Annotated in this window: 51 protein-coding genes and 1 other annotated feature (2 of these 52 running past the window's edge); of the genes, 48 read left to right on the forward strand and 3 right to left on the reverse strand. The window is 44.9% G+C overall.

The annotated features are described in order from the left end of the window. The 13 genes from FFM70_RS04375 to FFM70_RS04435 form a co-directional block, all read left to right on the forward strand. Nucleotides 1-2185: the 3' portion of a valine--tRNA ligase gene (locus tag FFM70_RS04375; protein WP_137615628.1), read on the forward strand. 485 nt of this gene lie to the left of the window's left edge; the window shows 2185 of its 2670 coding nt (coding positions 486-2670); its start codon lies off the left edge, out of view; it ends in the stop codon at nucleotides 2183-2185. A gap of 724 nt (nucleotides 2186-2909) precedes the next feature. Further along, nucleotides 2910-4229 carry a bifunctional folylpolyglutamate synthase/dihydrofolate synthase gene (locus FFM70_RS04380; protein ID WP_137615629.1) on the forward strand — a complete coding sequence of 440 codons (1320 nt, stop codon included), beginning with the start codon at nucleotides 2910-2912 and terminating at the stop codon, nucleotides 4227-4229. Between the two features lie 39 nt (nucleotides 4230-4268). Next, nucleotides 4269-4910: a JAB domain-containing protein gene (locus FFM70_RS04385; RefSeq protein WP_137615630.1), complete on the forward strand. Its 642-nt coding sequence runs from the start codon at nucleotides 4269-4271 to the stop codon at nucleotides 4908-4910. Nucleotides 4911-5127: 217 nt separating this feature from the next. Then, nucleotides 5128-6132 (forward strand): rod shape-determining protein, encoded by a 1005-nt coding sequence (locus FFM70_RS04390; protein WP_137615720.1) that lies wholly within the window; start codon nucleotides 5128-5130, stop codon nucleotides 6130-6132. 70 nt (nucleotides 6133-6202) lie between these two features. Continuing rightward, nucleotides 6203-7048 carry a rod shape-determining protein MreC gene (gene mreC, locus FFM70_RS04395; RefSeq protein WP_137615631.1) on the forward strand — a complete coding sequence of 282 codons (846 nt, stop codon included), beginning with the start codon at nucleotides 6203-6205 and terminating at the stop codon, nucleotides 7046-7048. A 12-nt stretch (nucleotides 7049-7060) separates the two neighbouring features. Beyond that, nucleotides 7061-7576: a rod shape-determining protein MreD gene (gene mreD, locus FFM70_RS04400; RefSeq protein ID WP_137615632.1), complete on the forward strand. Its 516-nt coding sequence runs from the start codon at nucleotides 7061-7063 to the stop codon at nucleotides 7574-7576. A gap of 21 nt (nucleotides 7577-7597) precedes the next feature. After that, the gene (locus tag FFM70_RS04405; protein WP_137615633.1) at nucleotides 7598-8266 is read left to right on the forward strand and encodes a septum site-determining protein MinC; all 669 of its coding nucleotides are present in this window, start codon (nucleotides 7598-7600) and stop codon (nucleotides 8264-8266) included. Beyond that, nucleotides 8266-9072: a septum site-determining protein MinD gene (gene minD, locus FFM70_RS04410; RefSeq protein WP_137615634.1), complete on the forward strand. Its 807-nt coding sequence runs from the start codon at nucleotides 8266-8268 to the stop codon at nucleotides 9070-9072. Before FFM70_RS04405 ends, minD begins: the two co-directional genes overlap by 1 nt. 47 nt (nucleotides 9073-9119) lie before the next feature. After that, nucleotides 9120-9351: a binding site (T-box leader), on the forward strand. Nucleotides 9352-9519: 168 nt separating this feature from the next. Continuing rightward, nucleotides 9520-10161, forward strand: a complete 642-nt coding sequence (locus FFM70_RS04415) for an amino acid ABC transporter permease (protein WP_137615635.1) — start codon at nucleotides 9520-9522, stop codon at nucleotides 10159-10161. A 12-nt stretch (nucleotides 10162-10173) separates the two neighbouring features. Then, the gene (locus FFM70_RS04420; RefSeq protein WP_137615636.1) at nucleotides 10174-10815 is read left to right on the forward strand and encodes an amino acid ABC transporter ATP-binding protein; all 642 of its coding nucleotides are present in this window, start codon (nucleotides 10174-10176) and stop codon (nucleotides 10813-10815) included. Nucleotides 10816-10826: 11 nt separating this feature from the next. After that, complete coding sequence (locus tag FFM70_RS04425; protein WP_137615637.1) at nucleotides 10827-11663, forward strand: amino acid ABC transporter substrate-binding protein; 837 nt, start codon at nucleotides 10827-10829, stop codon at nucleotides 11661-11663. 139 nt (nucleotides 11664-11802) lie between these two features. Beyond that, the gene (locus FFM70_RS04430; protein WP_137615638.1) at nucleotides 11803-12171 is read left to right on the forward strand and encodes a type II toxin-antitoxin system RelE/ParE family toxin; all 369 of its coding nucleotides are present in this window, start codon (nucleotides 11803-11805) and stop codon (nucleotides 12169-12171) included. Then, nucleotides 12172-12432: a helix-turn-helix domain-containing protein gene (locus FFM70_RS04435; protein WP_137615639.1), complete on the forward strand. Its 261-nt coding sequence runs from the start codon at nucleotides 12172-12174 to the stop codon at nucleotides 12430-12432. It abuts the gene before it with no gap. A 58-nt stretch (nucleotides 12433-12490) separates the two neighbouring features. Here FFM70_RS04435 and FFM70_RS04440 read toward each other — a convergent pair whose 3' ends face one another. Next, nucleotides 12491-13843, reverse strand: a complete 1353-nt coding sequence (locus FFM70_RS04440) for an aspartate kinase (protein WP_137615640.1) — start codon at nucleotides 13841-13843, stop codon at nucleotides 12491-12493. 203 nt (nucleotides 13844-14046) lie between these two features. Here FFM70_RS04440 and yfmF point away from each other — a divergent pair, with 203 nt between their 5' ends. From yfmF to FFM70_RS04500, 12 genes are all read left to right on the forward strand, one after another. Beyond that, on the forward strand, nucleotides 14047-15318 hold the full coding sequence (yfmF, locus tag FFM70_RS04445) for an EF-P 5-aminopentanol modification-associated protein YfmF (protein ID WP_223877433.1): 1272 nt from the start codon (nucleotides 14047-14049) through the stop codon (nucleotides 15316-15318). Beyond that, nucleotides 15305-16606, forward strand: a complete 1302-nt coding sequence (gene yfmH, locus FFM70_RS04450; RefSeq protein WP_137615642.1) for an EF-P 5-aminopentanol modification-associated protein YfmH — start codon at nucleotides 15305-15307, stop codon at nucleotides 16604-16606. The genes yfmF and yfmH overlap by 14 nt, the downstream gene beginning before the upstream one ends. Nucleotides 16607-16710: 104 nt before the next feature. Next, a complete protein-coding gene (locus FFM70_RS04455; RefSeq protein WP_137615643.1) occupies nucleotides 16711-17607 on the forward strand; it encodes a helix-turn-helix domain-containing protein in 897 nt (298 codons plus the stop codon). Nucleotides 17608-17626: 19 nt separating this feature from the next. Further along, nucleotides 17627-18211 carry a CDP-diacylglycerol--glycerol-3-phosphate 3-phosphatidyltransferase gene (gene pgsA, locus FFM70_RS04460; protein WP_137615644.1) on the forward strand — a complete coding sequence of 195 codons (585 nt, stop codon included), beginning with the start codon at nucleotides 17627-17629 and terminating at the stop codon, nucleotides 18209-18211. Nucleotides 18212-18342: 131 nt separating this feature from the next. Next, nucleotides 18343-19605, forward strand: a complete 1263-nt coding sequence (locus FFM70_RS04465; protein ID WP_137615645.1) for a competence/damage-inducible protein A — start codon at nucleotides 18343-18345, stop codon at nucleotides 19603-19605. 91 nt (nucleotides 19606-19696) lie between these two features. Continuing rightward, complete coding sequence (gene recA, locus FFM70_RS04470) at nucleotides 19697-20812, forward strand: recombinase RecA (RefSeq protein WP_137615646.1); 1116 nt, start codon at nucleotides 19697-19699, stop codon at nucleotides 20810-20812. 227 nt (nucleotides 20813-21039) lie between these two features. Then, complete coding sequence (gene rny, locus FFM70_RS04475) at nucleotides 21040-22599, forward strand: ribonuclease Y (protein WP_137615647.1); 1560 nt, start codon at nucleotides 21040-21042, stop codon at nucleotides 22597-22599. Nucleotides 22600-22745: 146 nt separating this feature from the next. Continuing rightward, on the forward strand, nucleotides 22746-23387 hold the full coding sequence (locus FFM70_RS04480; RefSeq protein WP_137615721.1) for a helix-turn-helix domain-containing protein: 642 nt from the start codon (nucleotides 22746-22748) through the stop codon (nucleotides 23385-23387). Between the two features lie 123 nt (nucleotides 23388-23510). Beyond that, on the forward strand, nucleotides 23511-24317 hold the full coding sequence (locus tag FFM70_RS04485; RefSeq protein WP_137615648.1) for a TIGR00282 family metallophosphoesterase: 807 nt from the start codon (nucleotides 23511-23513) through the stop codon (nucleotides 24315-24317). Between the two features lie 25 nt (nucleotides 24318-24342). Beyond that, nucleotides 24343-27018, forward strand: a complete 2676-nt coding sequence (gene mutS / locus FFM70_RS04490; RefSeq protein WP_137615649.1) for a DNA mismatch repair protein MutS — start codon at nucleotides 24343-24345, stop codon at nucleotides 27016-27018. 23 nt (nucleotides 27019-27041) lie between these two features. Continuing rightward, nucleotides 27042-29036: a DNA mismatch repair endonuclease MutL gene (mutL, locus tag FFM70_RS04495; protein ID WP_137615650.1), complete on the forward strand. Its 1995-nt coding sequence runs from the start codon at nucleotides 27042-27044 to the stop codon at nucleotides 29034-29036. 302 nt (nucleotides 29037-29338) lie between these two features. Further along, nucleotides 29339-32404 carry a YfhO family protein gene (locus FFM70_RS04500; RefSeq protein WP_137615651.1) on the forward strand — a complete coding sequence of 1022 codons (3066 nt, stop codon included), beginning with the start codon at nucleotides 29339-29341 and terminating at the stop codon, nucleotides 32402-32404. A 123-nt stretch (nucleotides 32405-32527) separates the two neighbouring features. On the opposite strand, the gene FFM70_RS04505 is transcribed toward FFM70_RS04500, so the two are convergent. Then, nucleotides 32528-33043, reverse strand: coding sequence for a DUF1015 family protein (locus tag FFM70_RS04505; protein ID WP_137615652.1), 516 nt, complete (start codon nucleotides 33041-33043; stop codon nucleotides 32528-32530). A gap of 160 nt (nucleotides 33044-33203) precedes the next feature. Here FFM70_RS04505 and ruvA point away from each other — a divergent pair, with 160 nt between their 5' ends. From ruvA to FFM70_RS04545, 8 genes are all read left to right on the forward strand, one after another. Beyond that, entirely contained in the window at nucleotides 33204-33812 is a 609-nt protein-coding gene (ruvA, locus tag FFM70_RS04510; RefSeq protein WP_137615653.1) for a Holliday junction branch migration protein RuvA, read from the forward strand. An 11-nt stretch (nucleotides 33813-33823) separates the two neighbouring features. Further along, nucleotides 33824-34834 carry a Holliday junction branch migration DNA helicase RuvB gene (gene ruvB, locus FFM70_RS04515; protein ID WP_137615654.1) on the forward strand — a complete coding sequence of 337 codons (1011 nt, stop codon included), beginning with the start codon at nucleotides 33824-33826 and terminating at the stop codon, nucleotides 34832-34834. Between the two features lie 16 nt (nucleotides 34835-34850). Beyond that, nucleotides 34851-35885 carry a tRNA preQ1(34) S-adenosylmethionine ribosyltransferase-isomerase QueA gene (queA, locus tag FFM70_RS04520; protein WP_137615655.1) on the forward strand — a complete coding sequence of 345 codons (1035 nt, stop codon included), beginning with the start codon at nucleotides 34851-34853 and terminating at the stop codon, nucleotides 35883-35885. 863 nt (nucleotides 35886-36748) lie between these two features. Beyond that, nucleotides 36749-37891, forward strand: coding sequence for a tRNA guanosine(34) transglycosylase Tgt (gene tgt, locus FFM70_RS04525; RefSeq protein ID WP_137615656.1), 1143 nt, complete (start codon nucleotides 36749-36751; stop codon nucleotides 37889-37891). A gap of 72 nt (nucleotides 37892-37963) precedes the next feature. After that, nucleotides 37964-38389 carry a preprotein translocase subunit YajC gene (gene yajC, locus FFM70_RS04530; protein ID WP_137615657.1) on the forward strand — a complete coding sequence of 142 codons (426 nt, stop codon included), beginning with the start codon at nucleotides 37964-37966 and terminating at the stop codon, nucleotides 38387-38389. 222 nt (nucleotides 38390-38611) lie between these two features. Then, nucleotides 38612-38878, forward strand: a complete 267-nt coding sequence (locus FFM70_RS04535) for a hypothetical protein (protein ID WP_137615658.1) — start codon at nucleotides 38612-38614, stop codon at nucleotides 38876-38878. Further along, nucleotides 38865-39230 (forward strand): type II toxin-antitoxin system PemK/MazF family toxin, encoded by a 366-nt coding sequence (locus FFM70_RS04540; protein WP_171002296.1) that lies wholly within the window; start codon nucleotides 38865-38867, stop codon nucleotides 39228-39230. Before FFM70_RS04535 ends, FFM70_RS04540 begins: the two co-directional genes overlap by 14 nt. Nucleotides 39231-39421: 191 nt before the next feature. Further along, nucleotides 39422-40381, forward strand: coding sequence for a helix-turn-helix transcriptional regulator (locus tag FFM70_RS04545; RefSeq protein WP_137615660.1), 960 nt, complete (start codon nucleotides 39422-39424; stop codon nucleotides 40379-40381). A gap of 64 nt (nucleotides 40382-40445) precedes the next feature. On the opposite strand, the gene FFM70_RS04550 is transcribed toward FFM70_RS04545, so the two are convergent. Continuing rightward, nucleotides 40446-41624 (reverse strand): MFS transporter, encoded by a 1179-nt coding sequence (locus tag FFM70_RS04550; protein ID WP_137615661.1) that lies wholly within the window; start codon nucleotides 41622-41624, stop codon nucleotides 40446-40448. 477 nt (nucleotides 41625-42101) lie between these two features. On the opposite strand from FFM70_RS04550, the gene dinB reads away from it, so the two are divergent. The 15 genes from dinB to FFM70_RS04625 form a co-directional block, all read left to right on the forward strand. Continuing rightward, the gene (gene dinB, locus FFM70_RS04555) at nucleotides 42102-43238 is read left to right on the forward strand and encodes a DNA polymerase IV (RefSeq protein WP_137615662.1); all 1137 of its coding nucleotides are present in this window, start codon (nucleotides 42102-42104) and stop codon (nucleotides 43236-43238) included. 89 nt (nucleotides 43239-43327) lie between these two features. Then, entirely contained in the window at nucleotides 43328-44284 is a 957-nt protein-coding gene (locus FFM70_RS04560; RefSeq protein WP_137615663.1) for a DHH family phosphoesterase, read from the forward strand. Between the two features lie 2 nt (nucleotides 44285-44286). Next, nucleotides 44287-45630: a DEAD/DEAH box helicase gene (locus FFM70_RS04565; RefSeq protein ID WP_137615664.1), complete on the forward strand. Its 1344-nt coding sequence runs from the start codon at nucleotides 44287-44289 to the stop codon at nucleotides 45628-45630. A gap of 695 nt (nucleotides 45631-46325) precedes the next feature. Then, the gene (gene alaS, locus FFM70_RS04570) at nucleotides 46326-48968 is read left to right on the forward strand and encodes an alanine--tRNA ligase (protein WP_137615665.1); all 2643 of its coding nucleotides are present in this window, start codon (nucleotides 46326-46328) and stop codon (nucleotides 48966-48968) included. 103 nt (nucleotides 48969-49071) lie between these two features. Continuing rightward, nucleotides 49072-49341 carry an IreB family regulatory phosphoprotein gene (locus tag FFM70_RS04575; protein ID WP_137615666.1) on the forward strand — a complete coding sequence of 90 codons (270 nt, stop codon included), beginning with the start codon at nucleotides 49072-49074 and terminating at the stop codon, nucleotides 49339-49341. Then, nucleotides 49338-49772: a Holliday junction resolvase RuvX gene (gene ruvX / locus FFM70_RS04580; protein WP_137615667.1), complete on the forward strand. Its 435-nt coding sequence runs from the start codon at nucleotides 49338-49340 to the stop codon at nucleotides 49770-49772. The genes FFM70_RS04575 and ruvX overlap by 4 nt, the downstream gene beginning before the upstream one ends. Nucleotides 49773-49784: 12 nt before the next feature. Continuing rightward, nucleotides 49785-50078: a DUF1292 domain-containing protein gene (locus FFM70_RS04585; protein ID WP_171002297.1), complete on the forward strand. Its 294-nt coding sequence runs from the start codon at nucleotides 49785-49787 to the stop codon at nucleotides 50076-50078. A gap of 571 nt (nucleotides 50079-50649) precedes the next feature. Further along, nucleotides 50650-51432 (forward strand): YveK family protein, encoded by a 783-nt coding sequence (locus tag FFM70_RS04590; protein ID WP_137615669.1) that lies wholly within the window; start codon nucleotides 50650-50652, stop codon nucleotides 51430-51432. A gap of 10 nt (nucleotides 51433-51442) precedes the next feature. Next, the gene (locus FFM70_RS04595; protein WP_137615670.1) at nucleotides 51443-52150 is read left to right on the forward strand and encodes a CpsD/CapB family tyrosine-protein kinase; all 708 of its coding nucleotides are present in this window, start codon (nucleotides 51443-51445) and stop codon (nucleotides 52148-52150) included. Next, complete coding sequence (locus FFM70_RS04600; protein ID WP_307722485.1) at nucleotides 52137-52922, forward strand: tyrosine-protein phosphatase; 786 nt, start codon at nucleotides 52137-52139, stop codon at nucleotides 52920-52922. The genes FFM70_RS04595 and FFM70_RS04600 overlap by 14 nt, the downstream gene beginning before the upstream one ends. A gap of 4 nt (nucleotides 52923-52926) precedes the next feature. Next, complete coding sequence (locus FFM70_RS04605; RefSeq protein WP_137615671.1) at nucleotides 52927-53865, forward strand: NAD-dependent epimerase/dehydratase family protein; 939 nt, start codon at nucleotides 52927-52929, stop codon at nucleotides 53863-53865. A 1-nt stretch (nucleotide 53866) separates the two neighbouring features. After that, nucleotides 53867-54538: a sugar transferase gene (locus FFM70_RS04610; RefSeq protein ID WP_379856090.1), complete on the forward strand. Its 672-nt coding sequence runs from the start codon at nucleotides 53867-53869 to the stop codon at nucleotides 54536-54538. Nucleotides 54539-54556: 18 nt separating this feature from the next. Beyond that, nucleotides 54557-55651: a glycosyltransferase gene (locus tag FFM70_RS04615; RefSeq protein WP_137615672.1), complete on the forward strand. Its 1095-nt coding sequence runs from the start codon at nucleotides 54557-54559 to the stop codon at nucleotides 55649-55651. Continuing rightward, nucleotides 55652-56473 (forward strand): glycosyltransferase, encoded by an 822-nt coding sequence (locus FFM70_RS04620; RefSeq protein ID WP_137615673.1) that lies wholly within the window; start codon nucleotides 55652-55654, stop codon nucleotides 56471-56473. Nucleotides 56474-56486: 13 nt separating this feature from the next. Next, on the forward strand, nucleotides 56487-57671 hold the 5' portion of the coding sequence (locus tag FFM70_RS04625) for an EpsG family protein (RefSeq protein ID WP_137615674.1). It continues 18 nt past the right edge of the window; 1185 of the gene's 1203 nt are visible here — the first part of the coding sequence; its start codon is at nucleotides 56487-56489; its stop codon lies off the right edge, out of view.

The following is a 57671-nucleotide window of genomic DNA, read 5'->3' on the forward strand; positions in this document are numbered from 1 at the left end:
AGTTTTCGTGACCCTTTATAAGAAGGGCTTAATTTATCGCGGCGAATACATCATTAACTGGGATCCACAAGCTCGGACTGCTTTGTCAGATATCGAAGTTATTCATAAAGACGATAAGGGTGCCTTTTACCACGTCAAGTATCCATTCGCTGATAAAGACTACACGTTTAATGGCAAGCATTACATTGAAATTGCCACAACGCGTCCCGAAACGATGATGGGTGATACTGCGGTGGCCGTTAATCCTAGTGATGATCGCTATAAAGAGCTCGTTGGTAAAGAAGTCATCTTGCCATTGGCCGAACGTAAAATTCCAATTATTGCGGATGCATACGTTGATCCTGAATTTGGGACTGGAATGGTTAAAATTACGCCAGCTCATGACCCCAATGACTTCAAAGTCGGTAATCGCCATGATTTGAAACGGATCAACACGATGAATGAAGACGCCTCAATGAATGCTAATGCCGGTAAGTACGAAGGCTTAGATCGTTTTGCGGCTCGTAAAGCCATGGTCAAAGATTTACAAGACCAAGACTTGATGATTAAGATTGATCCAATCGTGCATAGTGTTGGTCATTCTGAACGGACTGGGGTTCAAGTTGAAGCACGCTTATCAACGCAATGGTTCGTTAAGATGAAGCCATTAGCTGAACAAGCCCTTAAAAATCAAAAGGGTGATGACAAAGTTAACTTCGTGCCGGATCGTTTTGAAGAGACTTTTAATCAATGGATGGAAAACGTGCATGATTGGGTTATTTCACGACAACTCTGGTGGGGACATCAAATTCCAGCTTGGTACAACAAGCAGACAGGTGAGACTTACGTTGACGTCGAACCACCAAAGGATATTGAAAATTGGGAACAAGACCCAGATGTTTTGGATACTTGGTTTTCAAGTGCCTTATGGCCATTTTCAACGATGGGTTGGCCAGATGAAAATGCCGAAGACTTTAAGCGCTATTTCCCAACCAATACGTTAGTCACCGGTTACGATATTATCTTCTTCTGGGTTTCACGGATGATGTTCCAAAGCCTTGAGTTTACTGGTCGGCGGCCATTTAAGAACGTCTTGCTACACGGTCTGATCCGTGACGAACAAGGTCGCAAGATGAGTAAATCCTTAGGTAATGGGATTGATCCAATGGATGTCATCAAGAAGTACGGTGCCGATGCCTTACGTTGGTTCTTATCAAATGGCTCCACGGCTGGTCAAGATGTTCGTTTCAGTTATACGAAGATGGACTCAGCCTGGAACTTTATCAACAAGATTTGGAATGCCAGTCGTTATGTCATCATGAACTTGGGTGACATGGACAAGCCAACCTTACCAGCCAAGTCAGAATGGACTTTAGCTGATAAATGGATCTTGAGCCGTTTGAATGCGACTGTTAAACAAGTGACAGATTGCTTCGAAAAGTTTGATTTTGGTGAAGCCGGTCGGGCCTTATATAACTTTATTTGGAACGATTTCTGTGACTGGTATATTGAAATGAGTAAAGCCGTTTTAACGGGTGATGATGCGCAAGCCAAAGCCAACACGCAAAATGTTTTGGCCTATGTTTTGGATCAAATGTTGCGGTTACTCCACCCAATCATGCCATTCGTGACTGAAAAGATTTGGTTATCGATGCCACACGTTGGTAAATCCTTGGTTGTTGCGGATTACCCAGTTGAACATGCTGAATTCGATGATGCCGCCGCTGAAAGCGATATGGCCTCATTGATTGAGTTGATCACGGCGGTTCGGAGTATTCGGGCCGAAGCCAACGCCAAGATGTCTTCAGCAGTGGACTTATTGATCAAGACGGATAGTGAACGGCTTCAAAACGTCTTCAAGACCAATGAAGATTATATTGACCGCTTCGCTCATCCAAAGACATTGTCGATTGGTGCCGATGTCGAAGCACCTAAATTAGCGATGACACAAGTGATCAGTGATGCAGAACTTTACATCCCATTGGCTGAATTAGTTGATTTGAATGAAGAAGTTAAGAAGCTTGAAAAAGAACAAGCTAAGTTTGAAAGTGAAGTTACGCGGGCCACTAAGAAGCTCGGTAATGAACGTTTCGTTGCGAACGCACCGGAAGATGTTGTAAACAGTGAAAAAGAAAAACTGGCTGATAATGAAAGCAAACTCGCTGCCACTAAGCAACGATTAGCTGATATTCAAGCTCAAGCTTAGACAAATCGAAAGTCTATCGAACCTACAAAGGGTTTGGTAGACTTTTTTGTCGTTCCATAGAAAAAATGGTAAAATATGTCATTGAAGTTTGGCTTGAGTCCACAATTGAATTGTATCTAAAGGTTGAAAGTTGATCATTGCCGCTTCCGGTTGTTGTTGATAACATGCGGCCGAGGGACCGGGTCAAGCCTGAGGAACGTTTTGCCCCTCGCCCGAAAGCTTTGCCAAGCCCGCAAATCTCCCGGCCGGTCCGTGGTGTAAGACCGGAAGATCACCGGTCAAACGCCACCTACACGTCCGATGCTATCAACAACAACCTACAGCTAGTTAACTGCTTTGAATGATTAGGCAATTGTGTAAATTTAGCTGAGCTGGTCAGAATTGGTGTACCGAGTGGGCAAAATCTGATTATGCCTGACGGAGTGGCGAGCCGTGTGAGATCGTTTTAGGTATAACTAACGTGAGTATTACTGGATTCACGGCAACTTTGATGATTTCAACTTTTAATTGTCATTGCAGATTGTGTTAAAAGGTAACTGTTATTCTTCCATGTTACTTAGTCTTTGTAGATACTGAATGATTCTGCAATTGAATTTGCATTGAAAAAGTTATCTAGCCGACCGGCAGGCGGAAAATAGCACTATGATTGCGGTTCAAGCTGTGACTAACGTGTTTTAAAGATCAATACCGAAATGACATAATCTTTGAAAGAGGAGCGATTTGATTGATTGAAAATTATGATCAGGCCTTGGCATTTATTCATGGCCGGACGAAATTTAAAAAGTTACCGACATTGGACCGGATGCGTCGATTCTTACAAGAACTCGGTGATCCGCAATTAAAAATTAATGGCATCCACGTTGCTGGGACGAATGGTAAAGGCTCTACGGTGGCTAACTTGCGTGAGTTATTTATGGCGGATGGCCTAACCGTGGGAACGTTTACGTCGCCATTTATTACCCGCTTTAATGAACGCATCAGTGTGGACGGGGAACCAATCAGTGATGATGACTTGGTCGCGTTGGTCCAAAAAGTTCAGCCAGTCGTGGCGAAGTTAGATGCGGAGTTGCCGACGGGTGGTCCAACTGAATTTGAAATTATTACGGCGATGATGTTTCTGTATTTTGCCACGCAACCCATTGATATTGCGATTGTGGAAGTCGGTTTAGGTGGCTTGTATGATTCAACAAACGTCTTCACACCCAAGGTTAGTGCCATTACGACGATCGGCTATGATCACATGCAAATTTTAGGTCATACGTTGACCGCGATTGCGGAACAGAAGGCCGGTATTATCAAGCCAAATGTTCCGGTAGTCGTTGGTAAATTACCCGCAGAAGCGCAAACGGTGATGGTCGCGACGGCGGCGAAACAACAGGCATCCCTACAAACGTTAGGCATCGACTTTCAGACGACATTGTTGCCGCCTCAAGGTTGGGAAGAACGGTTTAATTTTGATGATGAGCAGGATCATTTCAAAGGCTTGACCACGCCACTACTTGGTGACTATCAAGTGGACAATGCCGCGGTCGCACTGGCAGCCTACTTGACGTATCATCGTCAGGCCCAGTTGCCGGTCAATGTCCGTGACGTGCGCCAAGCATTAGCCAATACCAGTTGGCCGGGTCGTTTGGAACGGTTGAATGCGGAACCACTGATCTTGATTGATGGTGCTCACAATGAGCCTGCCGTGACGGAATTAGCGGCGACGCTTAAGGAACGCTTTGGTCAGCAGACGGTCTATGTGATTTTTGCGGTACTCGCTGACAAACAACATGATCAGATGATTCAGACGCTCGCGGCCTTGCCGAATGTGCGCCTATTGTTGACGAAATTTGCTGGGCCCAATCCTAAGCGCCAAGCGACGGATCCGGCAGCATTAGCAGCAGAGTTACCCGCACACTACGATGCCCCAGTTTTTGACGATTGGCAATCAGCGCTGGTGGCCGCGACTAATGAGATGTCGAGCGAAGATGTCCTGTTACTGACGGGCTCACTGTACTTTATTTCTGACGTACGGGCATATTTTAAAACGCAAGCTTAAGACGATTACGGAACTACCTATTAGATAGGGGGCTTTCGTATGAGTTTATTGACTGGTCGCACGGATGACCATGGGACACAGATCCATCAGCTGATTCAGACTTATTTCCAAGATTTCTTAGAACCAACCGCGGCGGCAACGGCGACACTGGCGTTTGAGGGTAGTTATCCAGCTGCCCAAGTGACAGAATGGTCACAACAACCGGCGAGTGATCCACTTTGGAACAGTTTACTGACCGCGTTACGTTGTGGTCGGTTGTTGCAACAACAGCCGCGCGTCGTTTTAGGGCAGATTTATGGGAGTCAGCAAATCGGTGAAGACTTGATGCATGACTTTGCTGGTTTAGCTCAAGAACAATTACTCTTGATTTGTTTGGATACGAAGAATCGGATTTTAAAGCGGCAGATCATTTTTCAGGGGACTTTGAATGCTTGTCCGGTTCATCCACGCGAGATTTTTCAGGCGGCCTTACTAACATCGACTGCCCGGGTCGTCGTTGCCCATAATCATCCAAGTGGGGATTGTGAGCCCTCGGCAAAAGATACAGAATTTACCGAACGGATGGCCGCTGGTGGGGCCTTACTCGGGTTACCGCTGCTAGATAGTTTTGTCGTTGGTGAGAACGATTACTTCAGTTTTGCCGAGCAAGGATTGTTAAATTGTAATACGGATTCAGAATAGATTGTGTTAAAATAACGGGGTTAGGGCGAGTGTTTTACTCGCGCTGATCGCGTTTTTTTGTTAAATTTTATCTAAGTTAAATAATGGGACTGTATTTTTTAATAGATTACGGTATGCTAGGATTCAGGCAGTATTTTTAATGCTGAGCTATTATGCTATAATACTTACTATTATGACTAATAAAAATTAAATTGTAATTGATGAAGGGATGAATGTAGTGTTCGGATTTGGGACAAAGAATATCGGGATCGATCTCGGTACTGCCAATACGATTGTGTACGTTGACGGCAAGGGAATCGTACTGCGTGAACCATCCGTAGTTGCGAAGAACACGAAGACTGGTGAAATCGTATCCGTTGGCTCAGACGCCCGTGAAATGATTGGACGGACCCCCGCAAGTATTGTGGCGATTCGACCAATGAAAGACGGCGTCATTGCGGATTACGATACGACCGTGGCAATGATGAAATACTTTATTCAAAAGACATTAGGTCGCTCAAACGGGAAGCCTTACGTCATGGTTTGTGTACCATCAGGCGTAACTGAAGTTGAAAAACGAGCAGTGATCGATGCGACTCGCGTGGCTGGTGCCCGTGATGCGTATGTTATCGAAGAACCATTTGCCGCAGCGATTGGGGCTGGCTTGCCAGTCATGGATCCAACCGGTAGCATGGTTGTTGATATTGGTGGCGGGACGACCGACGTGGCCACGATTTCTTTAGGTGGGATCGTTTCTAGTCGGTCAATTCGGATGGCTGGTGACAAGATCGATGATTCAATCATCTATCATGTCCGTCAAAAGTTTAACTTGTTGATCGGTGAACGAACCGCTGAACAGTTGAAGATGGACGTTGGCTCAGCCTCGATGGCGGCCGCTGAAGATCTTGACGGTTCAACGATTCGTGGCCGTGATCTCTTAACGGGTCTCCCAAAGACCGTTGAAATTTCAGCGACGGATGTCTCTGAAGCCATTCAAGAAATCGTTTCTGAAATTGTTTCTGCAATTAAAGAAACCTTGGAAGAAACCTCGCCAGAAATTGCTTCTGACGTGATTGACCACGGCATCGTCTTGACTGGTGGTGGCGCATTATTGAAGAATCTTTCCGAAGTAATTGCTGACGAAACCAAAGTGCCAGTCTTCATCGCAAACGAACCACTCGATTGTGTAGCGGTCGGAACCGGTGAATCACTTAAGAGCATTGATGTTATGAAAAAGCGATAACAGGTGAGCGGGAAGATGACTTCCCGCTTATTTATTGTTAAATCATTGAATTTTCGACCGGGGGTTCATTATGCAAAAGTTTTTTTCAAACCGTAAATTGGTTATTGCGATTATTATCCTAATTATCAGTTTCGGCCTGATGAGCGTTTCTGTCGCAATTCGAAACCGTAAATCTACACCGCCATTAGTTCAACAATTTGGGAACGACGTTGCGGGTGCGATTGATCGGGTCGTCGCCTTACCTGTAAACGGGTTGCAAAGTGCGACAACTTCAGTTTCAGATTTGCTAAACACTTATCAAGAAAACCAGAAGTTAAAGAAACAAGTTGACCAATTGGCACAGGCTAAGGTCAATGCACAGACCGCAACTGCGGAAAATAAGCAATTGCGGAAAGAACTAAAGTTAAACCAATCATTGTCCGATTACACCGCCGTGACGGCGAATGTGTTAACGCGGACACCATCGTCATGGATGAACCAGTTAGTGATCTCCAAAGGGGCCACTGCAGGTGTCAAGAAGAACATGCCAGTGATGTCACAGTCTGGGTTGATCGGTCGGGTGGTCGAAGTAAACCAGACCAATTCGAAGGTTGAATTGATTTCAAATACGAGCTCGTCTGCGGATAAGTTTGCGATTCAAGTCACCAATTCAGCTGGTAAGACGGTCAATGGGATCGTGACTGGTTTTGACAAGAGCGACAACTATATCCAGATGGGTTCAGTGACGTCGTCAGTTAAGATTAAAAAAGGCGATAAAGTCGTGACGAGTGGCTTGGGTGGTTTAACACCTAAAGGCTTGTATGTTGGAACTGTCGCTAAAATCAAACAAGATGATTATGGGCTGGCTTCTGAAGTTGAAATCAAACCGGCAGCCGACCTAACTGACTTAACTGTCGTGACGGTCGCTGAACAATAGGGAGGGTCAACTTTGAAATCACGTTTAAGAATTATCTTCCCAATTGGCTTATTTCTAGCCTTGTTTTTGGATGGGTCATTATCGAATGTGTTTGCGGGGAGTCTGTTTAAATACCCCTATTCGAGTGTGTTACACCTCGTATTGATGTGGATCATCTTTGCGGTCTTTTTGGACGATCGTGATGAGTTACCGATTCTAGCTTGGTCAGCCTTTGCGGGACTAGTTTTTGACTGGTTTTACACAGGGGTCTTCGGGGTCTACGTGGTGGCATTGCCATTAATCGTCTATTTATGCCGTCAAATCAAGCCTTGGTTGGACTTGAATTTCTTGACGCTACTAATGGTCTATATCATTAACTTAACCATCGTCGAGGCCTTCGTCTATACTTGGTATTTGATGAGTAAGGTGATCACGAGCAATTTAGCCGACTTTGCGGTTTATACGCTTGGACCAACGATTGCGGTTAATTTAGCAATCTTCGTTATTTTATATTATCCAATGCGGCAGTTGTATCTAAGAGTTGAGTAGTCGGTAGAAAGGAATTCGAACATGCAGCAAAGTGTGATTTTAAAAGCCAGTAGTGATGGCTATGAATTAATCTTTCGGCAAGCCGCCAGTTTTGACGCAATTATGGTCGATTTGAAGACCTTGCTCGACCGGCTACAAGTTGACAATACGACTGATAAACAGATCTCTTTTGATATGGACACCGAGAGCCGGTTGTTGACGGCTGAACAGAATCAAAAAGTAACGCAATTAGTGAACCGTTACCCCTTATTTAGTATCCACAAGTTGGCAGCAAACGTGATTTTAACCGCGGACGCGTTAGCCATGGTGGAACGGAATACGGTGCATTTGGTCAATCAGATCATTCGTAATGGACAAGTCTTAGAAGTCACCGGAGATGTGTTATTCTTCGGTAAAATTCATGAAGGCGGCGTCTTACGTGCCACTGGCAGTATTTTTGTGATGGGGGAAGTCGCTGGCGCTTTAGAGGCTGGCTTCCCAGATCATAATGATGCGGCGATTGTGAGTGATTTATCGACCGTGCCCCGCGTACGAGTTGGGGAACTGATGGAATTAGTCGACAAAGAAAAAATCGTGGCCGGGACGAATGTCGTTTATATTAACGATATTCAAGCCCTCGACTATGTTCCGTTAACGCAATTAAAACGGGTCCGGCCAAAATTATTTACGCGGAATGGAGGACGTCTTTAATGGGAAAAGCAATTGTGGTCACCTCTGGTAAGGGTGGCGTTGGTAAAACGACCACGACCGCCAATCTTGGCACGGCTTTGGCCTTAATGGGCAAAAAGGTTTGTCTGGTCGATTTAGATATTGGCTTACGAAACTTGGATGTGATCTTAGGCTTAGATAACCGAATCTTGTATGATATCGTGGATGTCGTCGAGAATCGCGCCCAGATTCGCCAAGCTTTAGTTAAGGATAAGCGATTTGATGATCTTTTATTCTTGTTACCAGCCGCGCAAAATGCGGATAAGGATTCCTTGAATCCGGACCAAGTTAAGGCAGTGGTTGATGAATTAAAACCAGATTTTGATTATATCTTGTTAGATTGTCCAGCTGGGATCGAACGGGGCTTTATGAATGCGATTGCTGGGGCCGATGCCGCGATTATCGTGTCAACGCCAGAAATCTCAGCCATTCGGGATGCCGATCGGGTCGTCGGGTTATTGGAACAATATCCATTAGCCGAAGCACCTAAATTGGTGATCAACCGGATTCGCCGGCGGATGATGCAAGATGGTGAAACGATGGACATCGATGAGATTACCCATCATTTGTCAATTGATCTGTTAGGAATCGTTTTTGATGATGATGCGGTCATTCGGACTTCCAATAATGGAGAACCAATCGTGTTAGATCCTAAGAATCCAGCTGCGCAAGGTTATCGTAATATTGCGCGTCGAATCGAGGGTGAGACCGTGCCATTGATGAATCTTGAACAACAAAAACCGGGCGTCTGGTCACGAATTGCTGGTATTTTTCATCGAAATAACTAAAAAACGCTTGACGAGTGACCAGGTTTTGGTTATTATGAGAGCAACATTAAAAAACAGAGAACAGAAGAGTAGTTGGTTAAGCGTTGAACAGAGAGTCGACGAAGCTGAAAAGTCGATCAGGTTTAAACAACGAAACACATCTGTGAGTTGAATGGCTGAATTAAGTAAGCTGTTTCGGTTGGCCTCGTTAGCGGCGGAGTTTAGTGATAAACTCGCTGAGTTCAGTTGCGTGAGCAATTGATAAACATGAGGTGGCACCGCGATGAAATCGTCCTCTTAGGCTTTAGGCCTAGGGACGATTTTTTTGTGCTTTTATCACTAAACTCCCTGAGGCAGTAACTGTGAAGTTGCTGCGAAGTGAGGTGGCACCGCGCATAGACGTCCTCTTGAGAACTTTTCTCAAGGGGACTTTTTTGTTACTGTGATAAAAATTAGGAGGGATTGCAGATGCACTATATTTTAGAAATTTTGCCATCATTATTATCAGGCGCCGGCATGACGCTTCAGATTTTCCTTTGGACGTTGATTGGGTCATTACCATTAGGATTGATTTTAAGCTTAGGATTAATTTCCAAGATCAAACCGTTACAATGGCTGATTAATTTCTACGTCTGGTTAATGCGGGGCACGCCATTGCTGTTACAATTGATCTTCGTCTTCTATGGCTTGCCACTGATTGGGGTTGTCTTCCCACGCTACGAAGCCGCGCTGTTTGCCTTTATTTTAAATTATGCGGCATACTTCGCCGAAATCTTCCGGGGCGGCTTACAATCGATTGATAATGGGCAATATGAAAGTGCTCGGGTCCTTCGCTTGAGTTACAGTCAAACGATTCGTAAAATTGTGATTCCGCAAGTGGTCAAAATCGTGATCCCATCAGTTGGGAATGAAGTCATCAACTTGATCAAGGATTCATCGTTGGTTTACGTCATCGGGATTGGTGATCTGTTACGGGCCGGAAATGTGGCAACGGCACGCGATGTCACTTTAGTTCCGCTGGTCTTAGTTGCCGTGCTCTACTTGCTATTGACGGCCGTGACGACCTTCATTTTACGTAAAGTTGAAAAACGCTATAGTTATTGGAAATAAGGAGGGCACAACATGTTAGAACTTAAAAATATCACAAAAAGTTTTGGTGATCGGACCATCATCAACAAATTGAGTTTGACCGTTAAAGATGGCGAAATCTTAAGTATTGTGGGCCCTTCTGGGGCTGGTAAAACCACTTTGTTACGTTGTATCACTGGTCTAGAACAAGTTGACAGTGGCGACTTCTTAGTCGATGGTAAAGCCTTTGATCCTTATACAAACCGGACTAACGATAGTGTGATCGGGGTCGTTTTCCAAAACTTTGAGTTGTTTCCACATTTAACGGTGCGTCAAAATATCACTTTGGCCCCAACGATGGTTTTAAAACAGAGCGAGTCAGAAGCTAAGGCTGCGGCCAATAAATTGTTAGATCGCCTGAATTTAGGCGACCACGGTGAACAATATCCGTATCAATTATCCGGTGGTCAACAACAACGGGTTGCGATTGCACGGGCGCTAGCGATGAAGCCGAACGTGTTATGTTACGACGAACCAACTTCAGCGTTGGATCCTAACCTTCGTCAAGAAGTCGAAAAGTTGATTTTAGGCCTGAAAGCAGACGGCATGACGCAAATCGTAGTCAGTCATGATTTGACCTTTGCAGAAAATATCGCGGATGAGATGTTACACGTTGAACCTAACCAAACGAAATAGGAGGGGATTGCATGAAAAAAAGATTACTTTCGATTAGCTTTCTCTTCATCGTTTTGTTTGGCTTGGCTAGTACGCTAAGTGGTTGCGAAAATGTGACGACTAGAGCTGATACCCAAGACACGTGGTCGAAAATTAAGAAGCAGGGAACGGTTGTCATTGGCTTGGACGATAGTTTCGTGCCAATGGGGTTCCGGGAAAAATCTGGGAAACTTGTGGGTTATGACATTGATCTAGCACGCGCTGTCTTCAAACTCTATGGGGTGAAGGTCAGCTTCCAGACGATTGATTGGTCCATGAATGCGACCGAGTTACGGAATGGGACGATTGATTTGATTTGGAACGGGTACACGAAGAATCCGCAACGGGAAAAAGTCGTGGCTTTTAGCAATACTTATTTGAAGAACAAACAAATCCTAGTTTCTTTGAAGAAGAATCATATCAAGTCCTTTAACGATATGAGCGGTAAAACGCTCGGTGTGCAGTCAGGATCCTCTGGTTATGAATCATTGGAAAATAATCCAAAGTTATTGAAGGATAAAATTGCCAAGAAGACGCCGGTACAATATGATACCTTTACCAATGCGTTTTTGGATTTGAATGCTGGCCGGATTCAAGGACTACTGATTGATAGCGTTTATGCGAACTATTACATCAAACATGAAGCTAATTCAGCCGACTACCAAGAAACCCAAGGGACGTTCGATTCAGAAGATTTTGCGGTGGGGATGCGTAAAGGCGATAAGACCATGCAAGCTAAAATCAATGCTGGTTTGAAGACGTTGAAGGCCAATGGGACTTTAGCTAAAATCAATCACAAGTGGTTTGGCGATCAGCAGGTTGAAAATTAAGGCGAATGCTTGAATCGGTCAATTTGAAGGACGACATTAAAAGGTCGTCTTTTTTGTTAGGGAAAAAGTGACTTGTAGGTTATACTTAATCACAATCAAGGAAATCTAAGCATAAGGGCGGTATTGCCGGTTATGGCAAATGTATGAGATTGACCTGTATGAAAACGCAGCTGGAAACAGCGAAATTAGAGATTACCTTGAAAAAATTAATGGGAGTCGACAAAGGGATGACCAAAAAGTTTTAAAAAAGCTTATTTATCAGATGCAGTTGCTTTCGAGGCTAGGTCCCAATTTAACTGAACCGAATGCAAAGCGTCTGAAGGGTTATCGCTATTCTATTATGGAACTACGGCCGTTGCCAGAACGAGTGTTTTATGCTGCTTGGGGCAAAGAAAGCTATGTGTTATTACATCACTATACCAAGCGACAGAATAGAACCGATATTCGTGAAGTTGAACGTGCTTTAAAAAACTTAGATGATTGGCTTGCAAGAAAGGCTCGTGATTAAATGACCAATTGGCAGGACTTTAAAAAACAATTAGATGATGTTTCTGAAGGTGAGCGGATGTTGCTCGAGACTTTTGCAAATCTTGTTGCAACTCGAATCCAACGCAAAATTTCAGCCGATGAAATGGCTCGGCGCTTGGCAATCTCATCAACTGCGCTAACCAAATTAGAAGGGCTTGATCAGCCATTAACGGTTGCGACTTTAAGTCAGTATGCGGCCGCTTTAGGGGTGACGATTGACTTATCAGTCGTTTCAGCGTAAAGCCGATATCAAAAAGACACGATTCAGGAGAATTCCCGAATCGTGTCTTTTTGAATCGTTATTTGAAAAATTCGTTGTATAACGCAATGACTGCTTGATCGGCATCGCGGTCATGTACCCCAAACATGATTGAAATTTCGGAGGCACCTTGGTTGACCATAATTAATTTGATATTGTGGTCAGCCAAAGCGGTGGCCGCGCGTGACATAATCCCAACACGGTTACGCATGCTTTCACCGACAATCATTAAAATTGAATAATCGTGGGTGAAGTAAATTTCATCTGGTTGCACAGCTTCGGCAATTTCGGCTTTCAGCGTTGACTCTAACTCGGGTGTCAATTGATGCTCGTCGAAGATAATGGTTAAATCATCAATCCCGGAAGGCATATGTTCATAGCTAACATGGTGGTCTTCTAAAATAGTTAAGATTTTACGGCCAAAACCAACTTCCTTATTCAACAAGTATTTACGGATGTAGAGGGAACAGAAGCTTGAGGAACTGGCAATCCCAGTGACCGGATAATCGGTACTGTTATCTTTCGTCGATTTGATCAAGGTCCCCGGTGCTTCTGGATGGTTCGTATTCTTAACGTTCACCGTGATATTGCCTTGAATCGCAGGAATCAAAGCTTCATCATGGAAGACGGAGAAGCCGGCGTAGGAAAGTTCCCGCATCTCTCTAAAAGTCATCTCTTGAATCGCAGCTGGTTGTGCGACTAAGGACGGATTAACGGCATAGATAGCGTCAACGTCGGTGAAGTTTTCGTAGCGTTCGGCATTGACGCCGCGCGCAATGATCGCACCAGTAATATCGGAGCCACCCCGTGAGAAGGTACAAATTTGACCGTTACGATTGTAGGCAAAGAAGCCAGGAATGACCAAAATCTGATCACTGTTGGCCCATTTAGCGATATTGTCGTAACTGCTATCAATGATTTGGGCGTCATCAGGCACATCGGTAACGACCATGCCAGCTTCTTTTGGATCTAAGTAGCGGGCGTTCAGACCGGACTTGGCGAAGACGGCAGCAACGAGTTGCGCGTTAAGCCGTTCACCATGGGCCTTAAAAGTAGCCATTAAATAGGTGTTATCCGCATAAGTTTGTTTAGGTAAGTTTTTAATCGTGTCAAAGATTGGCGTCAACTGAGCTTCGGGAACCTCAAAGCCGTGGCCAATTTCAGCGTAGCGGTCGATGATGGTGCTCATCACGGCCGTTGTATCTTGATGGTGAATCGTTTGGCGAGCATACTGAATGAGTAAGTCGGTGACTTTGGTATCGCCGTCAAACCGTTTCCCAGGCGCAGAAACAATCACATATTTCCGTTGGTCGTCGGCTTCGACGATCGACAGTACTTTTTGTAGCTGGGTACTGCTGGCAAGGGAACTGCCACCAAATTTAATTACTTTCACATTAAATCGCTCCTCAATTTTATCAATACTTCAAAGAATAGCAGACAAACCGCTAGTTTGCAATGTTAATGTAACCTCATGTGGCTCTCATTTTCAGTCATAATTTGTTAACTTCGCCGAACCATTTTCAGTAAGCGAGATTGAAAGTTGCGTCAAGCCAACCTTTCGCTTATTATTTAGTACATATGCAGGGAGGACTATATTTGCAAACTCAGTTAGCGAAAGGGGTTCAATTGACGACGGTGCCTAGTCATCAATTTAAAACCAATCAAATCATACTTAATTTTCGGGCACCAATTAAACGGGCCGATATTACGAAACGGGCATTACTGGCCAATTTATTAGAAACTAGTTCTGCCGATTATCCAGATCAACGGGCCTTAGCCCACGCCTTAGCTGGTATGTATGGTGCGGCTTTTGGCGCCGGTGTGAGTCGCAAGGGACCCACGCACAATTTACAGTTAGCCATCACCGTGCCGAATGAACGCTATTTAGCAACGGATGAACCGTTGACTTTGCAGGCGATTGACTTTTTAGCGGCGATTATTTTTAAACCGTTAGTAAAGGATGGCCATTTTGATGAGCCAACTTTTAAGCGTCAAGTGACCAACTTAAAGGCATCGATTCAATCCGTTGATGATGACAAGCAATACTATGCGGCGCAAAAACTTAATGCGGCGTTATTTGCGGCCGATGAAGCCCAACAAATTCCTAGTTACGGCTTAGCCGCCGATTTAGATCAGCTCACGTCGAGTGACTTATATGCCTACTATCAAACTTTGTTGGCTGATGATCAGATCAATATCATTGTCATGGGTGATTTTGATGATGCGGCGGTTGTTGCTCGCTGGCAAGCGCTCGGATTTAAAGACCGGCTAGCGGCACGGCCAGCTGCGTTTTACCATCATGAAAATGCGGGACAATATACTGAAACAAGTGAAATTCAGGCGTTGAGTCAAGCCAAACTCAATTTGGGCTATGACTTCCCGGTCTTTTACCGGGGACAGCACTACTATGCCGCGTTAGTTTTCAATGAACTTTTTGGCGGCTCACCACTATCCAAATTATTCATGAACGTGCGTGAGAAGGCTAGCTTGGCTTATTATGCCAGCAGTTCGTTAGACACGTTTAGAGGTGTTTTAAAAGTCTCTGCGGGTATCGATGGTCAAAATCATGATCAAGTGCTACAAATCATTGCCGATCAATTAACGGCGATTCAACAAGGTGATTTCACGGATGACCTTGTTGATCAATTGAAGTTAGGCTTGATCAATGATTTTGAGTCCAGTTTGGATAGCCAACGAACCTTTGCGATTCAAGCCTTAATTGATGACTTGACGCAACAGACAGTTAGCGATGAAGACTGGCTCGAACAAGTCCAAGCAGTGACACGTGAGCAGATTATTGAAGTCTCAGAACTGGTCACGTTAAATAATGGATTCTTCTTAAGTGGGGGTCAGCATGCAAGTAACTAATTATGATCAATTTAATGAAACTAGTTATCAAACCAAGCTCGATAATGGCTTAACGGTCACGATGTTACCTAAAGCTGGTTACCATAAGACTTATGCCGTCTTTACGACTAATTATGGTTCGATTAACAATACATTTGTACCAGCAGGGCAGACGGAAATGCAACGGTTCCCCGATGGTATTGCGCACTTTTTGGAACATAAGATGTTTGAAAAGGCGGATCACGATGCCTTTCAAACTTTTGGTAAATATGGGGCCAGTGCGAATGCATTCACGAGTTTTACGCGCACGAGTTATTTATTCTCGGCCACCCGTAACCTCAAAGAAAATTTAGAAACGTTGCTTGATTTTGTTCAAGATCCCTATTTTACCCCGGCAACGGTCGATAAAGAGAAGGGCATCATTGGCCAAGAGATCGAAATGTACGATGATGATCCAAGTTGGCGTTTATATTTTGGAATGATTGGTAACTTATACCCTAATCATCCATTACAGTATGATATTGCCGGGACGACGGATTCCATTGCGAAGATTACTGCCGATGATCTCTATGCCGCTTACCGGACCTTTTACCATCCAGAGAATATGACATTGTTTGTCGTCGGTAAGCTTGATCCTGACGAAGTGCTCAGTTGGATTACGGCCAATCAGAGTGCAAAAAACTTTGATGCGTTTCAACCGATTGAAACCAAAATTCCGGCGACAGCTACCGATGGCCATGACATTATCCCGTATCGGTCAATTGAAATGCCTGTTGCGCGTGCTAAGTCGGTCGTGGGGGTCAAGGGCTTAATGCCGATTGAATCCGGTTTGCCAGCCTTGAAGTATCGGGCCGGCGTCAACGTCTTATTAGAAATGTTATTTGGCGATACGTCGCAGAATTATTTGCGGTTATACGATCAAGGCATTATTGACGAATCATTTGGTTATGATTTTGAGTTACAAAATGGGTTTGACTTTCTAACGTTCAGTGGCGAAACGGATGATCCGGCGGCTTTTGATGCGGCCATCATTGATGGTCTTGAGCATTGGCAGACAGCAGTCTTAGGTCAAGACGAGTTATTGGCGACGGTCAAAAAAGAAATGATTGGCCGGATCGTGTTCATGGCGAACTCGCTTGAAGCCATTGCTAACCGTTATGATCAGAATTTATTTGGTCAAGCAACGATTTTTGACGAACCTGCAATCATCGACGGCCTGCGTTTGGAAGATTTGGCAACTATCGCTGAACAATTGTTAACCTCGCAAGCTATCAGCGAATATCAAATTCGACCAGCGGCCAAGAATTAAAGAAATCTGAAAGTTATTGTCATCAGTACCGACAATTGAGTCGGCTGTGATATACTATGAAACGAAAGATTTTGAAAATAGACTTAGGGTGGAGAAAAAGTCAAATGAGTGAAAATGAAGAGAAGCTAACCATTGGTACGCGGCTTAAACAAGCGCGGACAACTAAAGGTTTGACCATCGATGATCTGCAACAGATCACCAAGATTCAAAAACGTTATTTAATTGCCATTGAAGATGGCGAGTTTGATAAGTTGCCGGGCGACTTTTACGTGCGGGCATTTATCAAGCAATATGCAGATACCGTTGACTTAGACGGCAATGAATTGTTAGAAACGTATCGCGATGACTTACCGAAGACTGAAACTGAAACCATTGTTAAAAATGTTGATGAAGTTCAACCAACCCGGACGAGTTCACGAGAACAACCAACCAGTCCGGCTGGCCGAGTCCGGAACTATTTACCAACGATCATTGTGACGGCCATTGTGGTCATCATCTTGTTGTTTATTTGGTTCATGGCGGTTAAGACCCATGCCGGTGCTGGTTCAGCTACAGATTCAAGCAGTTCGACGACGGAAGTTTCAAGTTCTAAGGCGAATAGCAGTAGCAAATTAGCCAGTTCTAAGAAGGCTGCTAGCAGCAGTAGTGCCGCTAAAGCCAGTTCTGAAAAGAAAGCTAAGGACGATCAACAAACCATTAAGGCTGACGGTGACAGTGATACGGCTTATACGTTAACCAATGGTGCTGATAAGAATAAAGTTAGCTTTAAGGCGTCCAAAGCCGCATGGATGGCTGTGACGACGGATGGCACTCAAACTTGGCAAGGGACTTTAACGGCCAATGGGACTCATGATGTGACGTTGCCAGCCAATGCTAAAACGGTGAAGTTCCAATTTGGAAATGCCACGGCAACCTCAGTAACGATTAATGGCAAGAAGTTTAACTTCAATCCAAAGAATAGTTCGTCACAAGTACGGACGATTACTTTAACCATTAAATAGACGTTACGGAGGAAAAGTCATGAATTTACCTAATAAATTAACTGTTTTTCGGATTATTTTGATTCCAGTGTTCATTTTGATCATGGTCTTACCCTTAAGTTGGGGTCAAGTGACTTGGGCGGGGACGACGATTCCTGTGACCCAAGTGGTGGCAACTGTTATTTTTGCGGTAGCCTCATTGACCGATTTAGCGGATGGTAAGATTGCTCGCGGACAACACTTAGTCACCAACTTCGGTAAGTTTGCCGATCCCTTGGCGGATAAGATGCTGGTCATGACGGCGTTCATTATCTTGGTTCGGATGAATATGGCGCCCGATTGGGTCGTGGCAATTATTATGTGTCGGGAACTGGCCGTCACGGGCTTACGGTTACTGATTGTTGAAAATAACGGTAAAGTAATGGCTGCGGCCATGCCCGGTAAGATCAAGACGACCACGCAAATGATCGCCATCATCTTCTTGTTATTGAATAATGTGTTATTTGATGCGATTAATATCCCATTTGCCTTGATCATGCTCTATATTTGTTTATTCTTTGTCATCTACTCCGGTATCGACTATTTTGTTCAAAATCGCGATGTCTTTGCGGACGGCTTTAAATAACTTGATAAAATCACTGACTAGCACAACTGGTCGGTGATTTTTTTCGATTCTTTTGATGGAAGTACCGGTTAAGTTTCGTATATACTTAATGTAACCATACAAACCAGTTATAAGGAGGAGTCTTTGCAGTTATGCAAGCAGAAATAATTGCGGTTGGGACCGAGATCTTACTCGGTCAAATTACGAACACGAATAGTACCCATATTGCGCAAGGTCTCGCAGAGCTTGGCATTGATAGTTATTATCAAACGGTCGTCGGGGATAATCCGGTGCGACTTGCCAAGGTCATTGAAATTGCGGCCCAGCGTAATGATTTGGTAATTTTATCTGGTGGGCTCGGACCAACTAAGGACGATTTGACCAAACAAACGTTAGCTCAATATTTAAATGTGCCATTGGTGGAAGATGAGGCTGCCATGAACGTGATCAACGACTATTTCAAGACAACGGGTCGCACGATGACAGCGAATAATCGGATTCAGGCGTTGTATCCAGCGGGCGCCACACCATTAACGAACCATAATGGTATGGCAGTCGGGGCTTTTTATCAATCCCCAGACTCAGCGGACTTTTTATTGTTACCAGGGCCACCGCGTGAAATGACCAAGATGTTTGAAATGGAAGCTAAGCCGAAGTTGCAAGCGGCTTATGGCAAACAATCGCAGATTTATTCGCGGGTCTTACGGTTCTTTGGCATCGGTGAATCTAAGCTAGTCACGGAATTGCAAACGTTGATTGATGACCAGCAAGCCGTCACGATTGCCCCTTATGCGAAGACGAATGAAGTCACGTTACGACTGAGTGCCCAAGCGGATTCTAAGGCGTCCGCGCAACAAGCGTTGAACACGGTCGAAACTCAGATCAAAGCTAAGGTTGGGACTTACTTTTATGGCTATGGGGACGATAATTCCTTGGCAAAAGTCGTCATTAAAACGATGATCGATCGGCAATTGAGCATTACTGCGGCTGAAAGTCTCACGGCTGGCGAATTCCAGAGTACTATCGGCGGTGTGCCGGGTGTTTCAGCGATTTTCCCAGGTGGCTTTGTGACTTATGCGAATGCCGCAAAGCACCAACTCGTCAATGTCCCACAAGCGACAATCGACCAAGCTGGGGTTGTGTCAGAAGCAACGGCAATCGCGATGGCCGATGGGGCCCGAGCACAGTTACACACCGATACAGCGCTGAGCTTCACTGGCGTGGCTGGTCCGGATGAACTGGAAGGACAACCTGCTGGGACGGTCTGGATTGGCCTAGCTTACCCTGAACAGCCAACCACTGCCTACTTGTATCATTTTGCTGGTGATCGCCAAAAGATTCGTGAACGCAGTGTGATGGCTGGCTTGGACCTCTTACGGCACGCACTTGATGGCAAAACCACATCTGAAAAATAAGCCGAACTTTTGTTCGCTTTTTGCTTGCATTTCTGCAATTGAACAGCTATGATATTAAGAGTTAAGAGCGAGAACCAAAGGAGGAAATAATTTGGCTGATGCACGTCAAGCAGCACTAGATGCTGCCTTAAAAAAGATTGAAAAGAACTTTGGTAAGGGCTCCATTATGCGGATGGGGGATGCGGCTAATACCGAAATCTCAACCATTTCAAGTGGGTCGTTAGCCTTAGATGATGCGTTAGGCGTTGGCGGGTATCCGCGAGGCCGAATCGTTGAAATCTATGGGCCTGAAAGTTCTGGTAAAACGACCGTTGCGTTGCACGCTGTCGCTGAAGTGCAAAAGCAAGGCGGAACGGCTGCTTATATTGACGCGGAAAACGCGTTAGATCCAGTTTATGCAGAACATTTAGGCGTTAACATTGATGATTTGTTGCTCTCACAACCAGATACTGGTGAACAAGGGTTGGAAATTGCCGATGCCTTGGTTTCTAGTGGGGCTGTTGACATTTTGGTCATCGATTCCGTTGCCGCCTTAGTGCCACGGGCCGAAATCGAAGGCGAAATGGGTGACGCGCATGTTGGGTTACAAGCCCGCTTGATGTCACAAGCCTTACGGAAACTCTCTGGGACTTTAAATAAAACTAAAACGATTGCCTTATTTATTAACCAAATTCGTGAAAAAGTTGGGGTGATGTTCGGTAACCCTGAAGTGACGCCAGGTGGTCGGGCATTGAAGTTCTATGCAACGATTCGTTTGGAAGTTCGTCGGGCGGAACAGATCAAAGATGGGACCGATATTATCGGGAACCGTGTTCGGATCAAGGTCGTCAAGAACAAGGTTGCGCCGCCATTCAAAAAGGCGGAAGTTGATATCATGTACGGTCGCGGGATTTCCCAAACTGGTGAAATCGTGGATATGGCCGCTGACAAGGATATCGTTAAGAAGAGTGGTTCTTGGTACTCTTACGGTGAAGATCGAATTGGTCAAGGCCGTGAAAATGCAAAGAATTACTTGACGGAACATCCAGATGTCATGGACGAAATTCGGACGAAGGTTCGAAAAGCCTATGGGATGGATGCGGCAACTGATGAAGAAGCTGAAATGACTGATCCAAAGAAAAAGGACAGCGCGAAAGCTAAAGTTGAAGCTGACCCAACGACATTAGATTTAAAAGAAACGCCAAAAGCCACTAAAGCAGATAAATAAGTTTTAAACAGAACGTCCAAAGCGGTTGCTTTGGGCGTTTTCTAATAGAAAAAGGGGCCTTTTCTCAGTGAGGCTAAGGTGCTGAAACGTTCTCACATAAGACTTTAAGTTGACACTACCTGTTTCAAACATTAGAATAACAAGTGTGTAAGTAATCAAAATATAACATCTGAAAATTTGTAGTTGATTTTATGTTAACTGGATTTTGGTGATGCGGAGGTGGAAACATGAATGTTTTCGGGTTAATCCTCGCAGTCATCGCGATTGTTGTCGGCTATGGGATTGGTTATTATGTTCGTAAGAACGTCCATGAAAAAGAATTGGATGTCGCCAAGAACACAGCTGAAGGTATTATTTCTGAGGCTAAGAAAGCAGCAGCGACTCACAAGAAAGAAAAAGTCCTTGAAGCAAAAGAGGAGAGTCACCGCTATCGAACTGAAGTTGAAGGCGAGTTGAAGCAACGACGGAATGAAGTGCAAAAGCAAGAAGACCGTCTGTTACAACGCGAAGAAACTTTGGATCACAAAGAAAATACTTTTGAAAAACGCGAAGATGCTTTAGGCAAAAAAGAAGAAAAAATTGCCACAGAGCAAAAGCGGGTTGAACAACAGCAACAAAGTGCAGCTTCACTAATCACGCAACGTCAAGCAGAATTAGAAAAGGTCGCAGCCTTATCACAAGACCAAGCGCGGGAACGGATCTTAGCCCAAACGCGGGATCAGTTAACGCATGAACGGGCCGTGATGATCAAGGAAAGCACGGACGAAGTTAAGGCTCAGTCTGAAAAGGAAGCTAAAAACTTAATCGTCCAAGCAATCCAACAGAGTGCCGCCGATATGGTTTCTGAGACGACGGTTTCTGTCGTTTCATTACCAAATGATGACATGAAGGGCCGTATTATTGGTCGTGAAGGTCGTAATATTCGGACGCTGGAAACGTTGACGGGGGTCGATTTAATTATCGATGACACGCCGGAAGCGGTCGTTTTGAGTGGCTTTGATCCAATTCGACGCGAAATCGCTAAGATTGCGCTCGAAAAATTAATTCAGGACGGTCGGATTCATCCGGCACGGATTGAAGAAATGGTTGAAAAAGCCCGTAAAGAAATGGACGAGAAGATTCGCGAAACTGGTGAACAGACTGTCTTTGATTTGGGATTGCACGGGATGCATCCTGACTTGATCAAGTTGGTCGGCCGGTTGAACTATCGGACTAGTTACGGTCAAAATGTATTGAATCATTCGATTGAAGTTGCGAAGTTGGCGGGCGTTTTGGCCGCTGAACTTGGTGAAGATGTTACTGTCGCGAAACGCGCAGGGTTATTACACGATATTGGTAAAGCCGTCGATCACGAGATCGAAGGCTCCCACGTTGAAATTGGCGTGGAATTAACAACTAAGTACAAAGAAAATCCAGTGGTCATCAATACGATTGCATCCCATCATGGGGATGTTGAAGCAAAATCGATCATCGCTGTGTTGGTTGCGACGGCGGATGCAATTTCCGCTGCCCGGCCAGGCGCTCGGAGCGAGTCGTTGGAGAATTATATTCATCGACTTGAAAAACTTGAAGCGATTGCTAATGATGAAGATGGCGTCAAGAAGAGCTATGCGATTCAAGCTGGTCGTGAGATTCGGGTTATCGTTAAGCCAAAAGAGATTTCTGATTTACAAGCAACTGTTTTGGCCCACGATATTAAAAAGCAAATTGAAAATGAACTCGAATATCCTGGCCATATTAAAGTTACGGTCATTCGGGAAGTTCGAGCAGTTGATTACGCTAAATAAGCAGAGGATAAGTCTGAGACTTCGGTCTTGGGCTTATTTTTTATGGCGAGATTGGTTAAGTGACTTTTTAAGGAGACCAAGGAAAAAGCCCGTCAAATCACGCTGCCAAGATTCTAAGCTAGGCTTTTATGTTGGCCCGTTTTATGATGAAGCTAATTCAAAAGGGAGTAATCAGGATGCGTTTTGGTGAACGATTAAAACAAGCTCGGCTTGATCAAAAAATGACCCAGAAAGCTGTAGCTGAACAATTACACGTTTCCCGTCAAACGATTTCTAGTTGGGAAACAGAAAACAGTTATCCAGATATTGATAGTTTGTTACGTTTGAGTGATTTTTATGGTTTATCACTGGATGTGTTGTTGCGTGAAGATGAGGGCATGACCGATTATTTGCGCCGCCAAGAAGTTCGCAAACAAATTCGCCCAGTTCGACTGATGTTAGCATTCATGAGTATGGGAGTTGTCATTTTAACAATCGTTGACCAACTTGAACCACAATTGAAGCTGATTAATCCGGTCGTCAGTTTTGTCCTGTTGTTGGGGATCTTTGCCTTAAATGGGTTGAATCAGGCTGATCGTCATTTAGGCTTGGATGACCGACCATTATTTCGTGAGCGACATCCGTGGTTTAATCGGTATGCGCAGTGGCTTTTTATTCCGGTCACCATTTTGGGCTTGGTTGGTGAAGCGTTGAATTTTCAACCACACTTGAGCGGACCGATGGGGATGATTGGGTTCGTGGGCGTCTGCCTTTGGTTGGTGGTACGAACGGAGAAAGCTAAAGGCTAAAGTGTGTGGCATGAGTTTAGGCTGAAAGTTGGCCTAGGCTCATTTTTATTGTGGACTGTGCGCCACTTTTTGCGTGAATTAATGCTAAAATAATGGTTATAACGTTAAAACAAGGGAGAGCATATGCGAATTTTATTTGTCGGCGATGTCATGGGTCAAGTGGGTCAGGACGCAATTGCCACGTACTTGCCAAAGTTAAAGCGGCGCTACAAACCGCAAGTCACGATCGTGAACGGTGAAAATGCCACTAAAGGTCGCGGGATTAATCAAGAGGTTTACAAGAACTTTTTAACGGCGGGTGCCGACGTTATTACGATGGGGAACCACACCTGGGATAATAACGAAATTTTTGATTTCATTGGTGGGGCCAAGAAGTTGGTACGGCCATTAAACTTCCCGAGTGAAACGACTCCGGGTGCGGGCTATACGATTGTTAATGTGAATACTGAAAAATTAGCGGTGATCAATTTACAAGGTAACGTATTCATGGGGCAAAATTTGGCCAATCCATTTTTGACGGTAAAACCGCTGATTGCTGAATTGCGGGAACAAACACCTAATATTTTTATTGACCTCCATGCCGAAACGACCAGTGAAAAAGAAGCGATGGCTTGGTATTTAGACGGCCAAGTGAGTGCGGTGATTGGCACGCATACGCATGTGCAGACGAGTGATAACCGGGTGTTGCCAGATGGGACGGCCTTTTTAAGTGACGTTGGCTTTACCGGCCCTTATAATGGCATTCTAGGCATGACGCGTGAAAATGTGATTGGGCGGTTCTTGGAACAAATGCCGACGCGTTTTAACGTGCAAGAAGACAGTCCGGCGGTGCTATCCGGCTGTGTGATCGATGTTGATGGTAAAACAGGCCATGCGAAAAAAATCGAACGGATCCTCATTAACCCGGACCATCCTTATTTTGATGATTAATTTGACATAGAAAGTAGGAACTAAGTTGCCACAAAAAACGAATGATACGCCGATGATGCGTCAATATTTTTCAGTAAAAAATCAATATCCAGACGCGTTCTTATTCTATCGGTTGGGTGACTTTTATGAAATGTTTTATGACGACGCTATTAAAGGGGCCCAACTCTTAGAATTGACCTTGACAACGCGGAACCATTCCGCCGCCAATCCAATTCCAATGTGTGGGGTGCCGCATCGCGCCGTTCAAAATTATATTGATATTTTAGTGGACAAGGGCTATAAAGTTGCCATTTGTGAACAGATGGAAGACCCTAAGTTGGCAAAGGGTATGGTCAAACGTGAAGTGATTCAGTTGGTCACGCCGGGGACCACGCTAGAACGTGGTGCTGAACAAGCCAAGTCAAACAACTATTTGACGGCCTTGATCCAAGACGCTGGGCAGTATGGGTTTGCATATGCCGATCTATCAACTGGTGAACTCAAGACCAGTTTGTTGACCACTAACGACACGTTGATCAATGAAATCACGAGTTTACAGACGAAAGAAATCGTGGTCGACGACTCGATTGGGGACGACTTGCGCGCCCAACTTAAAAACTTAGACATTTTGATTTCTGAGCAAAACCAGGTTGAACCACAAGCCGAGTTGAGTTATTTGACCCAGGATCTGACGGTCGAACTCGAAACTAAAGTGGTCGAACACTTGTTGATGTACATCAATGTGACGCAAAAGCGGAGTTTGGCCCATCTACAAAAGGCCATTGCTTACGAACCGTCATACTTTTTGAAATTAGACCACAACTCCAAATACAATTTGGAACTGATGCGGTCAATTCGAACTGGCAAGAAACAAGGCACGCTTTTGTGGCTACTGGATGAGACCAAGACTGCAATGGGTGGCCGGCTCCTGAAACAATGGTTAGACCGTCCCTTGATCGTTAAGGCAGATATTGAAACGCGTCAAAATAAAGTGGCCGCACTCCTAGATCACTATTTTGAACGCAGTAATTTGCAAGAAGAACTAGTTAAAGTTTATGACTTGGAACGGTTAGCTGGTCGGGTGGCCTTCGGGAGCGTCAACGGGCGTGACCTGATTCAGTTAAAGACCTCGTTATACCAAGTTCCTAAAATTAGTTATATTTTGTCCGAATTAGATGAAAAAGTCTTCACGGATGAAGTGCAGCATTTAGACCCAGTCGAAGACGTTGCTGACTTGATTGACCGCGCTATCGTTGAAGAGGCACCACTGTCGGTGACCGATGGTGGGGTGATCAAAGACGGTTACGACGAACAACTCGATAAGTATCGCGATGCGATGAATAATGGGAAAAAGTGGATTGCGGCCTTGGAAGCGAAAGAACGCGAAGTGACCGGGATCAAGAACCTCAAGATCGGGTTCAACCGGGTGTTTGGCTATTACATTGAAGTCACCAAGGCTAATTTAGCCCAACTGCCAGCAGATCGCTATGAACGGAAACAAACGCTGACCAACGCCGAACGCTTCAGTACGCCAGAGCTTAAAGAACATGAGAGCTTGATTCTAGAGGCTGAGAGCCATTCAACAGAGCTCGAGTATCAACTCTTCACGAAGGTCCGCGAGACGGTTAAAGGGGCGATCAAGCGGCTTCAAACGTTAGCAAAGGCCGTTGCCGCCATTGATGTGCTGCAAAGTTTTGCGGTGGTCAGTGAAGATTATCATTTCATTCGGCCAACTTTGACGAAATCGCATGATTTAAACATTGTGGAAGGTCGTCATCCAGTCGTTGAAAAAGTCATGGGCAATCAGAGCTATGTCCCAAATGACGTTAAGATGACCCCAGACGAAACAGTCTTACTAATTACTGGGCCGAACATGTCTGGGAAGAGTACTTACATGCGGCAATTGGCTTTGACAGTCATTATGGCGCAGATTGGGTGTTTCGTTCCTGCTAAAGAGGCTAAGTTACCAATTTTTGACCAAATCTTTACGCGGATTGGTGCAACTGATGATCTGATTTCTGGTCAAAGTACGTTCATGGTCGAAATGCAAGAAGCCAATAATGCGTTGAAACATGCTACGGCCAATAGCTTGATTTTGTTTGATGAAATTGGTCGGGGGACCGCGACCTATGATGGGATGGCGTTAGCCCAAGCAATTATTGAATTTGTGCATAACAATATTCACGCTAAGACGTTGTTCTCGACTCATTATCATGAATTAACTGCTTTGGATCAAGAACTCAAGGGATTGCGGAATGTGCACGTCGGCGCGACGGAACAAAACGGCGAGTTAGTCTTTTTGCATAAAGTTGAGACCGGGGCAGCAGATAAATCATATGGGGTCCATGTCGCCAAATTGGCAGGGATGCCCAATGAACTCTTAGATCGTGCCACAACGATTTTGACCAGCTTGGAAAGTCAGACCAGTACCGTGTCAGTTACGCATGAGTCGCTTGCGGCCGCACCAACTGAATCAGCTGAGTCAACTACACCAAGTTCAACGGTTCCCGCAGTTGCAGCAACCACTTCAGAAGCCATTCCGGCGGCAGTCGCTGCCCAACCGGCCCCTGAAGAGCAGCTCTCACTGTTCAGCGAACCCACGGTCACTGATCCCAAGGGGGAAAAGGTCTTACAACAGTTGAAGACCTTGAACTTGATGGCAATGACGCCGATGGACGTGATGAATCAATTGTATAAATGGCAACAAAAGTTAGATAAGTAAGTTAGGTAAAGGAGCCGATGGCAATGGGAAAAATCCATGAATTAGCATCCGTTTTAGCGGATCAGATCGCCGCTGGGGAAGTTGTGGAACGACCCGCATCGGTAGTGAAAGAACTCGTCGAAAATGCCATTGATGCGCATGCGACGCAGATCGATGTTTTAGTGCTTGAATCGGGCGTGCAGTCGATTCGGGTGATCGATGATGGTGATGGCATCGCGGATGACGATGTGTTAACGGCCTTTAAACGGCATGCGACGAGCAAAATTACGTCCCGCGCTGATCTATTTCGGGTCCATTCGCTGGGCTTCCGTGGTGAAGCGTTACCGAGTATCGCTTCCGTTGCGGATGTGGTTTTAACGACCAGTACTGGGACGACGGGGACAAGTATTCATTATCGCGGTGGCAAATTGTTGAAGCAAGTTCCGGCGGCATTACGGCAAGGTACGGATATTACGGTAACGGATCTCTTCTTCAATACGCCGGCGCGGTTGAAGTATTTAAAATCACCGCAAACGGAGCTTGCCAACATTGTGGATATCGTGAATCGCTTAGCACTCAGTTATCCGGGCGTCGCGATTCGGTTAGTGCATAACAGCAAAGAACTGTTACGGACGGCCGGTCGGGGGGACCTACAACAAGTCATCGCCGGAATTTATGGTGTTCAAAATGCGCGTAAGATGGTGGCCATTGAAGGCAAGACCGCAGATTATGCCCTTTCAGGCTATGTCGCATTGCCAGAATTGACACGCGCTAGTCGTCAATATATTACGGTATTGATCAATGGACGGGCCATTAAGAATCAACAATTAACCAAAGCCGTCATCAAAGGGTATGGGTCTAAGCTGATGGTTGGCCGTTATCCGATTGCAGTCATTGCGCTAACCATGGACCCATTGTTGGTCGATGTGAATGTTCATCCAACTAAGCAAGAGGTTCGATTGAGTAAAGAGCCGGATCTGGCCAAATTGATCAGTACCACGATCACCGATCGACTGGCAACGGTCAATTTGATTCCGTCAGCGCTCACGAATTTAGGGAGTCATCGCCGGGAACGACTGAATACGGATCAACTTGCCATCGATTTGAATGCGGCGTCTTCACAATATCAAGTGACGCCACGTTCAGCAACGAGTCAAGCCGCGCCATCATTCGCCGCGGAAGCAACCGAGACGGCCCCGGCCATTTCTGAAGTGGCAGTGCCGGAGTCACCGACTTCGGCTGCACCAGAAGATGAGTCAGCAGCACCTACGCCCATTATGATCAGTGATGAACGGGAGCTCGATAATACTGCCGTGGCCGCGTTTGATGATCGTTATCGTGATGAAGTGGTTGGCTTACCATTTGGCCCAGCTAAGCCTGAAAAGGTGTTGGCTGCTGAACCAGAACCAGCCGTGAAAACAAGTACGGAACGTTTCCCAACGTTGCGTTATCTTGGTCAGATGCACGGGACTTATTTGTTAGCCGAATCTGATGACGGGATGTATATCCTCGATCAGCATGCGGCGCAAGAACGGATCAATTATGAATATTATCGCCAAGCAATTGGTGAGGTTAGCCCAGATCAACAGAACTTGTTAGTCCCAATCATTTTAGATTATCCAACTAGTGATGTGCTAAAAATTAAAGAACAGTTACCATTACTCGATGAACTGGGAATCAAACTCGAGGCATTTGGTGGCAATAGTTTCATCGTACATTCACATCCAACTTGGTTTAAGGCTGGACAAGAAGAAGATACGATTCGTGAAATGATCGATTGGGTCCTGCAAGATGGCCATCTGACAGTCACTCAATTTCGAGAGAAGACGGCTATCATGATGTCATGTAAACGGGCAATCAAGGCGAACCATCATTTGGATGATCAACAAGCACGGGCTTTACTCAAAAAGTTGCCGACTTGCGAAAATCCCTTCAATTGTCCACATGGTCGTCCGGTGACGGTCCATTTTACGAATACGGATATGGAAAAAATGTTCAAACGAATTCAAGATAATCACTTGTCACAATCAGCGAATTAAGTCCAAAGAGTCTGGGATTCCAGGCTCTTTTTTGTGCTCCTAATAGTTATAGCCGAAACGTGGGACAAAAAGCTGCGACCTCCGCTTAGCATAGGGAACCAAACGATTGGAAAGTCCCCAATCATTCGGTTCCCTAAGCTATGCTCGGTAGCAACCCGCTTTTTGTCCCACTCTTGCTAAAAAGCTTAAGTTTTTCATGGGATGGTCGCGACGAACGGGTTTCATGGTAAAATTAAATCATTATTTTAGGACAAATCAATGGGGATCGCGGGGCACTGCGATTTAATGAAGGGGACCAGAGTTTGATTAAATTACGAAAGATTCCGCTATGGGTGAGTTACACCGTGATGTTCATCCTAATTTGTAGCTTGACGTTCAGCAGTCTGTTTTTGGCTGGGCGAACCTTGATCTGGGAAGTTGACGGAATCGCACAGCATTTTCCGATTTTATTAGAATTTCAAAAAATCTTACAGCATGATCCGATGAGCTTGTTTAGCTGGTCCTGGAACTTGGGGTTAGGGGCTGACCAGTTAACGACGTTTGCCTACTATGTGGTCGGTGATCCATTCAACTATTTGGTGGCAGTCACGTCGCGTGCACATTTGGAACTGACGTATCAAGTTTTAATTATTTTGCGGCTCTATTGCGCGGGACTAGCCTTCTTAGGCTTCAGCAAACAGTTCCATTTTAGCCGGCTCAGTCGCCTGATTGGGACGCTGACTTACACGTTCACTGCCTACACGTTCTACGTCGGCATGCATCATCCGTTCTTTATCTTACCGATGATCTGGTTTCCATTGCTCTGCTGGGCGATTGAACGGGTCTTGCAAGGCAAAAATTGGCTGCCAGTGACGCTCATCACGGCCTTAGTGATTACGAGCAACTTTTATTTTGCGTATTTGCTAGCCTTGGGGAGTTTGATCTACGCTTTCGTGCGCTTTTGGCAGCTGAAACGTGAGCAACGGCTGACGACAAAATTTATGACGTTGTTTTGGCGGTTATTAGCGGCGGTCACGCTAGGAGTGGCAATGGCTGGCATCGTCTTAGTGCCAACAATTTTGGCCATGTTGCACGCGACGCGGACGAGTTTTGACTTTGCCAATGGCTTGTGGACTTACCCAATTAATTATTATGTCAATTTACCAAACCGATTATTAACGAATGGTGGTAGCGTGCAATATTGGGTGACGCTGGGTCTAAGTAGTATTAGTTTTCTAGGGGCAATCTTCACGTTACGGCATTTTAAACGGTATTGGACGTTGAATTGGGTCATCGTTGCCATGATGATTGGCATCTTAGTACCTGGTTTTGCGGCGTTTTTTAACGTTTTATCTACACCGTCTAACCGTTGGCTAATGATGGCGACGCTCGTCTTTGCCATAGCGACAATGATCTTTATCGATGCCTTGCCGAATTTAACGACCGGTGATTTGAAATGGCTGGCTGGGGTGAGTGGCGGTTTGTTGGCCGTCATTTGGCTAATTAACGGCTTGTATTTAAATATTCGAAAACATGATATTGCAACTTATTTAATTTTATTAGCACTAGTGGGCTTATTATTTGCTCGCAAAGCTTTAAATTTATCCAACCGGCAATTTAATTGGTTGCTGCTGGGGATGGTCACCTTAAACCTCGCCAACAATGGGTTAGGTTGGATGAGTATTAATACGACGTCTAACAGTACCGAACAGATTCGGCGGGGGACGGCCATGAAATGGGTCAAAGGGTACTTGGATGACGCCCAGCAAGGCCTCGCTAAAACTGGCTTCTACCGGACGGCGCTCGGCCCCAATTATTATACGATGCGATCGGCTGAAAGCGATGTGCCGATGGTTTTAGGCACGCACACCGTTGGGTCTTATTTTTCGGTGCAAAGTGGGTATGTTGGTAAGTTGGCGCAAGCGTTGGGTAATTCCGAATACGCGATGAATTCACCGCTGGGCACGCTGGATCAGCGAACCACCTTGAGCAATTTCCTCGGTGTGCGGTATTTATTTGCGCGTGAAGATCAGTTGAAAGGGCAAGCCTTACCGAGTGGCTACCGCGTGGTTAAAACAAAACAGGATGAGCCGAAGATTTACGCGGACCAATTTATTTATGGCTTGAGTAATCATACTGGGACCGTGTTGTTGGAATCCAAACGGGCGTTGCCACTGGTTTATACGCAAACTAAGCAGTTTTCTAACAAGGCCTTTGAAAAGCTGACAGCTACGGATCGAGAACAAGCCTTGTTGCAGGGGGCGTTGACGAGCACTAAGGCCAAAGGGGTGACGACCATTACCCCGAAAGCGAAGAGTGAGAACGTCGATTATACCGTGCAGCTGGATGATACCAATATGTTGGATACGACGGATAAGGTCATGATTTATCGGAATCAACATGCGACTGGTTCCTCCAATAATATTTTGACCAAGTTGCCGGCAACGACGATTATTTTGACGCCAGAACAACGGGAAAGCCTTGCTCCGGCGACTGGGATGACAACCACTTCCAAGCGACTTCAAAGCTTGATCGATGCGAATGCGCAGATTTTTGAAAATGATGGGATTATTAATCAAAATGGCCTGAAGCAGATGGTCAGTGACGTTCAGGGGCATCAATTACCTTATAATTTAACGATTACCCAACCGAAAAAATATCGCAATACTGAATTGTACTTGGTATTAGATGGTATTAGCTATCAAACCTCGTCAATCAAACATGCGATGACGGTCGGCAATCACACGACGGTCTTTTCGGATCGACCGAATACCAAGATTGATAAACTTAATCGATTGCGGGATGGCTTGAAGGGTAATCTGAGTGCAAGTGGTTATAGTTTGACGGCCCAAACGATGGACAATTTAGCGACCTTTAGCCAACTTGGGACGACCAATATGTCTGACTATGAACAGCGCACGTCGGCGGTCATTAATCTTGGCTATAGCAAACATGCACGTGAAAAGATTGTTTTAAACTTCACCCAAGTTCGAAATCTGAAATTCAAGTCAGCCAAGCTGGTTGCGGTACCATTTGGCAAGTCGTATACAAAACAAACGACTAAACTACAAAAGCAAGGTTTGGCAAACTTAAAAGTGACTCGTAATCAAGTGACTGGGACGACTAAAACTAGTCAAGCTAGCGTTTTAACCACAAGCATCCCGTATTCAACCGGTTGGCACCTACAAGTTGACGGTAAGTCCGTCGCGACGCAGGTCGTGAATGACGCCTTCGTTGGGGCGCGGTTGTCAGCTGGAAACCATACCATTAAGTTGACATACACGACGCCAGGCTTGAAATTAGGAACTTGGCTAGCTACGATTAGCTGGCTGGTGGTTATTGGGTTAGCCGGTTGGTTCGGCTATCGAAAGTTTAGGCGGATGAGGTAGTTGATCAATTTCCGCCTGCCGGTTGGTTAACAGTTGTGTATCTGAATATGATCAATCATTTTATAGCAAAAGGGACTGTAACGACTCGCATTGATAACGAGTGGTTACAGTCCCTTTGTCGGCTTAGTCGCTTAAAAATTTAATCAGATGATCCGGTGCAGTCACGGGTTCTTTGAACTTGGCCCAATCGCGGTCAGCAACTAGCATGACTAATTTCGTACTAGTTGTCGTCAACCAAGTTTTACGTGGCGTCACGTTGGTCATGGCTTCCGTAATATCGGCGTTCACGTCATCATCTGTGATCTGCCACAGGCGATGCGTGACGTTGGCTGGATCAGTGAATTCGAAAGCTTTTGGAAAGTGACCGACCCAATCGTCGATCAACATCTCGATCACCGGTTGGGTTGCATACAAGACCGTATTGATTTCAGCGGGAATCATGGTCGAAACGGTTTGATCCACTGGCCAGCTGGCGATGAGGCGCCACTGATGGACGCCATTTTTGGTAATTTCGTACCAATAATAACTGTCGCCAGATTGTGTTTGTTCATCTTCGGCGGACCAAGTTTGGTCACCGGTCGTTAGTTTAGTGAGGCCGCTGGCGTTTGGCAACGCGGCGGTAAAGGGTTTTAATTGCAAAGTAGTTGCACCTCCATAGGGTTTGAGCATAGCATGTTCGGGGCCATTTCAGCAAGTGGGTCGACCGTGAGAAAATCAGCGGTCGAAAGCTATCAAGGAGCGCCTGGAATGTGGTACAATTTAGCAAGCAAACATACGTTTTACTAAAGGAGTTTTGACCGTGTATGAATATTTTTTAGGCCAGATTGTCGATGTCACCCCGGGCTTCGTGGTTATTGAGGTTGCGGGGATCGGCTACAAAGTTTTAACGGCCAATCCTTATCGTTATCAAGTTGGTCCAGACGCCGTGAAAATGTACATCCATCAAGCCGTCAGCGACAATGGCATGTCGTTATTCGGGTTCTTCGATGCAGATGAGAAGGCGTTATTTGAAAAGTTATTGAATGTTTCCGGGATCGGCCCCAAATCAGCGTTGGCAATTCTCGCAAATAATGACCATGCTGGTTTAATCCAAGCCATTAATCAGGGCAATGCCACGTACTTAACAAGTTTCCCAGGTGTCGGCAAGAAAACGGCCCAACAAATTGTTTTAGATTTAAAGGATAAATTAAATGATTTAAATGTTGAGGTCACTGGGCAGACGGAATTAGCAATGCCAACTGACCCAGCCGAAGGAGCGTTGTCAGATGCTTTGGCGGCCTTAGAAGCACTCGGTTACTCAGCGCGTGAGACGAAAAAGATTACGAAGAAGTTAGAGGCCTTCAGCCAAACCAAGTCCACGGATACGAACGACTTGTTGAGTGAAGGGCTTCGGTTATTGACTAAGTAGGAGGGAATTGGATGGACGACGACAAATTATTATCGGGTGACACCACGGATGCCGCCGAAGGGTCTTTGGAAAAGTCGCTTCGTCCGCAGACGTTGGCCCAATATATTGGTCAAGATCGCGTCAAACACGAGCTCAGCGTCTATATTGAAGCTGCGCGGAAGCGTGAAGAATCCTTGGATCATGTGCTGCTGTTTGGCCCACCAGGACTAGGGAAGACGACACTAGCCATGGTGATCGCCAATGAGATGCAAGTGCATATTCGGACGACGAGTGGTCCGGCGATTGAAAAGCCCGGCGATTTGGTGGCACTCTTGAATGAATTGGATCCTGGTGATATCTTATTCATTGATGAAATTCACCGGTTGCCAAAAATCGTGGAAGAAATGCTCTATTCGGCGATGGAAGACTTTTTCGTGGATATCGTGGTCGGTCAAGGGCCAACTGCGCATCCGGTCCATTTTCCATTACCACCGTTCACCTTGATTGGTGCTACCACGCGGGCGGGGATGTTATCGGCGCCGTTGCGTGACCGGTTCGGGATCGTCGAACATATGGCATATTATCAAGTGGCGGATTTGGAAGATATTGTCAAACGGACCGCGGATATTTTTCAGACGCCGATCAAGCCCTCTGGTGCGCATGAAATCGCTAGCCGATCGCGCGGTACGCCCCGGATCGCGAACCGCTTGTTTAAACGGATTCGAGATTTTGCGGAAGTCGCTGATAAAGACGCCATCGATGAGGCCATCGTGAGTCGTTCGCTGACCTATTTACGCGTCGATGATGCCGGCTTGGACGAAACGGATAACAAATTACTGCGCACCATGCTAGAATATTACGATGGCGGGCCAGTGGGCTTAGCCACGATTGCGGCGAACATCGGTGAAGAGACCGACACGATTGCGGAAGTCGTCGAACCTTACTTGTTACAAATTGGGTTCTTGAAGCGGACGCAGCGTGGTCGAGTCGTCACCTTAAAAGGTTATCAACACATGGGTTTTCCATACCCAGAAAATAAATAGATTAGAGGTCACCCCAATGAGCTTAACGCTTGAAGATTTTGATTATGATTTACCACATGAATTAATTGCCCAAACCCCAATTAAACAACGGGATACGTCCCGTTTACTGGAATTAGATCGCCAAACCGGTGAAATGCAAGATAAACACTTCTACGATATTATCGATCAATTAAATCCTGGCGATGCTGTTGTCATGAATAATTCACGGGTCATGCCGGCGCGGTTGTATGGCGTTAAGCCTGAAACCGGTGGCCATGCAGAAGTTTTGTTATTGCATAATACCGAAGGCGATGAATGGGAAACGCTGATGAAGCCCGCCAAACGTGCCAAAGTCGGCACTGTCATTTCATTTGGCGACGGCAAGTTAACGGCGACCGTTACCGCTGAAAAAGAAGACGGTATTCGGATGATTGAATTCCACTATGATGGCATCTTCATGGAAATTCTTGAAAGCTTAGGCGAAACGCCATTGCCACCTTATATCAAAGAAAAGTTGGACGATCCAGACCGCTATCAAACGGTTTATGCCAAGGAAAATGGTTCTGCGGCGGCCCCAACTGCTGGTTTACATTGGACGAAAGACTTATTACAGAAAGTCCAAGATAAAGGTGTTAAGTTGGTTTATTTGACCTTGCACGTTGGGTTAGGGACCTTCCGACCAGTGGAAGAGGACAATATCGAAGACCATAAGATGCACAGCGAATTTTATCGTCTTGATGAAGACGCTGCTAAGACGTTGAATGAAGTGCGTGCGAACGGTGGGCGAATCATTGCGACCGGGACGACGTCGATTCGGACCCTGGAAACGGTTGGGACGAAGTTTGATGGCGAAATCAAGCCTGATTCTGGCTGGACTGATATCTTCATCAAACCTGGCTATCAATGGAAAGTCGTTGATGCTTTTATCACCAACTTCCATTTACCAAAATCGACGTTAGTGATGTTAGTTGCTGCCTTTACGGGTCGTGACATGATTTTGAATGCTTACCAACATGCAATCGATGAGAAGTATCGTTTCTTCAGTTTTGGCGATGCGATGTATATTCACTAAGATAAATCAGACCATGAAAGCTAGTTGATAATTGCCGCTTCCGGTTGTTGTTGCTGGCATGCGGTCGCGGGACCGGGGCAAGCCTGTGAAGCGTCTTGCCCCTCGTTTGGAAGCCTTGCCTAAACCGCAAGTCTTCCGGCCGGTCCGTGGTGTAAGACCGGAAAATTCCCAGTCAAACGCCACCCACACGGCCGATGCCATCAACAACAACCTACAGCTAGTCAACTGTTTTGAGTGATTAGTCCGTGATTTGAAATTAATGGCGTCAGTCAGAATTGGTATGCTGGCTTGGCAAGGCTAGTCGGTGTGGCTGTTGAGGCGCAAGGCCGGATTCTGCCTGAAAAAGTGATAAGCCATATGAGACTATGTTAGACATGAGTAATGTTAGTATTACTGGCTTCGTGACAGTTTTGGCATTTTCAACCTTTAGTCACTAAATGCGAAACAGTTTGAGACTGGAACTCAATTAGTTCCGGTCTCTTTTTAGACTAGGCTGTCGCAACGCCAGTCCAATAGCCTTCTAAAGTGTTGTTTCATTTGAAGTGAACTTTAACAGGTATAAGAAAGTAGGCTTTACAAATTGGCCTAAGCGAATACAGATTTAGCCAGTCACGCCGAGTTAGCGCAGGCTGGGCTGGATGGCGCTCAGTGGTGAAATTTCACTTAGTTGGGGAACTTTCCCGGCTTAGTGAAAGCCCGTCTTGTGAGACCGTATTTTGGCTCACAAACGTGGCCACCACGTTCCAGCGTCGATCCAGACCAGCCGGAGCGGCAATTGAACGGCTCCCATGCTGGTTCAGTGGCTGAAATCGTGCTATGATATTGAAAGTTTAGATAAGGAATTAACGGAGGCAATAAATCATATGGAACCGGCAATTAAATACCGATTAATTAAGAAAGAAAAACATACAGGTGCGCGTTTGGGTGAATTGATCACCCCACATGGCACTTTCCCAACGCCAATGTTTATGCCCGTGGGAACTCAGGCAAGTGTGAAATCATTGGCACCAGAAGAGCTGGATGCGATGGGAGCAGGCGTCATCCTTTCCAATACCTATCACTTATGGCTCCGTCCTGGTGAGCAGATCGTTAAAGAAGCTGGTGGCTTACATCAGTTTATGAATTGGAAAAAAGGTATTTTGACCGATTCTGGTGGTTTCCAAGTGTTCTCATTGGCGAAAAATCGCGATATTACTGAAGAAGGGGTCCATTTTAAGGATCATCTGAGTGGGGCGAAGCGCTTCCTCTCACCTGAAAAGGCGATTCAAGTAGAAAATGACTTAGGACCAGATATTATGATGAGTTTGGATGAATGCCCACCATTCTTCGAAAGTTACGAATATGTCCGCAATTCAGTCGCCCGGACGAGTCGTTGGGCGGAACGCGGCTTGAAAGCCCATCAACATCCCGACTATCAAGGGTTATTTGGCATCGTTCAAGGGGCTGGCTTTAAGGATTTACGTGAACAGAGTGCCAAGGATTTGGTCAGCATGGACTTTCCTGGTTACTCGATTGGTGGCTTGTCTGTTGGGGAATCTAAGGCGGAGATGAATCACGTGCTCGATTTCACGACGCCATTGTTGCCAGAGAATAAGCCGCGTTATTTGATGGGTGTTGGTTCAGCGGATGCCTTGATCGATGGCACGATTCGTGGCGTCGATATGTTCGACTGTGTTTTGCCAACCCGAATCGCTAGAAATGGGACTTGTATGACGTCACACGGCCGTTTAGTCGTTAAGAATGCCAAATATGCGCATGACTTTACGCCGTTAGATGACAACTGTGATTGTTATACTTGCCGTAATTTCTCGCGTGCTTATATTCGACACTTGATCAAAGCTGACGAAACGTTCGGATTACGGTTAACAAGTTATCATAACTTATATTTTCTTTTGCACCTGATGCAACAGGTTCGCCAGTCGATTATGGACGATAACTTACTAGAATTCCGTGAAAACTTTTTTGAAATGTACGGCTTTAACAAGAAAAACGCTAAAAACTTCTAGGGATACTAGTAATTTATAGCGTAATTTGTTAAAGTTAAAGATAGTCAAACATAGATTAGGAGCGATATTCAAATGGGTCAACTAACATCAATTATCTTTATCGTGGTTATGTTCGGGTTCTTGTACTTCTTCATGATCCGGCCACAACGTAAACAACAACAACAACATCAACAAATGCTCAGCAAAATCAAACGTGGCGACAAGGTTACCACGATTGGTCGTTTGCATGGGGTCGTCGACGAAGTTAATGAAGCTGAAAAGACAGTGACATTAGACTGTGACGGCATCTTCTTGGTCTTTGATTTAAGCGCCGTTGCTAAAATTGCGCCTAAGGCCGATGCAGCTGCTAAAGCAACTGATGCTAAGCCAGCCGACGCTGACAAAGCTGCAGATGATTCAGCTGATACCGAAGAAAGCCATATCGACTCAGCTGCCAGCAACGTTGACAGTGCTGCCGAAAGCGCTGATAGCGCCGCAGATGATTCAGAAGCAAAATAAGTGATTGTGTCATGAAAACGTCTGACCTTAATTGGTTGGGCGTTTTTTCGTGACTTTTTTGATTGAATGACGTATTTAGAAAGTGTCACGACCGATACTAAAGTGCTATTGATTGTGAACATAATCTAAAGATTGAGGTGACTGTTTGAAAAGGAACTATGTTAATACTTGTTAATACCGTTTCTTCCGGCTATACTGTAATCACAGAATGGAGTGGTTACGTTGCCAACTACTAAGGTTTTTAAAACAAGGATGCAAGGAAATTCAGTTAGTATCAGTATTGCAAAAGATGCTGATGTTCCTGTGGGAAGGGAGTACTCATTCGAGATGGATAAGGATGGTCGCTTAATTTATACGCCGGTAGTAGAAAAGAAGAATCCCTGGCATGATGGGACTCTTGATGGCTATGATTTTGAAGCAGATGTGAAGCAGATGGGTTTCAATGGTGGATATGAATCTTCTATTGGAGCGGAAGGTGGTCAATATTAAGCCTAGACAGGGTGATTTGATCCTGATTGATTCTGAACCGCATGCAGGTCATGAATTTGGTGGGCATGATTCTCAGAAGGAAAATATTCGACGCCCGATGGTGGTTCTAAGCAACACTGATTATAATCAACATACTGTATATGTCATTGGGATGTTGATAACGCATGCCTTTAAAGAAAATCGAACTTTATATTATCCACTAGTCAATCCGAATGCTAAGATTCAGGGTAGCGTAATTATGTGGCAAACTTATTGTTATGATTACAATGCTCGACATGGTCAAATTATTGGTCAAGTATCTGATAAAACATTAACGATTTTGTTGGATAATCTTCGGAACCTATTCAAATAACATATTTTCAGCGTCTGACCTTAATTGGTTGGGCGTTTTTTCGTATTTATCAAAAAATTAGTCGAATTATTTTAAAAAAATTCAAAACAGTTCCTATAACGACATATAGCGTCGTCTCGATTTGATATGATACTCGTAGTGTGACTTAGCAAGTGGCTATTAGAAAATTAAGACGAGCGAGGGGAATAGTAATGACAAATACGGAACGGATTATTAATGTTTTTATTGATTTACTAGCTGGGCAGCCGTTGACGACGGAACAATTCATGGAAAAATATCATGTCACTAAGCGGACCGTTCAACGGGATATGGGAAGTTTACGTGACTTGTTGGCAGCTAGCAAGATCGACTATCAGTTTGAGCATAAGAATCGGTCCAATCTGTATGCGCTAACGCCCACTAATCGAATCCAATTAGAACAAGCCCTCAGCCTGTTGAAACTGATGATTGGGACGCGAGCTTTTCAAAAGGATGAGCTGGTGCAGATTGTGGACGCGTTGACTGCGCTCTTAGCACCGGATGAACAGGACGTTGTACGCAAGTTGTGTAGCGTGAGTCTAGCGGAATATACGCCAGTGGGGCAGCCTGATCAGGTCTTATTACCGCGCTTAAAGCAGTTTTCAACTTGGATCATGAAAAGGACGACGTTGAGTTTTAAGTATCAGCATAGCTATGATGGTCAGGTCCATTCGGAAATTGGTGTGCCAATCAGTGTCTATTTTGCCAACTACTACTTTTATATTGTGATGTTTAATGAGCATCGGCCGCAAGGGGTCTATCGGCTGGACCGTTTCCGCACAGTTAAACCGGTGACTGATCGTAAGATTCGGTTACGGTATGATAAAAAAATTAATGAGGCAGATTTGAACAATAAAACTTATTTATTACACGGTGGGAGCGACTTGACTTACACGTTCCGTTATTGGGCTTTCCCGCAAACAGCGCTTGATAAGCTTCCTAACTCCCGTGTCATTAAAGTCATGCCAGATCAGAGTGTGATCATTGAAGCGGAGTCCTTTGAACAAGGTGTGTTGCTCTGGCTATTGGGCCAGGGACCACGGGTTAAAGTTTTGACGCCACCGTCACTTGTCAATGCAGTTCAAGATGCCCTTAAAGCGACATTGGCGAAATATGATCAGTGGGTTCAATGAGAGCTTAGTGGCAAAACGGGACAGCTTGCCATTTAGACTAGCTGCCCTGTTTTAGATAAAGAAGTTAACGTTTGAGTTTTAAGACGAGTCCTAAACTAGCAAGTGTAATCAGTAATAATCCTAGACCGAGCCAAGCAAAGCTGAGGCCAAAGCCGACGCGTTCGATCAGCCAGCCAATGAGTGGAAAAGCTAGGCTGGTCACGATGCTGTATAACATACTGCTGACACTGAGTAGCGTCGCCCGTTGTCCGCTGGGAATCAGCGCGTTGTAATAGTTCGACATGATGGGGGCAATTCCGGCCATTAACATGTTGACGAAAAAATACCCGCCGAGCATGATTGGCAATTGGTTGGTACCCGTGATCAGCAGGGTTAAAATAAGCAAACTTGCTAAACCACTGAGTAGTTTAGTCGGTGACCAGTGGCGTTGCAGAAAGGGTGTTAACTGGACACTGATCACGTTTAAAGCCGTCACCCCGACGAGCACGCCGGACAAGAGACCGCCTTTAAACCCATGGGCCGATAAGACAGCCTGAAAGTAGTTGTAGTAGGCCGCACCAACCACTGAAAAAATCGCGTTAAAACACATTAAGTAAGCTAGTGTCGGTAGGTCGCGTAAATAAGCAATGGTGGCCTTAATAATCTGCCAAAGGGTCAACGCTTGGTCGCTTTCTCGATGATGCGCTGGTTCACGAACAACGATTGCCGCGATCAAGGCACCAATTGCGCCGACTAAATACAGTTGGTAGGTGACCAACGTGAAATCGTGAATCAACCAACCGGCAATGATTAAACCTGCCATGCCGGCGATTTTTAAAATGGTATTGAGATTGCTAGTGACTTGTGGATAGCGCTTGGTTTGGTGGCCGTCTGCGAGCGTTTCATAAAGCAACGCTTCCAACGTTCCAGATTGAAAATTGTAGGCCCAACCGAGTAGCATAAAGGCACTCGCAAACCACCAGAAACTATGTATGGGCGCCAGTAGCATGATCACGGCATGACCGATGGCCGCCAAGCGACTGATGATGAGCATCGTCCGATAACTGAAGCGGTCGGCTAAAGCACCAGCCGGGACTTGAAAAAGGAAACTGGTCATGTGATAAATACTTTCACATAAGCCGATTTGGACTAACGACAGCCCACGTTGCTGCAAAAACATGACCCAGAGTCCTGCGATGCCAAAGTAAGCAAAAGCCGTGTACAAGTAGCTAAAGTGGAGATTATGCGTCATCGTTTTAGACATTCTTAACAAACTCCTTCAAATTGGTCACCGATATGAAATCTTGTCTCCCCACTAGACAAGCAACCGGTGAGCCAATTTTTTATTATATTAACCTAATTATACCAAAATTAGTTTCTATCATGAACAAAGTCGTCTATGAAATTGTGATGGCTTTTGGTGAAGGGGGTGCTGGAATAGTCGTAGTTAGATTGATAAAGCTGGTACCGCATACAAGTTACTAGTTAGCCGAGAGGTTGGGGCCTAAAGTGCTCAGCCATGAAATTTTACTTAGTCCGGGTGGTTTTTGCCCGAACTTAGGAAAAGGCCAGTTTTAAAGACCGCTTTGTGGCTTTAAAATGGCCCATGGCGTTCCAGCACTTTAGGCCCCAACCGGTAGGCGGAATGAACTGGTGACTTCAAATTGACCGTATAATCCTTCTAATTGCCGAACAAACGCTTGTTCGTGTATAATAGGCTTACTTAAGGAGGGGATACATCATGTCGCAGTCAATCGTCGAAGCACCGATCAACATTGATACGAGCCGCAAGATCGTCCATGTGGATATGGATGCTTTTTATGCGTCGATTGAGGAACGTGAAAATCCGGCGTACAAGACGCAGCCGTTAGTGATTGCCCATGATCCCCGCCAAACTGGTGGTCGTGGCGTGGTCACGACGGCCAATTATGTGGCGCGTCAATTTGGGGTGCATTCCGCTATGCCTGCTGCCAAAGCGCTGGAGCTATGTCCAAAGGCAGTCTTCAAGACGCCAAATTTTCCGTTGTACCGCCAAGTTTCTGATCAAATTCATGAGATTTTTCACGAATACACCGATAAAATTGAACCAATTGCTTTTGATGAAGCCTATCTGGATGTGACGGAAAATAAGCCGAAAATTTATAGTGCGGTTGCGTTGGCACACCGGCTACAGCGTGAAATTTGGGAAAAGACCCACCTGACTTGCTCAACTGGCATTTCATATAACAAGTTTATCGCTAAGTTGGCCTCAGATTATCGTAAACCAGCTGGGGTGACGATCGTGTTGCCGCAAGATGCGGAAGCCTTTCTATTACGTGAACCGATCGAAAAGTTTCGCGGTGTTGGCAAGAAGACCGTGCCGAAGATGCATGATCTGGGCATTGAGACGGGGGCTGACCTCTATGCGCAAACTGAAATGGACTTGATTCAGCATTTTGGTAAACTCGGCTATATTTTGTATCGGCGGGTGCGCGGCAGTGACAATCGCCCGGTCGAATATTTGCGTGAGCGCAAGTCGATCGGCAAGGAACGCACTTTTGGGCCATTTTTACAGTCGCATGGTGAAGTCTCAGCGCATCTCAAGCAACTGGCGCAGTTGGTCAGTGAGACGATGCAGTCGCACCAACGCCATGGGAAAACGCTCGTCTTGAAATTACGCTATGGTGATTTTGTGACGATTACTAAACGGCGCACGTTCGCCGAGTTTTTACCGAATGAGCCCGACACGTACTATCAATATGCGGAAGAGATATTCGATGACGTCGTTGATAGTCATTTTGAGTCAGGCATCCGCTTGCTTGGCATTACGCTAACTGGGCTAGCCCCATTAACGTTCGAAAATATTAGTTTGCCATTATATCCCAATGAACGTGATTAATTAATTTGGCGTTAGGGCAATTGTTCGGTATACTAAAGTACTGTGCCACTTTTCGGCCACCAGCAAATCAGGAAGAGGAAGGATCACTTATGACCGTCCAAACAGAAATTTTAAATTTAATCAAACAAGCCAAAACAATTATTATTCAACGTCACCAACGCCCTGATCCCGATGCGATTGGGAGTCAACTCGGAATGGCAGACATTTTGAAAACTAGTTTTCCCGATAAAAAGGTCTTAACGCCTGGTAAACAATACCATGGTTTCGACTGGCTCGGACAAATGGATGAAGTTACCGAAGCGGACTATCAGGATGCGCTTGTCTTAGTCTTAGATACAGCTAACCAACCTCGGATTGACGGTGAATTTTATAATACCGGCAAGACGCTTGTTAAAATCGATCATCATCCTAACGACGACGCTTTCGGTGACCCACAATGGGTGGACGTCGACGCTTCTAGTACGAGTGAACTCGTCTACGAATTCTATGCGGCTAACCCAACCGAGTTAACTTTAACGGCCAACGCCGCGCGGTTGCTCTATGCCGGAATTGTCGGGGATACGGGTCGGTTCCTGTATTCTGCCACTAAACCAAGCACGATGCGGACCGCAGCTGCTTTGATGGAAGCTGGCGCGGATGCCACGGCCGTCAATCGGATTGAAGATACGATTACGTTACCGGTTGCTCGCTTGTCAGCGTACGTCTACGAACATTTGACCCAACTAGATTCCGGTGCCGCATATGTCATTTTGACTAATGACATCATGGCCTCATTTGAAATTGGAGATGCTAGCACTGCCGGCGTTGTGCCGCTACCTGGCCGCATTGATACCGTCGAAGCTTGGGCGATCTTCGTGCAACAAAAGGAAGGCGACTTCCGAATTCGGCTACGGTCAAAAGGCCCAGCTATCAATGAATTAGCCAAATTACATGATGGCGGAGGTCATCCAATGGCAAGTGGGGCCAAAGCCGCTGACCAACAAGAAATTGAGCAGGTCGTGCGCGAACTCGACCAAGTTGCTCGTCAATATAAGAAAGAGGTTTAACTATGACCGCAAGTTTCAATGTTTTCCAACTGCAGCCGTTTTTGATGCAAGCACTAGCGGATATCAACTTTAAAAAGCCGACGAAAGTCCAAGAAAAGTTGATTCCAGTAATTAGTGCCGGCCGCAGCGTGATTGGGCAATCGGCTACTGGGAGTGGAAAAACCCACACCTTCTTGTTGCCAATGCTCAACAACTTGAATCCAGATGAACGACGCGTTCAAGCAGTGATCACCACGCCAAGTCGTGAACTCGCTTATCAGATTCAAGAAGCGGCTAAACAATTGATCCAGCACAGTCCGAAGGCGTTACACATCGGCTTATATGTTGGTGGGACCGATAAGCAGGACCAAATTGACAAATTAAATCGGCACCAACCTCAATTAGTGATTGGGACGCCAGGGCGGATCTTAGATTTGATTCGCTCACAAGCGTTGAACATCCATACGGCGCAACAATTAGTTGTCGATGAAGCCGATATGACGTTAGATTTGGGCTTCTTAAATGTCATCGACCAAATTGCCGGCCGGATGCCAGCTGATTTACAAATGTTAGTGTTCTCGGCGACGATGCCACAAAAATTAACGCCATTTTTGAAGAAATATATGAATAATCCAGTCATGGAAGAAATTCCAGTTGAATCCGTCATCAGCCCGACGATTGACAACTGGCTCATTTCGACAAAGAGTCATGACAAAAATAGTGTGATCTACAAGCTGTTGACGATTGGTGAGCCCTATTTGGTCTTGATCTTTGCCAATACAAAGGAACGGGTTCAAGAAATTGCCCGTTATCTCAAGGGACAAGGGATGACTGTCGCGATGATTCACGGGGATATCAAGCCACGTGAACGGAAGCGGGTCATGCGTGATGTGCAAAACTTGAAGTATCAATTCGTGGTGGCTACTGATTTGGCCTCACGGGGAATTGATATTGAAGGGGTCTCACATGTCATCAACGATGATATTCCAAATGACTTGGAATTCTTTATTCATCGGGTCGGCCGGACGGGTCGTAATGGCATGCCAGGGACGGCGATCACGCTTTACAGCCCTGGTGAAGAAGATAAAGTTTCTGCGGTTGAAGCGATGGGTATCAAATTTAAGCCCAAAGCCATTCGTGACGGTGAAATCGTGGATTCATATGACCGTAACCGCCGTGAAAAGCGGGGGGCTCGGCATGACAAACTTGATCCTTCACTGATTAGTTACGTGAAGAATGCCAAAAAGAAAGTTAAACCTGGCTATAAGCGTCGTATTCGGACTAAGATTTCGGATAAGGCGCGGATGGATCGGCGTATCGAACAACGTGCTGCTGCTCGGAAAGCGCGTAAAGATCGTAAGGGCTAATTTTAGTTGAATTGGTGCAAACGCAATCTCTCACTTTTGAGGTTGCGTTTTTTGGCCATAATTGATTAGATTGCATACTTAGTTAAGCTATCGATATAGTTATTTTGATGGCTAATAGGCAAGAGATTGAAACATTTAGACAATGATGTGGATGGAGGTTCTATCTGAATCAGTAGCCTGCCATTTGAATGTTTTCAACAATGTTGAAGCTTGTGGTCGACTGGATTTAGCCGTGAGGTCGGTTCGTTTAGGGCTCAGCCGTGGCATTTGACTTAGCGCGGTGGGCTTGCCGCGGTTAGTCAAAAATCGGTTTTTGAGACCGCTTTTTGGCTCAAAAACGATTCACAGCGTTCCAGCCCTAAACGAACCGACCGGTAGGCGGCAATGAACCACTTATCATTGGTGGTTAAGTATTGACAGTCCGCGATGCAAACAGTACAATTTCAAGAGTAAGGACATATTCCATCGCCATGACGGTTTAGAAACGCTTTGGTTGCTGAAAAAAGTGCGGTGTCGATGGAATGCTACCGAGAAGTAATGACTAGCTAACTAGTCCGTGTCTCAGCGTTAATGAGCTTAAGAGGTAAACGAACACATCGTTGCAAGCAAAGTGGTACCGCGTTAACAGCGTCTTTGCTAGCAACGGTGTTTTTTTGCCTAAAATCAGACCAATTGAGAAAGGGTGCCACAAGTTAATGAAGCAATTAAGTAGTAGTGAAATTCGGCAAATGTACTTAGACTTTTTCCATGAAAAAGGCCATACCATTGTGCCGAGTGCGTCCTTAGTTCCAGTCGATGATCCAACGTTACTTTGGATCAACTCTGGGGTCGCGACGATGAAGAAGTATTTTGATGGGTCCGTTGTACCCGATAACCCCCGGATGACGAGTTCGCAAAAGAGTATCCGAACCAACGATATTGAAAATGTTGGCCGGACTGCGCGTCACCATACGTTATTTGAAATGCTTGGGAATTTCTCCGTTGGGGACTATTTCAAAAAAGAAGCCATCAGCTGGGCTTGGGAACTTTTAACGTCACCAAAATGGTTCGGTTGGGATCCTGAAAAGCTATATATGACGGTCTATCCTAAAGATACCGATGCCGCTAAATTCTGGGAAGCCACTGGCGTTAAGCCTGATCACATTATCAAAGTGGAAGATAACTTCTGGGACATCGGTCAAGGCCCTTCAGGCCCCGATTCAGAAATTTTCTATGATCGTGGGGAATCCTTCAACAATTTGGCTGAAGATGATCCTGAAAACTATCCTGGTGGCGAAAATGAACGCTACTTGGAAGTTTGGAACATTGTGTTCTCACAATTCAACCATACGCCTGAAGGCACTTACGAACCGTTACCACGTAAAAACATTGATACGGGGATGGGACTCGAACGGGTCGTTTCCATTTTCCAAAATGCGCCAACCAACTTTGAAACCGACTTATTCTTACCAATTATCCATAAGACGGAAGCCTTAAGCGATGGTAAAGTTTATGGTCAAAATAAGCAAGACGATGTTTCCTTTAAAGTGATTGCGGACCATGCGCGGACCATTACCTTTGCCATCAGTGACGGCGCATTGCCATCTAACGAAGGTCGCGGCTACGTCATCCGGCGCTTGATTCGGCGGGCCATCTTACATGGTCAAAAATTGGGCTTGAAGGATGCGTTCTTGGATCAACTCGTCCCAATCGTTGGCGAAATCATGCAATCTCATTATCCAGCGGTTTTGAAGAATGCGGATTACATTGCTAAAATCGTCCACTCTGAAGAAGTTCGGTTCAATGAAACTTTGAATGATGGTTTAAGCTTGCTCAATCAATTGATTGCGGACACGAAAGCGGCCGGCGATGACACGTTACCTGGTGTTGATGCGTTCAAGCTGTACGATACGTACGGTTTCCCATTTGAGTTGACCAAAGAATATGCTGGTGACGAAGGCTTAGCTGTCGACGAACCTGGTTTTGAAGTTGAAATGAAAGCCCAACGTGACCGTGCTCGGAATGCTCGGAGTAATGCGAAATCAATGGGTGTCCAACGGAGCTTATTGATCGAGCTTAAGACGCCAAGTGAATACGTTGGTTATGACGAATTGACTGATGTCAAAGGTGAATTGAAAGATATCATCGTCGACGAAAAACTCGTTGATGGCGTGAATGACGGCACCGCTGAAATGATTTTCAGCAAGACGCCATTCTATGCCGAAATGGGTGGTCAAGTCGCTGACCGTGGGGTGATCTTGGACGCTGACGGCGAAACGGTTGCTAAAGTAACGGATGTTCAAAATGCCCCTAACAAACAACATTTGCATACGGTTGAAGTCTTGAAGCCCATGCACAAGGGGACAACTTATACCATGAATGTCGACTTAGCCTTCCACAACAAGGTTGAAAAGAACCATACGGCCACCCACTTGCTCGATCAAGCTTTGCGGGACGTCTTAGGCGAACATACGCAGCAAGCTGGCTCCTTAGTGGAACCCGACTACTTGCGGTTCGACTTTACGCATTTTGGGGCCGTCACTGAAGCCGAATTAGCCAAAGTGGAACAAATCGTCAATGATAAGATTTGGGCGGCTTTACCAGTGAGTGCCATCCAAACTGACCAAGAAACTGGTCATAAAATGGGTGCCATTGCCGTCTTTACGCAAAAATACGGTAAAATCGTGCGAGTCGTTTCAATCGGTGACTACTCGATCGAATTTGATGGTGGGACTCACGTTAAAAATTCTAGTGAACTCGGCCTCTTCAAGATCGTGTCCGAATCTGGTGTTGGTGCCGGAACCCGGCGGATCGAAGCGGTCACGTCAAAGGAAGCCTTCGAACTGTTATCACAAGAAGAAGGCTGGTTGAAGACGATTGCGGCGCAAGTTAAAGCACCACAATTGAAAGATACCACTGACCGGGTTGCACAGTTGCAAGCGGACTTAAAAGCCGAACAACAAAAGAGTGCGGGCCTTGAAAGCAAATTAGCCAAGCAACAAGCCGGTGCGGTCTTCGAACAAATCGATGACGTTGCTGGCACGACTTTGATCGCCCAAGCTGTCCAAGTTTCTGGGATGGATCAACTGCGTCAATTGAGTGATACTTGGAAAGCCAAGCATTATTCCGACGTCTTAGTCTTAGGGACAGTCATCGGTGACAAGGTTAACTTGTTGGTTGCTGTCAGTGACGATAAAGTCAAAGCTGGACTGAAAGCTGGCGACTTGATCAAAGCCATTGCACCGAAAGTTGGTGGCGGTGGTGGCGGTCGACCAACCTTAGCGCAAGCCGGCGGGAAGAAGCCAGCTGGGTTGCCAGCCGCCTTGAAAGCCGCCCATGATTGGTTGGCGGAACAGTAATTTTGGATATTACGAATGTGTTACATCCAAGTCGATTGATTGTACTTCATATAGGCATTTAGTAGAATAGACTAGAAGCGGAAACTAGCGGGAGGTGCTTTATATGAGTTCGTTAGATAAAACAATGTATTTTGACTTCGATAATGAAGGTAACAAGGATGTCCATGACACGTTAACGACGGTTTATGAAGCGTTACAAGAAAAAGGCTATAACCCGATCAATCAGATCGTTGGTTATTTGCTGTCAGGAGATCCGGCGTATATCCCGCGTTTAAAGGATGCGCGGAACTTAATTCGCAAGCACCAACGCGATGAAATTATCGAAGAACTTGTCAAGTCCTACTTGAAGGCAGATAAGGATGTTAATGCATGAAGTTAATGGGGTTAGATGTTGGTTCTAGAACAGTCGGTGTGGCCGTGAGCGATGCTTTTGGCTGGACTGCACAAGGTGTTGAGATTATTCGCATCAATGAAGATGAGGAAGTCTTTGGCTTGGATCGAGTCGCGGAATTGCTCAAAGAACATGATGCGGGTGGATTCGTCTTAGGGTTACCAAAGAATATGAACAACACGTTAGGACCACGGGCCGAAGCTGCGCAACACTATGGCGACCTGTTGACGGAACGTTTCCATTTACCAGTTGACTTTGAAGATGAACGGTTGACGACGGTTGAGGCCGAACGGATGCTGGTCGAAGAAGCCAATACATCACGTAAAAAACGCAAAAAGGTGATTGATAAGTTAGCTGCCAGCTTGATTTTGCAGAACTACTTAGATCGCCATGGTAAACTCACCCAAGAATAGCGAGGAATTAGCATGAGCCAAGATAAGTCGCAAGATGAAGAAAAGATTACTTTAGTCGATGACGACGGTAATGAAACGCTGTTTAATATTTTGTTCACGTTCGACTCCAAAGATTTTGGACATTCATACATCTTATTGTACCCAGCTGACGCTGCGGAAGATGAAGAGGTCGACATTCAAGCTTACATTTTCAATCCTGAAGATGAAGACAATGGCGATTTGAAACCAATCGAATCGGATGAAGAATGGGATATGGTCGAGGAAGTCTTGAACACTTTCTTGGCGGATGATAGTGGGATGCAATAAACTGTCTTAAGTGAATAATATTGGAAGCTTTCAGACTGTAACTTGGTCTGGGAGCTTTTTTTGTCTACAAGGATTTGTGTGCTTTCGAGTAAAATAAATCAGTTTTTGGCCTAATCAAGAAAATTTTTTTGCAAGTTTTTGAAGGCAATATCAGAAATCGAATTATAAAAAGGCAAGGAAAAACAAACAACATATAAATAGTAAATTAAAACAAGAAAATAAATGAATTGGTTCGGCCAATGTTATTTTATTATCGGCTGATGATTATGTGGAAAATGGAAAAGGCGGGTGCAATGCTAGTTTTTGAAGTAGTCGGTTCTTTTATGGTGACCTAAAATTGGTTATGACAAGGTTAAAGTTAGTGAAAACATTATGAAGCGTTGGCAACAGTTGATTGTGGTTGTGTTTAGTCATATGGGTCTGCCAATAATTAAATTTCAAAAAACACAATATTGCTTCGAACTGCTAAATTGACACTCCTAGAAAAATTTGGTTAAGTAATAACTTGAAAATACAAGTACTTTGAAAACTGAGACGTCGTTGTCGGGATTAGTTCAACGGAGTGTGAATAATGGATGAAGCAGTAAATCTAGAATTTTGGATTAAGTTGAGTCGTAAATATTGGTTGTTGGTAGTTGCTTGTACGTTGATTGGCATAGTGATTGCAGCGCTGTTGACATTTAAAATCATGAAACCGCAGTATCAGTCTAGTGTGCAAATTCTTGTAAGTCGCCGCAGTGATAATGGTGCCGCCCAATACGCTAATCAACAGGCTGACGTTCAAATGATCACAACATATAAGGAATTAATTACCAATCAAGTGATTTTGAACCCGGTTCGCAAACATCTCAAAGAAAAATATGGCGAAAACGCTACGATAGAAAAGTTACAAAAAGCGATTAGCGTTGCAAATACACAAAATTCACAAGTCTTTTCAGTTAAAGTAACGGATCAAAATAGTAGTCGAAGCGCGAATATCGCCAATCAGATTGCACAAGACTTTAAAGCCCAAGTCAAAGGAATCATCAAGGTGAATAATGTTACGATTGTTTCACCGGCAACGCCTCCAATAGCGCCAGTTTCACCAAGGAAAGTTGTGAACATGTTGCTTGGTTTAGCTGTTGGCGCAATGTTCGGGGTAGGGGTTGCAGTTATTCGCACGTTAACGGATCGGCGTGTTCAGGGATCGGATTATTTAACGGATGAATTGGGGCTAGTAGTATTAGGGCAAGTCAATCATCAGCAGCCTTTGCGTGAGCATGAGCTTATCGAGCAATTGAAGCGTGTAAAAGGAAGGTTTGACAAGTACAGTGCTGGGAATGATGAAAATATAACCGCTAGAAAGCGTGTTTAGAGGTTCAGTTATGTTTAATAAAAATAGGGTAGTCGCAACCACGCCGGTCAAGTTAACGACGATCGTTGAACCAACCTCAGTGATTGCGGAACAGATCAAAACGATTAGAACGAATATTAATTTTACGATGACCACTAATAAGTTACGGACCCTGATGGTGACGTCTGCGATGTTGGGCGAAGGTAAGTCAACCGTCAGCAGCAATCTGGCAGTTGAATATGCGAAGGACGGCTTGAAAGTGTTATTGGTTGATGCGGATTTGCGTCGTCCAACGATTTATGAAACTTTTGGCTTACCAAATCAGGTTGGCTTGAGTTCATGGTTGGGACGTCAAACCGCTGACGTTAATGAGGTCATCCATTCCACGATTAATAATCTTTTTGTGATGACCAGTGGTCCCAAGCCACCTAATCCAGCAGAACTATTAGGTAGTCAGTTAATGAACGAGTTTCTTAGTAAAGTGACCTGTCAGTTAGATTTGGTCATTATTGATGCACCACCAATTTTGCCAGTGACCGATTCACAGTTATTAGCGAATAAAGTGGATGGTACGGTGTTGGTTGTTCGTGAAAATGTTGCTCAAAAATCGGCCGTTCGAGGGGCCCTTAATGCCTTAAGACAGTCACATGCGAATCTATTGGGTGTGGTTCTGAATGATGTTTCTAAGGATCGACGCAATGGTTATTACGGTAAGGGCTATTACAATGATGGAAACTAACCAATTAGTTGACTTACATTGCCACATTTTACCAAGCGTGGATGATGGGCCACAATCACTGGAAGCGGCTATTGAGCTAGCAATCGAAGCCGTGGCAGATGGTGTCGGCTATATTCTGGCAACACCCCATCACTTGGATCGTCATTATACCAATCATGCTGTAACAGTCCGGCAAGCGGTCAAGGCATTTCAGACCGAGCTAACGCGTAGGCAGATTCAGTTGACCCTTTTTCCGAGCCAAGAGATTCACGTAACTGGTCAGTTAATGGCAAGATTGGATGATGTTCTGGGAATGGATGCTGAGGGCAAGTTTTTACTACTGGAATTACCACACGAGATGGTTCCTAACTATGTCAACGAAATCGTTTTTCAATTATTGTGCAGGGGAATTACACCAATCATTGCCCATCCGGAAAGAAACGACCAAATTTTGGCGAGTCCTCAAATTTTATTTGATTTAGTGAGGCAAGGCGCATTGGCGCAAGTAACAGCGACCAGCTTAGTGGGTGGATTTGGACGGCGAGTCCAGCGCTTGGCGAAGCAACTGGTGGTCGGTGGCCTAGCTCAAGTGGTTGGTTCGGATGCCCACGCTTCAAAAGATCGCGCATTTGCGATGACACGCGCTTATCAGGTTTTGGCAGCGATCGAACCGGGACTCCCAGAACAATTTAAAAGCAACGCTAAAAATTTATTGAATGGTGAAGAGATTAGGGTGACTGCGACTAAAGTCTCGAAGGGCAGCTACTTTAGTTGGTTTTACAAAGGAGTGTGACATATTGAAGGCACTAGTAACGGGTGGTGCGGGTTTTATCGGATCACATCTAGTTGAGTATCTGGTTGCGCAAGCAATTGAAGTGGTCGTAGTTGATAATTTATCGATGGGAAAGCTTGACAATATTAAGCAATCTGACAATGTCAAGCTTTATATTGAAGATGTCCGTAATGAGTCATTTATGCAGGCTTTGTTGCAACGAGAAAAGTTTGATTATATTTACTTTCTTGCGGCGGTAGCGAGTGTTGCTGATTCGATTGAACGACCATGTGAAACACATGAAATAAACCAGAATGCGGTCTTGAATATGCTTGAATTTATTCGGACGGCAAAACTGCCAATCAAACAATTTCTATTTACCTCTTCAGCAGCGGTTTATGGTAATTTGCCAGAACTGCCCAAAAATGAGGACGCTCGGGTTAGTCCGTTGTCCCCATATGCAATTGATAAGTATGCGACTGAACGTTATGTTTTGGCTTATGGTGAGCTTTATCAGCTACCAACGGTCTGTGTCCGCTTTTTCAATGTGTATGGGCCGCGACAAAATCCTAGTTCACCATATTCCGGCGTAATTTCAATTTTGACGGATTGTTTGCGTCAAGGGCGTGTTTTTACCATGTACGGTGATGGCCTACAAACGCGGGACTTTGTCTATATCAAGGATGTTATTCAAGCATTGTGGCTAATTACTCAGAAGAGTACGCATCACCAAGTGTTTAATATTGCGAATGGTCGTGAATTAACTTTAGCTCATATTATTAAAACGTATGAAAAGATTACGGGCCGTGACCTGAAGATTACCCCGATGGCCGGTCGGTTAGGGGAAGTGAAACGGTCAGTTGCTAGCGTTGGTAAGCTAACTAAGCTAGGCTATGCCACAAATTGGTCTTTGAAGCAGGGGCTGACCCAGTATTGGAAAGGGGCACAATGTGAAACAAGTTGAGATTGAAGCTAGTAGTAATCCACGATCTTCAAAATTAAATTTGCTGAATTCTCGATATCAATTTGCAAAAAGAATTGGCTGTCCAGCAATTGGCAACGCATTACGCCTTAAGCGTTTATTAGATCCAGTGCTAGGATTGGGTGGCGTAATTGCCAGTCTGCCATTGATACTATTTTTCGGGTTATTGATCAAGGTAACTTCTAAAGGCCCCATTTTCTATACACAGGAACGGGTTGGCTTGATGGGCAAGCCATTCAAAGTTATTAAATTGCGTTCAATGTATATAAATGCAGAGGCTGAGACTGGGGCAGTATGGGCAATCAAAGGTGATCCACGCGTGACGCCAGTCGGTCGCTTAATTCGTCGTACTCGAATTGATGAATTACCACAGTTTTGGAATGTCGTTAGGGGAGAGATGAGCCTCATCGGTCCGCGTCCAGAAAGACCAGAATTAACAGAACAATTTAGTGATGACTTAACTGAATTTCCATGTCGTCTCCGTGTCTTGCCAGGAATTACTGGTTATGCTCAAGTAAATGGGGGCTATGATATGACGCCTAAGGAAAAATGTCGATTGGATAATTATTATATTGATCATTATTCACTTTGGTTTGATTTCAAGCTGTTAGTCAAGACTTTTAAAATTATATTTACTGGTGATGGTGCAAGATAAGAAAGTAGGTTCCTAGTTATGAAAGGTGGGCATTCTCGTCAGCCAACTAAAATCTATATCTTTTTTTTGATCAGTTCATTGAAGCGCTGTGGGCCGGTTAATGTGCTTTTTTCATTGGTAAATCGGTTTGATTTTGCTAAGTTTACACCAATTATTTTTACCTTCAAAAATGAGACGGAAAATTCCCGTTTAAGTGATTTTTCAACTGTCGGGGTTGAAGTTGTTCAATGTGCAGGAATTTTGGCCTATATTAGGCAACTTAGGCAACGGCAACAACAATATGCTTCAGTCATTTTTCATTCGCATGGCATCATTCCTGATTTCATAAATCTAATGGTTGCTAGTGCCAAAAGAGTCAAAATATCGACGTTGCATAATTTTCCATTTGAAGATTATTCAATGACGTTTGGGGGCATCATGGGCCGACTAATGGCTCAGGGGCACCTTTTCATTGAAAAAAGATTAGTGGCTGTGGCGTGTTCAGCAACAATTAAAACACAGATTGAAAAAAAGACTGGTCTTAGGTTACTAAGTATTGCAAATGGCGTGCCTTTTACCGACTGCTTTGTAAAAAAGGGGTCTTCCAAGCGCTTTTTGTATTTGGGGGAGGTCAATCACCGCAAAAATGTTGACTTTCTACTCCGAATGTTCGCTTTGCCGAGCCTATCAAAGTATTCGTTAACGATTGTAGGGGAAGGGCCGTTATTGGAACCGTTGAAAGCAAGGTACCATGCAACTGCTAACATTACCTTCTTGGGTCATGTTGATCATCCGGAACAGTATCTGCGGAAAACTGATTATTTAGTTTCGGCTTCCTTAAGTGAAGGGTTACCGATGGCGGTGTTAGAAGGGCTATCATACGGCTTGCCGGTGTTATTGTCTGATATACCTAGTCACTTACAGCTTTTAAATTCGGGTAATTTTGGTCGCGGTTTTCACGTTGATGATAGCCGTGATTTCAAAGTACAGCTTGAGCAACTGCTGCGTCAAAAATTAGATCGAGCGGCCTTTAGAAAGAATGCTTACGAGCAATATAGTGACGTCGTAATGACGAAGCGCTATGCGGCTTTATATCAAAAACTGTTGGATGACCAGAAGGAGGTGCTAGGATAGTTGGAATCATATTCAGTATTGATGTCGTTATATCAGAATGAGAGTCCTGACTTTTTAAGTGCCAGTATTGAAAGCGTCTTAAACCAGACCGTCCCTCCCAAACAAATTGTGCTGGTCATTGATGGTCCGATTGGAACTGAACTGCAAAGAGTTGTCAATCACTTTTCAGAGGTATTAGATATCGTTCAATTGTCCGAAAACCGGGGCTTAGGAGTTGCCTTAGCGGTGGGACTGCAAAGATGTACAGCTGAACTGGTTGCGAGAATGGATACTGATGATATGATGCTGCCAAATCGGGCATCAGTAACGCTTCAATATTTAAGTAGCCATCCGAGCATTGCCGCGGTAGGAGGAAATATTGCAGAATTTGAAATTTCAACGGGTGAGTTAGGTAAAGTTCAACGAACAGTTCCTCAAGAAAATGACTTGATTAAAAAGTTCGCACAGCGAAGAAATCCAATGAATCATGTAACCGTAATGTTCCGCAAACAAGCGGTTTTGGCGGTTGGCAATTATCAGGCGTTTCAGGGATTCGAGGACTATCACCTCTGGGTTCGGATGCTGAATGCAGGTTATCAATTGGCCAATCTGCCTGACGTTATCGTCGATGTTCGTACAACTCAAAAAATGATTTTGCGTCGGCAGGGTGTGCGCTATGCTCAGTTGGAGTATCGTTTTCAAAGATTCATGTTGAAGTCACGATTTACATCGCGGATGATATTCTTTAAAAATATCGTTTTACGTTGCGGTGCCAGATTGTTACCACCTAAACTTTTGGTGGCAGTCTATCGAAGATTGTTAAGATCAGAAGCACAACTGTGAGGGATAGACTACTGTGATTATCTTATTGTTCGTAATCGTGTTGGTAACAGCCTTATGGCTACCCATTCCAGTTGGCCTGGGCTGCTTCGTCGGGATGATCAAGTCAATTAGAAGACCATATTTGTACTATCTGCTGTTCTGCCTTGGTGTAAGTTTACCAATATTATGGCTTATTCCAAATTATGATAGTGATTTGTCAAGATATTATGACACAATGCGGTTAATGCAGCCACTATCTGACTGGTCAGCTTTTATTGATTTTTCACAAAATGATCGTATCTTACAATATCAGGATGCAAATAAAGTTTTTAACGTTATTGAGTATTTAATTGCTAGGACCGGCCGTTTTAGCTGGTTGCCGTTTATCAGTACCTTAGCTTGTAATTTGTTGGTCCTATTTCCAGTTATCGATTTGAGAAAGCAAAAAAAGTTGGACAGTTGGATTGCCGCGGGGCTATCGATTAATTTACTGTTACTTTTTAATCTTAATTTAACTGCGAATACGATGCGTTGGGCGCTAGCATCGGCGCTATTTGGTTGCGTCGCATACATTTATTTTGTGAAACTGAATGATTTCAGGTACAGCTGGTTGCTGATTACACCAATTCTTTTTCATCTGGGAATCATTTTAGCAGTCATATTGGCAGTGTTTGTGGCAATTTTCCGTAAAGGAACCCGTGTGTCATACCTAGGCTTAATTCTTGGCTTTATCGGGTTTTGGCTAGTCACAGAGCGATTCGTTGGGGCAGGTTCGGCCGGCATGTTTGCCCAGATCACAAGTATGGCTAATATTTATTCCACAGACTTTTTGGTCCGAAATTCAAATGGGCTAATTGTCTTGTTTCTTTCACGATTATCCGGAGTGCTGTTATTAATTGCAACGTTGGTGGTTGGCTCTCGAAGTGAAAAGTGTGACTATTTTGAACGGCTATGTCGATTACAATTTGTATTTTGGCTGTTGCTTTTCAATAATACGATGATTTTTAACCGATACGTGCTGGTGAGTTCGATGCTTGGTCTGTTTTACATTGCAAAAAATGTGAATTATGTCGAAAAAGCTAAGGCTAGCGCGTGTCTGCTGATTGTTGGAATAAGTGGGCTGATGTTGTTAGTTAATGCATCTGCTGGCTTCAAGCGAATGACTTTTTCCGTGCCACTGTGGGAATTAATAACGACGAATTTAATCAGTCTGTTGAGA

Source organism: Lactiplantibacillus nangangensis, assembly GCF_005405065.1.
Lineage (GTDB): Bacteria > Bacillota > Bacilli > Lactobacillales > Lactobacillaceae > Lactiplantibacillus > Lactiplantibacillus nangangensis.

Coding starts and splice junctions, on each gene's coding strand:
- FFM70_RS04385 (WP_137615630.1), top strand. CDS start 4,269: ATGAGTTTATTGACTGGTCGCACGGATGACCATGGGACACAGATCCAT.
- mreC (WP_137615631.1), top strand. CDS start 6,203: ATGCAAAAGTTTTTTTCAAACCGTAAATTGGTTATTGCGATTATTATC.
- FFM70_RS04405 (WP_137615633.1), top strand. CDS start 7,598: ATGCAGCAAAGTGTGATTTTAAAAGCCAGTAGTGATGGCTATGAATTA.
- minD (WP_137615634.1), top strand. CDS start 8,266: ATGGGAAAAGCAATTGTGGTCACCTCTGGTAAGGGTGGCGTTGGTAAA.
- FFM70_RS04415 (WP_137615635.1), top strand. CDS start 9,520: ATGCACTATATTTTAGAAATTTTGCCATCATTATTATCAGGCGCCGGC.
- FFM70_RS04420 (WP_137615636.1), top strand. CDS start 10,174: ATGTTAGAACTTAAAAATATCACAAAAAGTTTTGGTGATCGGACCATC.
- FFM70_RS04425 (WP_137615637.1), top strand. CDS start 10,827: ATGAAAAAAAGATTACTTTCGATTAGCTTTCTCTTCATCGTTTTGTTT.
- FFM70_RS04430 (WP_137615638.1), top strand. CDS start 11,803: ATGTATGAGATTGACCTGTATGAAAACGCAGCTGGAAACAGCGAAATT.
- FFM70_RS04435 (WP_137615639.1), top strand. CDS start 12,172: ATGACCAATTGGCAGGACTTTAAAAAACAATTAGATGATGTTTCTGAA.
- yfmH (WP_137615642.1), top strand. CDS start 15,305: ATGCAAGTAACTAATTATGATCAATTTAATGAAACTAGTTATCAAACC.
- FFM70_RS04455 (WP_137615643.1), top strand. CDS start 16,711: ATGAGTGAAAATGAAGAGAAGCTAACCATTGGTACGCGGCTTAAACAA.
- pgsA (WP_137615644.1), top strand. CDS start 17,627: ATGAATTTACCTAATAAATTAACTGTTTTTCGGATTATTTTGATTCCA.
- FFM70_RS04465 (WP_137615645.1), top strand. CDS start 18,343: ATGCAAGCAGAAATAATTGCGGTTGGGACCGAGATCTTACTCGGTCAA.
- rny (WP_137615647.1), top strand. CDS start 21,040: ATGAATGTTTTCGGGTTAATCCTCGCAGTCATCGCGATTGTTGTCGGC.
- FFM70_RS04480 (WP_137615721.1), top strand. CDS start 22,746: ATGAAGCTAATTCAAAAGGGAGTAATCAGGATGCGTTTTGGTGAACGA.
- FFM70_RS04485 (WP_137615648.1), top strand. CDS start 23,511: ATGCGAATTTTATTTGTCGGCGATGTCATGGGTCAAGTGGGTCAGGAC.
- mutL (WP_137615650.1), top strand. CDS start 27,042: ATGGGAAAAATCCATGAATTAGCATCCGTTTTAGCGGATCAGATCGCC.
- ruvB (WP_137615654.1), top strand. CDS start 33,824: ATGGACGACGACAAATTATTATCGGGTGACACCACGGATGCCGCCGAA.
- queA (WP_137615655.1), top strand. CDS start 34,851: ATGAGCTTAACGCTTGAAGATTTTGATTATGATTTACCACATGAATTA.
- tgt (WP_137615656.1), top strand. CDS start 36,749: ATGGAACCGGCAATTAAATACCGATTAATTAAGAAAGAAAAACATACA.
- yajC (WP_137615657.1), top strand. CDS start 37,964: ATGGGTCAACTAACATCAATTATCTTTATCGTGGTTATGTTCGGGTTC.
- FFM70_RS04545 (WP_137615660.1), top strand. CDS start 39,422: ATGACAAATACGGAACGGATTATTAATGTTTTTATTGATTTACTAGCT.
- FFM70_RS04550 (WP_137615661.1), bottom strand. CDS start 41,624: ATGTCTAAAACGATGACGCATAATCTCCACTTTAGCTACTTGTACACG.
- dinB (WP_137615662.1), top strand. CDS start 42,102: ATGTCGCAGTCAATCGTCGAAGCACCGATCAACATTGATACGAGCCGC.
- FFM70_RS04560 (WP_137615663.1), top strand. CDS start 43,328: ATGACCGTCCAAACAGAAATTTTAAATTTAATCAAACAAGCCAAAACA.
- FFM70_RS04565 (WP_137615664.1), top strand. CDS start 44,287: ATGACCGCAAGTTTCAATGTTTTCCAACTGCAGCCGTTTTTGATGCAA.
- alaS (WP_137615665.1), top strand. CDS start 46,326: ATGAAGCAATTAAGTAGTAGTGAAATTCGGCAAATGTACTTAGACTTT.
- FFM70_RS04575 (WP_137615666.1), top strand. CDS start 49,072: ATGAGTTCGTTAGATAAAACAATGTATTTTGACTTCGATAATGAAGGT.
- ruvX (WP_137615667.1), top strand. CDS start 49,338: ATGAAGTTAATGGGGTTAGATGTTGGTTCTAGAACAGTCGGTGTGGCC.
- FFM70_RS04585 (WP_171002297.1), top strand. CDS start 49,785: ATGAGCCAAGATAAGTCGCAAGATGAAGAAAAGATTACTTTAGTCGAT.
- FFM70_RS04590 (WP_137615669.1), top strand. CDS start 50,650: ATGGATGAAGCAGTAAATCTAGAATTTTGGATTAAGTTGAGTCGTAAA.
- FFM70_RS04595 (WP_137615670.1), top strand. CDS start 51,443: ATGTTTAATAAAAATAGGGTAGTCGCAACCACGCCGGTCAAGTTAACG.
- FFM70_RS04600 (WP_307722485.1), top strand. CDS start 52,137: ATGATGGAAACTAACCAATTAGTTGACTTACATTGCCACATTTTACCA.
- FFM70_RS04615 (WP_137615672.1), top strand. CDS start 54,557: ATGAAAGGTGGGCATTCTCGTCAGCCAACTAAAATCTATATCTTTTTT.